Source organism: Streptomyces sp. NPDC104381, assembly GCF_055583745.1.
The window spans coordinates 857537-912168 of the sequence record NZ_JBVJNK010000003.1; the positions used below are offsets into that span (position 1 = coordinate 857537).

General features: G+C 70.4%; 55 protein-coding genes and 5 pseudogenes (2 of these 60 running past the window's edge). 29 read left to right on the top strand and 31 right to left on the bottom strand.

The features are described 5' to 3' along the window. Both ACZ607_RS13250 and ACZ607_RS13255 read right to left on the bottom strand, forming a co-directional pair. Positions 1 to 47 carry the start of an AbgT family transporter gene (locus ACZ607_RS13250; protein ID WP_469734775.1) on the bottom strand. It extends 1564 nt beyond the left edge of the window, so only the first 47 of its 1611 coding nucleotides appear in the window; the start codon lies at positions 45 to 47; its stop codon lies beyond the left edge, outside the window. Beyond that, positions 44 to 1336 carry a metal-dependent hydrolase family protein gene (locus tag ACZ607_RS13255; protein WP_469734777.1) on the bottom strand — a complete coding sequence of 431 codons (1293 nt, stop codon included), beginning with the start codon at positions 1334 to 1336 and terminating at the stop codon, positions 44 to 46. The genes ACZ607_RS13250 and ACZ607_RS13255 overlap by 4 nt, the downstream gene beginning before the upstream one ends. A 92-nt stretch (positions 1337 to 1428) precedes the next feature. Between ACZ607_RS13255 and ACZ607_RS13260 the strand changes: the two genes are divergently transcribed. Further along, positions 1429 to 2454 (top strand): Lrp/AsnC family transcriptional regulator, encoded by a 1026-nt coding sequence (locus tag ACZ607_RS13260; RefSeq protein ID WP_469734779.1) that lies wholly within the window; start codon positions 1429 to 1431, stop codon positions 2452 to 2454. Between the two features lie 227 nt (positions 2455 to 2681). Here ACZ607_RS13260 and ACZ607_RS13265 read toward each other — a convergent pair whose 3' ends face one another. Further along, positions 2682 to 3104: a PPOX class F420-dependent oxidoreductase gene (locus ACZ607_RS13265; RefSeq protein WP_469734781.1), complete on the bottom strand. Its 423-nt coding sequence runs from the start codon at positions 3102 to 3104 to the stop codon at positions 2682 to 2684. A gap of 209 nt (positions 3105 to 3313) precedes the next feature. Here ACZ607_RS13265 and ACZ607_RS13270 point away from each other — a divergent pair, with 209 nt between their 5' ends. Next, positions 3314 to 3580, top strand: coding sequence for a hypothetical protein (locus ACZ607_RS13270; RefSeq protein ID WP_469734783.1), 267 nt, complete (start codon positions 3314 to 3316; stop codon positions 3578 to 3580). Positions 3581 to 3630: 50 nt separating this feature from the next. On the opposite strand, the gene ACZ607_RS13275 is transcribed toward ACZ607_RS13270, so the two are convergent. Continuing rightward, complete coding sequence (locus tag ACZ607_RS13275; protein WP_469734785.1) at positions 3631 to 5151, bottom strand: alpha/beta hydrolase; 1521 nt, start codon at positions 5149 to 5151, stop codon at positions 3631 to 3633. Positions 5152 to 5294: 143 nt separating this feature from the next. Between ACZ607_RS13275 and ACZ607_RS13280 the strand changes: the two genes are divergently transcribed. Next, positions 5295 to 5876 carry a DUF1707 SHOCT-like domain-containing protein gene (locus ACZ607_RS13280; RefSeq protein ID WP_469734786.1) on the top strand — a complete coding sequence of 194 codons (582 nt, stop codon included), beginning with the start codon at positions 5295 to 5297 and terminating at the stop codon, positions 5874 to 5876. A gap of 76 nt (positions 5877 to 5952) precedes the next feature. On the opposite strand, the gene ACZ607_RS13285 is transcribed toward ACZ607_RS13280, so the two are convergent. Beyond that, on the bottom strand, positions 5953 to 6330 hold the full coding sequence (locus ACZ607_RS13285; protein WP_469734788.1) for a MerR family transcriptional regulator: 378 nt from the start codon (positions 6328 to 6330) through the stop codon (positions 5953 to 5955). Positions 6331 to 6453: 123 nt separating this feature from the next. Here ACZ607_RS13285 and ACZ607_RS13290 point away from each other — a divergent pair, with 123 nt between their 5' ends. After that, positions 6454 to 7527: an alkene reductase gene (locus tag ACZ607_RS13290; RefSeq protein WP_469734790.1), complete on the top strand. Its 1074-nt coding sequence runs from the start codon at positions 6454 to 6456 to the stop codon at positions 7525 to 7527. A gap of 115 nt (positions 7528 to 7642) precedes the next feature. On the opposite strand, the gene ACZ607_RS13295 is transcribed toward ACZ607_RS13290, so the two are convergent. Then, a complete protein-coding gene (locus ACZ607_RS13295; protein ID WP_469734792.1) occupies positions 7643 to 8389 on the bottom strand; it encodes a class I SAM-dependent methyltransferase in 747 nt (248 codons plus the stop codon). Positions 8390 to 8557: 168 nt separating this feature from the next. On the opposite strand from ACZ607_RS13295, the gene ACZ607_RS13300 reads away from it, so the two are divergent. The 3 genes from ACZ607_RS13300 to ACZ607_RS13310 all read left to right on the top strand — a co-directional run bounded on the left by ACZ607_RS13300 (position 8558) and on the right by ACZ607_RS13310 (position 10407). Then, positions 8558 to 8728 carry a hypothetical protein gene (locus ACZ607_RS13300; protein ID WP_403987129.1) on the top strand — a complete coding sequence of 57 codons (171 nt, stop codon included), beginning with the start codon at positions 8558 to 8560 and terminating at the stop codon, positions 8726 to 8728. Positions 8729 to 8791: 63 nt separating this feature from the next. Beyond that, positions 8792 to 9298, top strand: a complete 507-nt coding sequence (locus ACZ607_RS13305) for a GNAT family N-acetyltransferase (RefSeq protein ID WP_469734794.1) — start codon at positions 8792 to 8794, stop codon at positions 9296 to 9298. A 263-nt stretch (positions 9299 to 9561) separates the two neighbouring features. Next, positions 9562 to 10407: a GNAT family N-acetyltransferase gene (locus ACZ607_RS13310; RefSeq protein WP_469734796.1), complete on the top strand. Its 846-nt coding sequence runs from the start codon at positions 9562 to 9564 to the stop codon at positions 10405 to 10407. Positions 10408 to 10489: 82 nt separating this feature from the next. On the opposite strand, the gene ACZ607_RS13315 is transcribed toward ACZ607_RS13310, so the two are convergent. Next, entirely contained in the window at positions 10490 to 11380 is an 891-nt protein-coding gene (locus ACZ607_RS13315; protein ID WP_469734798.1) for an LLM class F420-dependent oxidoreductase, read from the bottom strand. A 267-nt stretch (positions 11381 to 11647) separates the two neighbouring features. On the opposite strand from ACZ607_RS13315, the gene ACZ607_RS13320 reads away from it, so the two are divergent. Beyond that, positions 11648 to 12721, top strand: coding sequence for a glycerophosphodiester phosphodiesterase family protein (locus tag ACZ607_RS13320; RefSeq protein WP_469734800.1), 1074 nt, complete (start codon positions 11648 to 11650; stop codon positions 12719 to 12721). An 89-nt stretch (positions 12722 to 12810) separates the two neighbouring features. On the opposite strand, the gene ACZ607_RS13325 is transcribed toward ACZ607_RS13320, so the two are convergent. Both ACZ607_RS13325 and ACZ607_RS13330 read right to left on the bottom strand, forming a co-directional pair. Next, entirely contained in the window at positions 12811 to 14073 is a 1263-nt protein-coding gene (locus ACZ607_RS13325) for an MFS transporter (RefSeq protein ID WP_469734802.1), read from the bottom strand. Positions 14074 to 14306: 233 nt separating this feature from the next. Further along, positions 14307 to 14909, bottom strand: coding sequence for a hypothetical protein (locus ACZ607_RS13330; protein WP_469734804.1), 603 nt, complete (start codon positions 14907 to 14909; stop codon positions 14307 to 14309). 515 nt (positions 14910 to 15424) lie between these two features. On the opposite strand from ACZ607_RS13330, the gene ACZ607_RS13335 reads away from it, so the two are divergent. The 4 genes from ACZ607_RS13335 (at position 15425) to ACZ607_RS13350 (ending at position 19063) form a co-directional block, all read left to right on the top strand. Then, positions 15425 to 15628, top strand: coding sequence for a cold-shock protein (locus ACZ607_RS13335; protein WP_014158060.1), 204 nt, complete (start codon positions 15425 to 15427; stop codon positions 15626 to 15628). A 174-nt stretch (positions 15629 to 15802) separates the two neighbouring features. Further along, positions 15803 to 17125: a geranylgeranyl reductase family protein gene (locus ACZ607_RS13340; protein WP_469734806.1), complete on the top strand. Its 1323-nt coding sequence runs from the start codon at positions 15803 to 15805 to the stop codon at positions 17123 to 17125. A gap of 79 nt (positions 17126 to 17204) precedes the next feature. Continuing rightward, a complete protein-coding gene (locus ACZ607_RS13345) occupies positions 17205 to 17513 on the top strand; it encodes a hypothetical protein (RefSeq protein WP_469734808.1) in 309 nt (102 codons plus the stop codon). A 215-nt stretch (positions 17514 to 17728) separates the two neighbouring features. After that, complete coding sequence (locus tag ACZ607_RS13350) at positions 17729 to 19063, top strand: S41 family peptidase (RefSeq protein WP_469734810.1); 1335 nt, start codon at positions 17729 to 17731, stop codon at positions 19061 to 19063. Between the two features lie 52 nt (positions 19064 to 19115). Here the strand turns inward: ACZ607_RS13350 and ACZ607_RS13355 are convergent, their stop codons facing one another. After that, positions 19116 to 20432 (bottom strand): SGNH/GDSL hydrolase family protein, encoded by a 1317-nt coding sequence (locus ACZ607_RS13355; RefSeq protein ID WP_469734812.1) that lies wholly within the window; start codon positions 20430 to 20432, stop codon positions 19116 to 19118. A 238-nt stretch (positions 20433 to 20670) separates the two neighbouring features. On the opposite strand from ACZ607_RS13355, the gene ACZ607_RS13360 reads away from it, so the two are divergent. The 4 genes from ACZ607_RS13360 (at position 20671) to ACZ607_RS13375 (ending at position 23798) form a co-directional block, all read left to right on the top strand. Beyond that, a complete protein-coding gene (locus tag ACZ607_RS13360; protein ID WP_469734814.1) occupies positions 20671 to 21279 on the top strand; it encodes a hypothetical protein in 609 nt (202 codons plus the stop codon). A 98-nt stretch (positions 21280 to 21377) separates the two neighbouring features. Continuing rightward, positions 21378 to 21923 carry a hypothetical protein gene (locus ACZ607_RS13365; protein WP_469734816.1) on the top strand — a complete coding sequence of 182 codons (546 nt, stop codon included), beginning with the start codon at positions 21378 to 21380 and terminating at the stop codon, positions 21921 to 21923. Between the two features lie 2 nt (positions 21924 to 21925). Continuing rightward, positions 21926 to 23140: a sensor histidine kinase gene (locus ACZ607_RS13370; RefSeq protein WP_469734818.1), complete on the top strand. Its 1215-nt coding sequence runs from the start codon at positions 21926 to 21928 to the stop codon at positions 23138 to 23140. Beyond that, on the top strand, positions 23133 to 23798 hold the full coding sequence (locus ACZ607_RS13375) for a response regulator transcription factor (RefSeq protein WP_469734820.1): 666 nt from the start codon (positions 23133 to 23135) through the stop codon (positions 23796 to 23798). Before ACZ607_RS13370 ends, ACZ607_RS13375 begins: the two co-directional genes overlap by 8 nt. Positions 23799 to 23936: 138 nt before the next feature. On the opposite strand, the gene aztD is transcribed toward ACZ607_RS13375, so the two are convergent. Genes aztD through aztB form a run of 4 tightly spaced genes read right to left on the bottom strand, consistent with a single transcriptional unit; the run spans position 23937 to position 28232 of the window. Next, a complete protein-coding gene (aztD, locus tag ACZ607_RS13380) occupies positions 23937 to 25133 on the bottom strand; it encodes a zinc metallochaperone AztD (RefSeq protein ID WP_469734822.1) in 1197 nt (398 codons plus the stop codon). Positions 25134 to 25162: 29 nt separating this feature from the next. Beyond that, positions 25163 to 26137 carry a zinc ABC transporter substrate-binding protein AztC gene (aztC, locus tag ACZ607_RS13385; protein WP_469734824.1) on the bottom strand — a complete coding sequence of 325 codons (975 nt, stop codon included), beginning with the start codon at positions 26135 to 26137 and terminating at the stop codon, positions 25163 to 25165. Beyond that, on the bottom strand, positions 26134 to 27354 hold the full coding sequence (locus ACZ607_RS13390; protein ID WP_469734826.1) for a WD40 repeat domain-containing protein: 1221 nt from the start codon (positions 27352 to 27354) through the stop codon (positions 26134 to 26136). Before ACZ607_RS13390 ends, aztC begins: the two co-directional genes overlap by 4 nt. Then, complete coding sequence (gene aztB / locus ACZ607_RS13395) at positions 27351 to 28232, bottom strand: zinc ABC transporter permease AztB (RefSeq protein ID WP_469734828.1); 882 nt, start codon at positions 28230 to 28232, stop codon at positions 27351 to 27353. The genes ACZ607_RS13390 and aztB overlap by 4 nt, the downstream gene beginning before the upstream one ends. 65 nt (positions 28233 to 28297) lie before the next feature. Between aztB and aztA the strand changes: the two genes are divergently transcribed. The 3 genes from aztA to ACZ607_RS13410 all read left to right on the top strand — a co-directional run bounded on the left by aztA (position 28298) and on the right by ACZ607_RS13410 (position 30087). After that, complete coding sequence (gene aztA / locus ACZ607_RS13400) at positions 28298 to 28999, top strand: zinc ABC transporter ATP-binding protein AztA (protein ID WP_469734830.1); 702 nt, start codon at positions 28298 to 28300, stop codon at positions 28997 to 28999. Positions 29000 to 29277: 278 nt separating this feature from the next. Next, positions 29278 to 29619 (top strand): hypothetical protein, encoded by a 342-nt coding sequence (locus tag ACZ607_RS13405; RefSeq protein WP_469734832.1) that lies wholly within the window; start codon positions 29278 to 29280, stop codon positions 29617 to 29619. 93 nt (positions 29620 to 29712) lie between these two features. Beyond that, a complete protein-coding gene (locus ACZ607_RS13410) occupies positions 29713 to 30087 on the top strand; it encodes a VOC family protein (RefSeq protein WP_469734834.1) in 375 nt (124 codons plus the stop codon). Between the two features lie 3 nt (positions 30088 to 30090). Here the strand turns inward: ACZ607_RS13410 and ACZ607_RS13415 are convergent, their stop codons facing one another. Both ACZ607_RS13415 and ACZ607_RS13420 read right to left on the bottom strand, forming a co-directional pair. Further along, positions 30091 to 30468, bottom strand: coding sequence for a DoxX family protein (locus ACZ607_RS13415; RefSeq protein WP_469734836.1), 378 nt, complete (start codon positions 30466 to 30468; stop codon positions 30091 to 30093). Positions 30469 to 30502: 34 nt separating this feature from the next. Beyond that, complete coding sequence (locus ACZ607_RS13420) at positions 30503 to 32047, bottom strand: hypothetical protein (protein ID WP_469734838.1); 1545 nt, start codon at positions 32045 to 32047, stop codon at positions 30503 to 30505. A 135-nt stretch (positions 32048 to 32182) separates the two neighbouring features. Between ACZ607_RS13420 and ACZ607_RS13425 the strand changes: the two genes are divergently transcribed. Further along, positions 32183 to 33574 carry an erythromycin esterase family protein gene (locus ACZ607_RS13425; protein WP_469734840.1) on the top strand — a complete coding sequence of 464 codons (1392 nt, stop codon included), beginning with the start codon at positions 32183 to 32185 and terminating at the stop codon, positions 33572 to 33574. A gap of 236 nt (positions 33575 to 33810) precedes the next feature. On the opposite strand, the gene ACZ607_RS13430 is transcribed toward ACZ607_RS13425, so the two are convergent. Beyond that, positions 33811 to 34740: an AraC family transcriptional regulator gene (locus tag ACZ607_RS13430; protein ID WP_469734842.1), complete on the bottom strand. Its 930-nt coding sequence runs from the start codon at positions 34738 to 34740 to the stop codon at positions 33811 to 33813. 114 nt (positions 34741 to 34854) lie between these two features. Between ACZ607_RS13430 and ACZ607_RS13435 the strand changes: the two genes are divergently transcribed. Continuing rightward, positions 34855 to 35535, top strand: coding sequence for an NAD(P)H oxidoreductase (locus tag ACZ607_RS13435; protein WP_469734844.1), 681 nt, complete (start codon positions 34855 to 34857; stop codon positions 35533 to 35535). Between the two features lie 117 nt (positions 35536 to 35652). On the opposite strand, the gene ACZ607_RS13440 is transcribed toward ACZ607_RS13435, so the two are convergent. The 7 genes from ACZ607_RS13440 to ACZ607_RS13470 form a co-directional block, all read right to left on the bottom strand. Beyond that, positions 35653 to 36348, bottom strand: a complete 696-nt coding sequence (locus ACZ607_RS13440) for a GntR family transcriptional regulator (protein ID WP_469734846.1) — start codon at positions 36346 to 36348, stop codon at positions 35653 to 35655. Positions 36349 to 36474: 126 nt separating this feature from the next. Continuing rightward, complete coding sequence (locus ACZ607_RS13445) at positions 36475 to 37518, bottom strand: LLM class flavin-dependent oxidoreductase (protein WP_469734848.1); 1044 nt, start codon at positions 37516 to 37518, stop codon at positions 36475 to 36477. After that, complete coding sequence (locus tag ACZ607_RS13450; protein WP_469734850.1) at positions 37515 to 37733, bottom strand: tautomerase family protein; 219 nt, start codon at positions 37731 to 37733, stop codon at positions 37515 to 37517. The genes ACZ607_RS13445 and ACZ607_RS13450 overlap by 4 nt, the downstream gene beginning before the upstream one ends. 5 nt (positions 37734 to 37738) lie before the next feature. Next, the gene (locus ACZ607_RS13455) at positions 37739 to 39226 is read right to left on the bottom strand and encodes an aldehyde dehydrogenase (RefSeq protein WP_469734852.1); all 1488 of its coding nucleotides are present in this window, start codon (positions 39224 to 39226) and stop codon (positions 37739 to 37741) included. Then, on the bottom strand, positions 39219 to 39986 hold the full coding sequence (locus tag ACZ607_RS13460) for an alpha/beta fold hydrolase (RefSeq protein WP_469734853.1): 768 nt from the start codon (positions 39984 to 39986) through the stop codon (positions 39219 to 39221). Before ACZ607_RS13460 ends, ACZ607_RS13455 begins: the two co-directional genes overlap by 8 nt. Positions 39987 to 39995: 9 nt before the next feature. Further along, positions 39996 to 40547 carry an amino acid synthesis family protein gene (locus tag ACZ607_RS13465; RefSeq protein ID WP_469734855.1) on the bottom strand — a complete coding sequence of 184 codons (552 nt, stop codon included), beginning with the start codon at positions 40545 to 40547 and terminating at the stop codon, positions 39996 to 39998. Then, complete coding sequence (locus ACZ607_RS13470; protein WP_469734856.1) at positions 40544 to 41185, bottom strand: amino acid synthesis family protein; 642 nt, start codon at positions 41183 to 41185, stop codon at positions 40544 to 40546. The genes ACZ607_RS13465 and ACZ607_RS13470 overlap by 4 nt, the downstream gene beginning before the upstream one ends. A gap of 204 nt (positions 41186 to 41389) precedes the next feature. Here ACZ607_RS13470 and ACZ607_RS13475 point away from each other — a divergent pair, with 204 nt between their 5' ends. Together ACZ607_RS13475 and ACZ607_RS13480 are read left to right on the top strand one after the other, a co-directional pair. Further along, on the top strand, positions 41390 to 42319 hold the full coding sequence (locus ACZ607_RS13475; RefSeq protein ID WP_469734857.1) for a flavin reductase: 930 nt from the start codon (positions 41390 to 41392) through the stop codon (positions 42317 to 42319). A gap of 40 nt (positions 42320 to 42359) precedes the next feature. Then, entirely contained in the window at positions 42360 to 43802 is a 1443-nt protein-coding gene (locus ACZ607_RS13480) for a purine-cytosine permease family protein (protein WP_469734858.1), read from the top strand. A 466-nt stretch (positions 43803 to 44268) separates the two neighbouring features. On the opposite strand, the gene ACZ607_RS13485 is transcribed toward ACZ607_RS13480, so the two are convergent. The 4 genes from ACZ607_RS13485 to ACZ607_RS13500 form a co-directional block, all read right to left on the bottom strand. After that, a complete protein-coding gene (locus tag ACZ607_RS13485) occupies positions 44269 to 44943 on the bottom strand; it encodes a nucleotidyltransferase domain-containing protein (protein WP_469734859.1) in 675 nt (224 codons plus the stop codon). Between the two features lie 166 nt (positions 44944 to 45109). After that, positions 45110 to 46141 carry an LLM class flavin-dependent oxidoreductase gene (locus tag ACZ607_RS13490; RefSeq protein WP_469734860.1) on the bottom strand — a complete coding sequence of 344 codons (1032 nt, stop codon included), beginning with the start codon at positions 46139 to 46141 and terminating at the stop codon, positions 45110 to 45112. A gap of 253 nt (positions 46142 to 46394) precedes the next feature. Continuing rightward, complete coding sequence (locus ACZ607_RS13495) at positions 46395 to 47414, bottom strand: aldo/keto reductase (protein WP_469734861.1); 1020 nt, start codon at positions 47412 to 47414, stop codon at positions 46395 to 46397. A gap of 24 nt (positions 47415 to 47438) precedes the next feature. Further along, on the bottom strand, positions 47439 to 48311 hold the full coding sequence (locus tag ACZ607_RS13500) for a helix-turn-helix domain-containing protein (RefSeq protein ID WP_469734862.1): 873 nt from the start codon (positions 48309 to 48311) through the stop codon (positions 47439 to 47441). A 497-nt stretch (positions 48312 to 48808) separates the two neighbouring features. On the opposite strand from ACZ607_RS13500, the gene ACZ607_RS13505 reads away from it, so the two are divergent. The 4 genes and pseudogenes from ACZ607_RS13505 to ACZ607_RS13520 form a co-directional block, all read left to right on the top strand. After that, positions 48809 to 49213 (top strand): hypothetical protein, encoded by a 405-nt coding sequence (locus tag ACZ607_RS13505; protein ID WP_469734863.1) that lies wholly within the window; start codon positions 48809 to 48811, stop codon positions 49211 to 49213. Then, positions 49213 to 50017, top strand: a pseudogene (locus tag ACZ607_RS13510) (aldo/keto reductase). Before ACZ607_RS13505 ends, ACZ607_RS13510 begins: the two are co-directional and overlap by 1 nt. A gap of 34 nt (positions 50018 to 50051) precedes the next feature. Next, the gene (locus ACZ607_RS13515; protein WP_469734864.1) at positions 50052 to 50423 is read left to right on the top strand and encodes a DUF2255 family protein; all 372 of its coding nucleotides are present in this window, start codon (positions 50052 to 50054) and stop codon (positions 50421 to 50423) included. A gap of 38 nt (positions 50424 to 50461) precedes the next feature. Continuing rightward, a pseudogene (locus ACZ607_RS13520) lies at positions 50462 to 51031 on the top strand (zinc-binding dehydrogenase); the annotation flags it as partial. A 76-nt stretch (positions 51032 to 51107) separates the two neighbouring features. On the opposite strand, the gene ACZ607_RS13525 reads toward ACZ607_RS13520, so the two are convergent. Together ACZ607_RS13525 and ACZ607_RS13530 are read right to left on the bottom strand one after the other, a co-directional pair. Then, the gene (locus ACZ607_RS13525) at positions 51108 to 51968 is read right to left on the bottom strand and encodes a helix-turn-helix domain-containing protein (protein WP_469734865.1); all 861 of its coding nucleotides are present in this window, start codon (positions 51966 to 51968) and stop codon (positions 51108 to 51110) included. Positions 51969 to 52276: 308 nt separating this feature from the next. Beyond that, a pseudogene (locus ACZ607_RS13530) lies at positions 52277 to 52553 on the bottom strand (alpha/beta hydrolase); the annotation flags it as partial. 2 nt (positions 52554 to 52555) lie between these two features. On the opposite strand from ACZ607_RS13530, the pseudogene ACZ607_RS13535 reads away from it, so the two are divergent. Then, a pseudogene (locus ACZ607_RS13535) lies at positions 52556 to 52786 on the top strand (VOC family protein); the annotation flags it as partial. 32 nt (positions 52787 to 52818) lie between these two features. Here ACZ607_RS13535 and ACZ607_RS13540 read toward each other — a convergent pair. Continuing rightward, positions 52819 to 52989 (bottom strand): annotated as a pseudogene (locus ACZ607_RS13540) (hypothetical protein); the annotation flags it as partial. Positions 52990 to 53777: 788 nt separating this feature from the next. On the opposite strand from ACZ607_RS13540, the gene ACZ607_RS13545 reads away from it, so the two are divergent. Beyond that, positions 53778 to 54632: the 5' portion of a VanZ family protein gene (locus ACZ607_RS13545; RefSeq protein ID WP_469734866.1), read on the top strand. Its footprint extends 492 nt past the window's final position; the window shows 855 of its 1347 coding nt (coding positions 1–855); the start codon lies at positions 53778 to 53780; the stop codon falls past the right edge of the window.

Consider the following 54632-nt stretch of genomic DNA (forward strand, 5'->3'; position numbering starts at 1 on the left):
GACGGTCCGCCCGCCGGGGTCTTCACGGTGGTGGCCGAGGGGCTCATCCGGCGGCTCCTTCCGATTGCGCGCCGTCGGCCGCCGGAGCGGTGCGGGCCAGGCCGAGGGTGTCCTTGCGTACGACGCCGCGCTGGGCGACGAGCAGGATGCGGGACGGGTCGGACAGTACGGAGACGTCCGCGAGCGGGTCGCCCTCGCACATCACCAGGTCGCCGTGCTTGCGCGTCTCGAGCGTGCCGATCTGGGCGGAGAGTCCGAGCAGTTCGGCGGCGTGGCGGGTGCCCGCCTCGATGGCCCGGGCCGGGGTCATGCCCAGGGACACCAGGTGGGAGAGCTCGCGCAGGTTGCGGCCGTGCGGCACCATCGCCGCGTCGGTGCCCATCGCGATGCGTACGCCGTCGGCGATGGCGGCGGCGATGTTCTCGCGGGTGATGCCGGACCAGCGGACTTTCTTCTCGTAGTGGAAGGGCTCCATGGTCGAGCGGTCGATGCCGTCGAACACCGTGGAGAGGGTCGGCACCACGAACGTGCCCTGTTCGCCGGCCAGTTCACGGGCCTGCGCGGTGAGGCCGTAGCCGTGCTCGACGCTGCTGACGCCGCCGCGGATGGCGTTGACGATGCCCGCGGTGCCCTGGGCGTGGGCCGCCACGGGGCGGCCGCCGTGCCGGGCCACCTCGTCGACGACCGTACGGATCTCCTCGACGGTCAGGCCCTCGTCGTCGGGCTGGTCGTAAGGGCTGCTCATGCCGCCGGTCGCACAGACTTTGATCACGTCGGCGCCGGAGCGGAGCAGGCGGCGCACCGCGACCCGGACCTCGTCGGGGGTGTCGGCGATCTCGCCCACCCCGGCACTGGGGTCGAAGCCGCACTCCGAGCGGAAGTCGGCGTGGCCGCCGGTGTGGCTGAGGATGCGCACCGCCGTGTGCAGGCGGGGTCCCACGGTCAGGCCCGCGGCGACCGCGTCGCGGTAGCCGGCCGGCAGGCCGCCCAGGTCGCGGGCGGTGGTGATGCCCGCTTCCAGAGTGATGCGCAGCCGTTCGGCGGTGCGGAACGTCTCCAGCGTCGGATCGCTTTCATGGCGGCGGACCATCTGGCGCGGGGATTCGACGGCGAGGTGGACGTGGGTGTCGATGAAGCCCGGCAGGACCGTGCGGCCTGCGGCATCCACCGTCCGGGCCCTGGCGGGCGCCGGGGGCGCCATGGCGGCCGGTCCGGCGTAGGCGATGGTGCCATCGTCGTCGATGTCGATGACGGCGTCCGTCACCGGGGCCGCGCCGGTGCCGTCGATGAGGCGGGCCCGGGTGATGCGCAAGGAGGAGAACAGTGCGTGGCTCATGGGCGACGATCCTTGGTATGAGGGATAACGGCTGTGTAAAATCGCCGGAATCCATCACAGCGACCGCTTCGACGCAGGATTCGGCATCTTCCATGGACACGGACACACAACGCGCACCCACCCTGGACGAGCTGGATCTGGCCATCGTGCATGCCCTGCAGATCCAGCCGCGGGTGCCCTGGGTGCGGGTGGGCGAGGTCCTGGAGGTCGATGCGGTGACGGTGGCCCGCCGCTGGGAGCGCCTGGTGCGTGCGGGCGTGGCCTGGGTCGACGGCTATCTGTCGCCCGACCACGACGAGGGCGTCTACGCGCAGGTCGAGATCGACATGAACGGACGGCTGAGCGAGGACTCGATCGGGCAGCTCGCCCGTGATCCCCAGGTGCTCAGCCTGAAGCAGACCTCGGGCGGCCGCGACCTGCTGGCGATCGTGGCCGCCGCCGACCTCGACGGCCTGGCCCGGCTCTCCGGCGAGCGGATGTCGCAGCTGCCCGGGGTGCGCGCCGTGCGCAGCCACGTCATCACCGCGGCGCCCTTCGAGGGGGCCTCCTGGCGGTTGCGCAGCCTGACCCGGCAGCAGCGCGGCGCGCTCGCCGTGGAGCGACCCGCGCTGCCCGACGAACCGCTGCGGCCCCTCGATCGCCGCATCGCCCTCGCCCTTGGCACCGACGGGCGGATGCCCCTGACGGACCTGGCCGAGAGCGTCGGTGCCTCGGCAGCCACCGTGCGGCGCAGGCTGCGCGTGCTGACCGGCACCGGGCGGCTCTCACTGCGCTGCGCCCTTGCCCGGCCGCTGACCGGCTTCCCGGTCTCGGTCGTCTACTTCGGCTCGGTGCCCGCCCAGCATCTCGACGAGACGGTGAAGGCGCTGCGCACCCTGCCCGGTCTGCGCATGTGCAGCATCACGGCGGGCGCGCACAATCTGATGCTCGACATCTGGCTGCCTGCCCTTTCCGAGGTCCACACCACCGAGGCGCTGCTCAACAGCCGCCTGGCGCCCCTGGACCTGCGGATCACGGAGCGCGCGGTGGTGCTGCGCACGGTCAAGCACGTGGGGCGCATCCTTGACCGCCGCGGGCACAGCGTGGGCTCGGCGCCGCTCAACTACTGGGACTCGTAGAGCCGTTGAGCAACGCTCGCAGGGCGTGAGCCGGGTGAGCGGTTGGAGAGGGGCAGCCAGCCCTCGCACTCGTAGTGGGTCAGGATCCGGACGGATCGGGAAGACCCAGTTCGTCTCGGAGCCGGTGGCCGAAGGGCCCGTGCTGAGCGGTGGCGAGGAACCAGAACCGCTGAGGCCGGTCAGCAGGCATCATCCTCCGGTCAGCGCGGTGATCCAAACGAAACGGCCTAGGTCGCCGCCTGGGTGCTGTCCCGGAAGCCGCCCCACCCGTGCCAGCGGTCGATCTCGATCCAGGCGTTGACCCGGGCGCGTTCCCGGTCGGCGTACGGCTGACCGAGATACTGCCGGGACAGCCGGTCGATGCCGGCGAGGCCCTCGTCGTCGCTCATCTCGACGACGTGTCCGATCAGGGTCACATGGGTGTACCAGTCGGAGTCGTCGAGCACCGTCAGCGTCACCCGCGGGTCCCGGCGCAGATGGTCCAGACGCTTGCGTCCCTCGTCCATGTTGACCAGCACCCGGCCCTCGTCCCAGAGGTACCAGGTCGCCGTCGACACCGGCTGCCCGTCCTGCCGAAGGGTCGCGATCACCGCGGGGTTGGGCTTGCGCAGCATGGTGACCGCGGCGTCGGGAAGTGGCGGCTTCGACATGTTCTCTCCTCTGTCTCGCACGGTGCCCTCCCTGTGCCGGTGAACCGCACCGGATCATGCGGAGGGTGCGCCTCCACGCTGCCACAGGAGGTGAGCGCCGGCCCGTACCCGACGCGCACCGGACGACCGCGCCGGGCCACCACACAGCCCTCGGGCAGGTCCTGGGTCGCCGGAGGGGGATTGTCGGTGGTGGCTGTGATGCTGGGGACATGGACGAACTGATGAGACGCCGTGTCTACGGCGCCGACCACGACGGCCCCGACCCGGGGCCCAGGCCCGGGCACGTCTACGTGGAACTGGTGGGCGGCCCCCTGGACGGGCTGCTCCTGGACGTGACCGGCTGGCCCGAGGAGCGCCTCGCCGTGGGCGCCGCGCTCGGCACGGAGCTCGGGAAGTTCGGTGCGGGAGGACGCGCCGTGTACGGGCCCGTGGCCGCCGACCCCAAGCGCTGGGCCTGGGAGGCGGACAGCCCCTGACCACTGCCCGCCTCCCGCTTCCCCGCTTCCCCGCGCGAACGGTCTCCCGGTCAGTCCGTGCAGCGGGTGTCCCGGGCGGGGCGCTGCCCGGTGGTGAGGAAACGGGTCACGGTGCGGTCGCCGCACGCGGTGCCGTTGCCCAGGTACATCCCGTGGCCGCCCTGGTCCACGGTCACCATCCTGGCGCGGTCACCGAGCGCCGTGCGCATCTTCAGCGCGCCGGCGTACGGCGTCGCGGGATCGCGCGGACTCTGCACCATCAGGATGTTCGACGGCCCCTCGTCGGTGATCCGTACGGGCCGCTCGGCCGGGCCGTCCTTCCAGAAGTCGCACGGGGTGATGTTGACGGGCATCCCGGCCGTCAACGGATACCGCGCGCGGTCGGCGGCGACCCGCTCCGCGTGGCCGGAGGCCGGACCGGGCCAGCGCACGTCGTTGCAGATCACGGCGATCATCAGCGACGCGTCCTCGTCCGGGACGACCTGGGCCAGGTCCGGCGGCAGGGCGGGCGTGCCCTGCGGATCCCGGACCTCCTGGACGAGACGGGCCATCGCCGGGAACGCCGCGTCGCTGTACAGGGCGTTCTGGAGCGCCTGCCTCAGCCCGTTGCCGGTCAGCGGGACACCCGGCGTGTCCGAGTCACGCGGGGAGCGGTCCAGGCCCTCGGCCAGCGCGAGGAACAGCGGTTCCACGTCCTCCGCACGCGTGGCCAGCCGCAGCCCCTCGCTCTCCCGCGCGGGATCCGCCGACCAGGCCGCGAAGTCCACGAAGCGGTCGGCGGCACCCCGCGCCATGTTCTCCAGCCACCCGCGTGCGACCCGCGAGGGGTCGGGGTCGCCCGTGCTGTCGAGGACCGTACGGTCGACGCGGCCGGGCTCCGTCTGCGCGTACACGGCCCCCACGTAGGAACCGTAGGACGTGCCCCAGACGGACAGCTTCCGCTCGCCCAGGGCCTGCCGGAAGCGGTCGATGTCACGCACCTCGTTCCTCGTGGTGAACGACCGCAGCACCGCGCCCCCGCCGGCGGCACAGGACTCGGCCGTCCGCCGGGACCGCGCCGTGTTCTCCGCGATCCCGCCGTCGGGGGCGGGCCACGACCGCAGCGTCACCAGCCGGCGGTCCGCCGCCGGGAGGCCGCAGCGCGCCCTGACGCTTCCGCCGACGCCGCGCGGGTCGAGGCTGATGAGGTCGTACGCGCCGTCCAGCGCCTCCTGCAACGCGGCGCCCTTCTGCGCCAGACGCTGCACGCCGGACGATCCGGGCCCACCCGGGATCACCACCAGGGTGCCGCGTCGGTTCTCCGGCCGGTCGCTGCGCAGCCGGGTGACAGCGACCGGGACGGTGCTCCCATGGGGCCTGGAGTAGTCCAGGGGGACGGGCAGGGTCGCGCATTCCTGCCCCGCGGGACCGTTGGTTCCGGCGGGCAGTTCGCACGGATGCCAGCGGAGCTGCGGCACGGCCGCACCTCCGGCTCCGGCCGCCAGGGCTGCGGGCGGGGCGGCGGTCACCGTGGCGGCCACGGCGGTGGCACAGAGCGTCAGGAACAGTGTCGTGCGGGTCCAGTTCGTCATGCGGCAAGACTGGTCGAGGCCCGCCCGGGTGCCCATGCGGCAGGCACGCGTCCCGGAGGTGGGGCAAACCCCCCTGGGACGGTCCGTGGCGACGTCCGTGGTTCCGGGTCCGCCCCGCAGGCGCGCTCGATATCATCGGCCCCATGAGCGTCGATCCCGCACACCCCGTCCCCCTGCGCGCCTCCGACGCGGACCGCGAGGCAGTGGTGGCGGAGTTGCAGGAAGCGGCCGCCGACGGCCGTATCGACCTCGACGAGCTGGGCGTGCGCCTGGAAGTGGCCCTGGCCGCCAGGACACATGACGAACTGGCGCCCCTCACCGCCGACCTCGTCCCCGTCCTGCCGCCGGTTCAGCCACTGGTCCTCAGGGCGGGCATGGCCGGTGTGGTGCGTGAGGGGGCCTGGCGGGTGCCCGAGCACATCACCGCGTACGGCGGTCTGGGCGGCGCCAGGATCGACTTCACCCGGGTCGAGTGCCGGCTGCGCGTGGTGGAGATCGAGGTGGCCGGGCAGACCGGTGGTGTCGAGATCATCATCCCTGACGGGTGGGTGATGGAAACGGGGGACTTGGACCCCGGCCTCGCCGGCCTGCGGGACAGGACCACCGCCGACAAGCTCCCGGGCACACCCCTGATCCGCCTGACCGGCGACTGCGGGACGGGCGGGGTGACGGTGCGTCACCCCAAGCGCGGCGAACGCCGCAAGCTGCTCAAGGAAAGCCGGTGAACGAGGGGCTCGCCCCCGTCGGGAGCATCCGGACCACCCGGCCGGCAGGAGCTGCCCGGCAGGTCACAGCTCCCCCTCAGCAGGTCGCGGCTTCCTGAAGCCGTTCGCGGTGGGCACGGGCCGTGGAGATGAGCCCGTCGAGCGCGTCCCGGGTCGCCGCGAGGTCGGTGATGTGCCGGCTGATCCGGTCGCGCTCCTGCGCCATCCGCTCGAGGGCGGCGTCCGAGTTGTCCTGGCTCGGCGAGTCGGTGCAGGGGAGCAGTTCGAGGACGGTGCGGCTGGAGAGGCCTGCCGCGTAGAGCCGTTGGATGAACCCGACCCGCTCGGTCTGGGCGTCCGTGTAGTGCCGCTGCCCGCTGTTGCTGCGGGTGCTGGTGAGCAGCCCCTGCTCCTCGTAGTAGCGCAGGGAACGGACGCTCACCCCCGTCCGTGCCGCGAGCTCCCCGATCCGCATGCGTCCTCCCGATGACCCGTGATGTGCGTCACAGCGCTTGCCTCTGACATTGATGTGAGGTTTTAGCGTAATCGATGTGCCCGGGAACCGGGTACGGGAAGTCGACGCAAGGAAGTTCTCGAGATGACGGACCTCTTCCGCAGCTATCAGCTCGGTGACCTGAATCTGCCCAACCGGCTGGTGATGGCACCGATGACGCGCGTCCGCGCTGCGGCGGGCGGACTCGCCACCCCGTCGATGGCCGCCTACTACGCCCAGCGTGCGACGGCCGGACTCATCGTGAGCGAGGGGGTGCAGCCCAGCCTGATCGGACAGTCCAACCCCGGCACCCCGGGGCTGCACACCGATGAGCAGGTGGCCGCATGGCGTCCCGTGACGTCCGCGGTGCACGCCAACGGCGGGCGGATCTTCGCGCAGATCATGCACGGCGGCCGGGTCTCCCACCCCGACACCACCGGCCACCGGCCGGTCGGTCCTTCCGCGGTCCCCGCCGTGGGTGACGTGTTCACCCCCACCGGCCCGCAGCTGGCTCCGCTCCCGCGCGCGCTGGAGACCTCCGAGGTGGCCGAGCACGCCGAGGCGTACGCGAGTGCGGCGCGGCGGGCGATCGACGCGGGTTTCGACGGTGTGGAACTCCATGGCGCCAACGGCTATCTGATCTCGCAGTTCCTCTCGACCAACGCCAATCTGCGTACGGACGTCTACGGCGGTTCGGTCGCCAACCGCATCCGGTTCGCGGTGGAGACGGTCTCCGCGACGGTGCAGGCGGTCGGTGCGGCGAGGACCGGGATACGCCTGTCCCCGGGCGGCGGCTTCTGGGGTGTCGAGGAGACCGACGCCCTGGAGCTCAACAAGGCGCTGCTGGCCGAACTGGCACGGCTGGAGGTCGCCTACGTACACCTCGAGGCCACGTCAGGTGAAGAGGTGCTGCTGGATCTGCGGCGGGCCTGGCCGGGGACCCTGATCATGAACCCGGTGTTCCCCATGGGCCCCAAGCAGACCGGCCGGGCCGAAGCGGACCACTGGCTCCAGCTGGGTGCGGACCTGATCGGCTTCGGCCGTGCGTTCATCGCCAACCCCGACCTCGTGGAGCGCGTGCGCTCCAACCTGCCGATCGCCCCCGTCGACGAGGCCACGTACTACCAGGGGGGCGACGAGGGCTATCTGACCTACCCGGCGTACCAGTACACCGCCTGACACCGGCAGCCGGGCGGACCGGGGGAGGGGGACGACTTCCCCGGCACCGGGGCCTGGGATGTGCTGCTCGGTGCCGGCCGCCTCGATCCGTGGTCATGCCGTGGCGAGGGACGTGTCAGTGCACGGCGAGGGCGAGGCTGACCACATAGCGCTCCTCGACCGTCCCGCGCGGGAAGACTTCGAGGAGACGGTCCCGCTCCTCGGCCAGGAACCTCCCGGTGGCCTTCTCGCCGAGCACGAGGAAATCGGAGTAGGTGGCGAGGTTCGCGAGATGCGATGCGAGCGGGACGCTCCTGGACCAGGTGATCTGCCGCTCGGCGAAACCGAGTTCGGATGGCAGGCCTCGGAACCGTGCCCTGCGGTCGGGCTTCTCGTCCTCCGCGCCGAAGAGCCGGCGAAGCCGGGCGTCCTGGTCGGCGGTCCAGCCGACCGCACTGTCCGAGTCGTTCCACCACAGGGCGAGTGCTCCGCCCCGGCGAAGCACTCGCCGGGCCTCCGGCACGGACTCCCGCCGGTCGGTCCAGTGCCAGCTCTGGGCGTAGGTGAGTATGTCGACGGATCCGGAAGCGAGCGGCAGGTGGTTCCCGTCGCCCCGTACGAGCGGGACGTCCGGCAGGTCGAGGCGGAACCGGGCCGCCATGGCGGCACCTGGCTCGACCGCGACGACGCGCGCGCCGCGGGTATGAAGGTGCCTGGTCGCGAGCCCCGTACCCGCGCCGATGTCGGCGACGTCGGCGCCCCTCAGCGGACGGCCGGCGAGCTCCTGGACCGCGTCGAACAGCGCGGGCGGATACGAAGGCCGGTACGCGGCGTACTGGGAGGCCGCTCCCTCGAAGGAGAGGGCCTGTGAAGTGGTCGTCATACGACGATCCTGGCGAATCGCGGGACGGCCGGGGCCGGAACGAGAAATCGGAGGGTCACGTACGCCGGTACATCGTCGGCACATGTGTGGAGACGCCGCCACCTGATCCGGCCTGATCCAGCCCTGCGGGGGCACATGTGTGTTCCGACGACACAAGGGAGCGACGCCATGCTGGGTATTGCCGCAGCCGTACTGTTCTTCATCGCCTTTCTCATCAACGCCGCCGACATAGCGACGAACGACGTCTTCGCCTCGACGAACATCATGCTGCTCGGCCTCGTCGCCCTGGCGCTGCACGTCGCGGGTATCGGCAACGGGCGGCGCGTCGGCCGCCGTTGAGCGTCGGGCCGGCAGGCCGGGGGCGGCGCGGCCGGGTGGCCCGCCGCCCGGGACAATGTCCCCATGCGTATCCGACCGGTGAACATCGACGAGCCACCGCTTCTCCAGGACATCGAGCGAGCGGCCGGGCAGTGCTTCCGCGACATCGGCATGCCCGAGATCGCCGACGACGAGCCGCTCCCGGCCGGTGAACTGGAGCGCTACCGGAGCAACGGACTGGCCTGGGTCGCGGTCACCCCCGACGACGTACCGGTCGCCTACCTCATCGCCGAGCACGTGGACGGGAACCTCCACATCGAGCAGGTCTCGGTGCACCCCGACCATGCGCGCCGCGCGTTCGGACGCGCACTGCTCGACCACCTCGCGGCTCATGCCGAGGCCGACGGCGTACCCGCCCTCACCCTCACCACCTTCGCCGATGTCCCCTGGAACGCGCCCTACTACGCGCGCTGCGGCTTCCACCCGCTCGACGACACCGAGCTCGGTCCTGGCCTGCGCGAGATCCGGCGGACGGAGGCCGCCCACGGCCTGGACCGCTGGCCGAGGGTCTGTATGCGCAGAGACCTGTGATCCGGTGGTGGCGTGCGGCGGCGGCCGGACACCCGGCGGCGCACCCGGAAACAGGGAGTCGACCGCGTCGGAACCGGCAAGAATGGAGCCGGCTCCCGTGCATCCGTGCCCGTCCCGACATGCCTCGCCCGTACCGCTCCCCGTATCCGCGCCGCCGACGAGCGGACGGCACGGAACGTCCGGGACGGGGCGCCGGGCCGGGAACGGGAGCGGAAACGGCCCGTCGTCGCACCGGGCTTCACCGGATCGAGTGGAAGAGGGACATGGCAGAGTACGAGATCACGACCGCCGGGACCCGTGAGATGACGAGGTTCCTGGAGTGGGCCGCGGACGAACAGTGGAACCCGGGGAAGTCCGACCACCTCCCCTTCCACGCCGCCGACCCGCACGGATTCCTCCTGGGCAGGCTCGACGACGAACCCGTCACCTCCATCTCGGCCGTACGGTACGGAGCGGACTTCGGCTTCATCGGGTTCTACATCGCGCGCCCCCAGGTCCGGGGTCAGGGCTACGGGATCCGGGCCTGGCAGGCGGCCATGGAGCGCCTCGACGGCCGCAACGTGGGGCTCGACGGCGTGGTCGACCAGCAGGACAACTACCGCAGGTCCGGGTTCCGCACCGCCTGGACCCACATCCGGTACGCGGGAACGCCGGCGGGCGAGAGTTCCGCGCGGGACATCACCGTGGCGGACGCCGGCTCCGTCCCCTTCGGCCGGCTGGCCTCGTACGACCGCCGCTTCTTCCCCGCGAGCCGTGACGCCTTCCTCTCCCTGTGGGTGGGCGTGCCCGGACACACCGCGCTTGTGGCGCTGCGGGACGGGGAGTTGAGCGGCTTCGGGGTCGCCCGCCCCGCGGAGTCGGGTGTGCGCGTCGGCCCCCTCTACGCCGCTTCCGACGACGTGGCTCTGGCTCTGCTGAACAGCCTGTCGGCAGCCCACCAGGGGGCACCGGTGGCCCTGGATGTGCCCGACGTCAACGTGAGGGCGATCCGGCTGATGGAACGCCTGGGACTCCAGCCGACCTTCGAGTGCGCCCGGATGTACACCCGGGACGCCCCCGAAGTCGACATGGCCGGCCTCTACGCCGCGACGACCATCGAACTCGGTTGAGGGATGATCTCTGGCGTGCGCGGCCACCGTGCCGATGCCGCCGGGCGGGGACGGACCCCACCGTCCCCGAAAGCGGTCGGGTCTACAGCTCGTCGCCGAACGCCTCTGCCAGCTCCCGCCATTCGGCCCGCGGCAGACCGTCGCCGCCCTCCTCGGCGGTGATGACCTGGAGTGCCACATGGTCGGCACCGGCGTCGAGGTACTCCTCGGCCCGTGCTTTCACGCGCTCGGTGTCACCCAGGGCGAACAGGGCGTCGAGCAGACGGACGCTGCCGCCGCCGTCGAAGTCGCTCTCCGAGAACCCCAGGCGCAGCAAGTTGTCGGTGTAGTTGGGCAGCTGGAGGTACCTCGCGAACATCTTCCGTGCGGTGGTGCGCGCCCGGTCGGTGTCGGTGTCGAGGACCACCGACAGCTCCGGGGCGAGCAGGGCGTCGGGACCGAGCGCCGCACGCGCCTCCGCGGTGTGCTCGGCGGTGACGAGATAGGGATGCGCCCCCAGCGCCCGTCCCGTGGCGAGCTTCAGCATCTTCGGGCCGAGAGCGGCCAGGACCCGGCTCTCCGGCCCCACCGGCGGGGTCGCGGCGTCCAGCGCGTCGAGGTAGTCGACCATCGCGCTGTACGGCTTGCTGTACTGCGGCACCATCGGACCATGGCTGACGCCCAGGCCGAGCACGAACCGCCCGCGCGAGCCGGCGCCGATCGCGGCGATGCGCGCCGCCACGTCCGGGGCCGCGTGGTCCCAGATGCTCAGGATGCCGGTGGCCACGGTGATCGTGCGGGTGGCGGCGACGAGAGCCGCGGTGTCCTCGACCGAAGGGCTGCCCCCGAGCCAGAGGGTGCCGTACTTCAGCTCGTCGAGCTCGGCGACCGCCTCCGCGATCGCTTCCCTGCCCGCGTCGTCCGTTCGCGACCCGTGCAGGGCACCGCTCCAAATGCCGACCCGTCCGAATGTCTCGCGCTTGTCAGAACTCATGGTGAGGTCAACAGTGATCCGTACTCGCTATTCCCGACCGGAGACAGGAGTTCACCCGAACGGGGTCAACGGCGCCGTCGGGTGTGTGCTGCCCGTGCCGTGGGGCGGAGCGGGGCGGGTGCGGCCGGTGGCCGGGAGGGCCGGGGGCTTCCTCGGGGGCGACCGTTACGCGTACGTTCATGGTGTCCTCGCTGTGAGGCCTCGCGTGGTCCGAATTCCCGGGATTGGCTTCGCGGCGTCCAGCTCGACGCAACAGACGAGGCACACATGTCCCTGAGGCACGCAGTCGCCGGCCTGGCCCTTCTGCCCGCGCTCGCCGTTCCGGCGACCGCGCAGGCGGCCACGGCTCCCCACCACCACGTACCCCATCCTCGCGCGGCCTTCGACCTCCAGGCCCACCGCGGAGGTCTCGGGCTCACCACGGAGGCCTCCCTGGAGGGCTTCGCCAAGGCGATACGCCTGGGTGTCAGCACGCTGGAGCTGGACACCCAGATCACCAAGGACCTCGAAGTGGTCGTGACCCACGACCGGCAGGTCAGCACCCAGAAGTGCAAGGACACCGGTCCGCTGACACCGGGTGACGCGATGTACCCGTATGCCGGCAAGTACGTCAAGGACCTGACGCTCGCGCAGATCAGGACCATGGACTGCGGCTATCAGCAGCTGCCCGGATTCCCCGAGCAGGAACAGATCAAGGGCCATCGCATGGTCGAACTGAAGGCCGTCCTCGGCCTGGTGAAGAGTTACGGCGCCAAGCGGATCAAGCTGAACATCGAGACGAAGGTGGAGGCCGGAGCGCCCGAGCAGACCGCCCCGCGCACGTTGTTCGTGCGGCGCGTCCACGAGGAGATCCGCCGGTCCGGCATCGGGAAGCAGGTGACCATCCAGTCCTTCGACTGGGGAGCCCTGAAGGAGATGCACAGGATCGCCCCGTCGTACCCCCTGGTGGCGCTGACGAACTACGACTTCCTCCAGGTCGGGAAGCCCGGAGCCTCGCCCTGGCTCGGCGGGATCGACGCCGACGACTACGACGGGGACTTCGTCCGTGCCGCCGCGTCCGTCCCCGGGGTGACCGCGCTGTCCCCGAACTACGGATTCCCGCAGAACGGCACGGTCGCGGACCCCGGCTTCCGCTTCTACCCCGACCGGAAGATGGTCCGCGACGCCCACCGGCGCGGCTTGAAGGTCATCCCCTGGACCTGCGACGACCCGGCCACCATCGAGGCGCTCATGGACATCGGCGTCGACGGTGTCATCACCGACTACCCCGACCGCGTAAGGGACATCCTGGCCGCCCGAGGTATGCCGCTGCCCACGCCGTACCCCGCACCGCGCCCCTGACAGCGGTGGCGGCACACGTCCGACGGGCCGGGGACGGGCACGGCGGCCGTGCCCCGGGGCCAGGGACATGACCGCCCCGGGGCTGCCGCTCAGTGGTGACGGTTGCGCAGCACTCCGGCGCACAGGAACGCGAGCAGCCCGGCCAGGGGCACCACCAGCAGGCCCACCCGGAGACTCGTGGCGTCCGTGACCAGCCCGACGATCGGGGGCGAGGCAAGGAAGCCCAGGCGCATGAGCCAGGAGACGATCGCCAGTCCCGAACCGGGCTTGAGCCCGGGCAGTTCGTCGGCTTCGTGCATGGCGGCGGGTACCAGAGTCGCCACCCCGAACCCGGCCGCGGCGAAGCCCAGGACCGTACCGGGCACCGAGGGCACCGCCAGGGCCAGACCCATGCCGGCCGCCGTGATCAGACCGCCCGCCCGGGCCACGGTGCGCTGGCCGAACCGGTCGACGAGCCGGTCACCGATGATGCGGCCGACGAACTGGGCACCGACGAGGGCGATGTAGCCGAAGGCGGCCAGGGTCACCGACGCGTGCAGCGAGCCGGAGAGGTAGAGCGTCGCCCAGGAACTGCCGGCGTCCTCGACGAGGGTGCCGGCCGTCGCGATGAGGACGAGGGCGGCCAGTACGTACGCGGTGCGTCGGCCCCTCGCCTCCGGACCCGTCGCGCGTTCCAGGCGGCGCCCGGCGTCCGGCACGCCGGCGGAATCGTTCTCAGCGCCGGAGCCCCACTCGGGCCCGGACTCGTGCTCCGGCGCGGACTCGTCCTCGGGCCCGGAGAGGCAGTACCGCAGAGCGACGCACGCCGCGACCGCGAACACCACGGCCGAGATGGTCAGGTGCTGGCCTCTGGAAAGGCCGAGCGCGATCGCCGCGGCGGCCATGGACCCCCCGGCCACGGCTCCGATGGACCAGACCGCGTGGAAGGAGTTGATGATGGAGCGCCCGTAGCGGCGCTGTACCCGCAACCCATGGGCGTTCTGCGCGACGTCGGTCACGGCGTCCATCGCACCGGCCAGGAACAGCGCGCCCGCGAACAGGACCACCGATTCGGCCAGGCCCGCCGCGAGGATGCCCGCCCCGGTCAGCACCGTGCCCAGCACCGCAGCCCGAGCCGAACCCACCCGGCGGACAGCCACTCCGGCCGCGAGTCCGGCCGCGATGGCTCCCGCCGGGAACGCGGCGACGGCCAGCCCGTAGACGGAGTTGCTCAGGTCCAGATCGGCCTTGATCTGCGGGTATCGCGGCAGGAGGTTGGCGAAGAGTGCCCCGTTGGTGAAGAACAGCACGGCGACGGCCACCCGGGCCTGCCGTTCGGCCAGGGCAGGCCGGCTCGGTGCTTCAACAGTCATACGGGGAACCATATCCCCCGAGCGTACGAACGTACACTTCTGGTCCTGTGCAGACACCGGACCTCACGCCGGGGGTGACGGTCATGTCCTTCGAAGGTGCGTGTCTCACCGGAGTGCGGTCCGGGGGAGGACGGGGTGAGAGCGAGGCGGCCGGGAGGCCGGGTGGGCGTGCCGCCTCCCTGCCGCCGCTTCGCCGGAGGCGCCGCAGGTGTGCGTGCGCGGCCTCGAACCGCCTACTCGGCCGCGGCGCCGGTGGCCTTGGCGGCCGGGACCGGGCTGTAGTAGACGGAGCGTCCCTGCTTGGAGCGCTCCAGCAGCCCGTGCGCGACGCCCTGCTCGAGCGTGTTGCGTACCACCGTGACCTGCGTGGTGCGCTGGGGGTGAGCCTCGGTCAGGGCCGCGGCCACCTCGGCGGCGGACTTCGGCTCCCGCTGCTCCGCGAGGTATCCGGTGACCAGCTCACGCCACGTCGGCTCCCCGGACTTCTTGGCCGTCCCGGTCTCGGCGGCGGGCTTCTGGCGGCCGGTACGGGTGCGCGGCTTCGGCGCGCTGCCACCCTTCGGTGACCCCTTCCCGGCCTTGGAGCCGCGGGCCGCCGGGACGGTCGCCGTCTTCGCGCCCTTGCTCCTGCTCGCGGCGGGCGGCGCCGAGACGCCGAGTACCTCCTGCATCTTGACCAGGATCTGCTCGCCCTCCTCCAGCTGGATGAGCACGTCCTGCAGTCGGGTCAGCTCGGCGCGCGCCCGGTCCTGTTCGCTCCGGTTGGCTGCGAGATCGTCCGTGATGCGCTGCGCATAATCTGCGCTGATGCCGGACGTAGGAGTGTTTTCGGACATGCAGTCCTCGTCTTTCGCTGTGTGTCTCGAACGGCCTATGGCGGGTGATGCTACCGATACGGGCGTAGGTAACACCCGGTGGATCCCGAATCGCCACGGATGTGTGCCCTTTTCATGTGCCGTACCGGGAGGAGCGGGCGTGTGCCGCCTCCGGACGTGAGGGCCTCCGTGGCAGGGCGACTCGGCAAGGTTGGCCCGAAGTTGTTGTTCGCGTGTGTGTCCTCAGGAGGGCGCGGAGGACGATGACATCGTTCCGCGCCGCGAGCAATGGGGTGACGCACATCCGAAGTTCACGCCCAAATCACGCCGTAGGAGTGAGCCGATCCCACCGGAGGCGCACATCGCGTCGTTGCTCTCTGGTGGGGGCCGGTTTCGCCATGTAGCGTCACTGCCAGATGTCGTGGTTCGCCTGCCCGCCCGCGCTTCGGTGCGGGCGTTTTGCTGGGCAGGCACAGAACCACGACGCCTCCGGGACCGCGAGGTGCGGGTCCGGATCTCAAAGGGAAGGCACGAGCATGGCCAGCGGAACCGTCAAGTGGTTCAACGCCGAAAAGGGTTTCGGCTTCATCCAGCAGGACGGCGGCGGTCCGGACGTCTTCGCGCACTACTCCGCCATCAACGCCACCGGCTTCCGTGAGCTCCAGGAAGGCCAGGCCGTGACCTTCGACGTCACCCAGGGCCAGAAGGGCCCGCAGGCGGAGAACATCACCACCGCCTGAGCGCGTAGGCCGGGACAGCCAGGCCCTCGGGGGAGCGACCATCCGAGGGCCTGCTGTCCCGCACAGGCTCAACTCGCCGGAAACGGCCCTGCGGCCTCGACACGACCGGACCCGGTCCGGCCGGCATCGGGCGTCGGACCTCCCGGCCCGCCCCGCTCATCGAGGAGGCAGCACGTGGAGTCGGACGACGGCATGGGCAGCGCCGATCAGCAGGCGCAGGTGATCGTGGTGGGTGCGGGACCCGCCGGCTCGGCTGCGGCACTCCACCTGGCACGGGCGGGCGTGGACGTGGTGCTGCTGGAGAAAGGCACCTTTCCCCGCGACAAGGTGTGCGGGGACGGCCTCACCCCGCGCGGCGTACAACAGTTGGTGCGCATGGGTGTCGACATCGACGCCCCCGGCTGGATGCGGACCAAAGGCATGCGATGGGTCTGCGGAGGACGCCAGGTACACATCGACTGGCCCCGCTCGGGCAGCCATCCGGACTTCGGCCTGACCCGCTCCCGCCACGACTTCGACGACATCCTGGCCCGGCACGCCGTGGCCGCCGGGGCGAGGCTGTGCCTGGAGACCAAGGCGACAGCCCCCTTGACCGACCGCGCCGGACGCATCGTCGGCGTGAGCACCGTCGCCGGACCGGACAAGCAGCCGAGGAACTTCCGCGCCCCCGTGGTGATCGCCGCTGACGGCGCCTCCGCCCGGACCGCCCTCGCCATGGGTCTGGAGCGGGACCGCAGCAGGCCCATGGCCACCGCGGCCCGGCGCTACTACCGCAGCGAGGCCCGCACCCACGACCCGTATCTGGAGCTCTGGGCCGACCTGCTCTGCTCCCGTACGGACCGTGACCTGCCGGGGTACGGATGGATCTTCCCTCTCGGTGACGGCCGCGTGAACGTCGGCCTGGGAGCCCTGCCGCACCGCGGCCACGGCTCGGTGGATCTGCGGGCCACCATGGACCGTTGGCTCACCCGGGTGCCTCGCCACTGGGATCTGCGCGAGGAGAACGCCGACTCCCCGCTGCGCAGCGCCGCGCTCCCCATGGGCTTCAACCGCCGGCCCCAGTACCGTCGCGGCCTGCTCCTGGTCGGCGACAGCGCCGGCATGGTCAGTCCGTGGAGCGGCGAAGGAATCGTCCAGGCGATGGAGGCGGGAGAGGTCGCGGCCGAGACCGTCGCACTCGCGCTGCACCGCCCGCACGGCCCGGGACGGGAGCAGGCGCTCCACCAGTACGTGAGCGAGGTGAACCGCCGCTGGGGGCGCTACTACCGGCTGGGCAACACCGTCGCCGACCTGGTGCTCGCCCGCTACGGCTACCGGCCGCTCCTCAGCCCCCGTGTCATGGCCTCGCCCGCTCTGGTGCGTACCCTCGCACGGCTGCTGACGCACGGCAGTGACGCACCCTCCGACGACCTGATCGACACCCTGGTCCGGGGCATCGTACGGATGGTCCCGGCTCCGGGCCGGAGCGCGCGAGGCGTGGGCACCCGCCGCCGCTGACCAGGGTCCCCCGGTGACCTCCGCCTTTGTGGGTAGCCGTAGGGGAGACGCGAAACCGAAGGCGCACAGAGGAGCTCCCATGACCACATTCGTGATCACCGTGCCCGGCACATTCGTCACGGACGTCACCGACACGTCCCGTGCCGCCCTGGAGCGCAAACTGGCGTCGCAGCACACGGACGTGAGCGAGAGCGAGGGCCTCGACCTGCTCACCCTCAACGAGGACGCCACCTTCTCCATCCGGCTGGAGGTCGACGCCGGCGACCGGTACGAGGCGGAACTGACCGCTGTGCGACTCGTGTCCGAGGCCCTGCGGGAGACCGGCTTCTCGGAGAAGGACGTACCCCTGGGACCGCCTGCCGTGACCGGGATCGACAGCGACCTCTGAACGGCGGCAGCAGGAGCCGGCCCCGGCAGAGAGGTCTGGGCGCGCCTTTCGGCAGCCTGTTCGGACCGGAACGCATGCCGGAGATCGTCCGACCGTGCGGGGGCACATGGGGACAACCCCCGACTCGTCCACCGGCCCGCCGGATGTCCTCCTGACCCACCGGTCGGCGATCGTCGGTTCCCTGTACGCACGTCGCGTACGGGGAGAGGGAAAACGTGCGATCCAGGAGTTCCAAGGCAGTAACGGCCACCGTGGCACTGGTCCTTGCCGGCGGGGCCGTGGCGCCCGCGGCAGCCGTGCCACGGCCGGACGCCGACGCGGTTTGGCGGGTGACGGGCTACGGGGCCGTCGTGTCGGTCGCTGACGGGCGGCTCCAGGAGTACCAGACGAGTGCCGTGGGCTGTCTGAAGGGCGACTCCGCGCAGCAGACGGCGCCGGGTGTGTTCACCGCCGACGACGGGACGGTTCTCACCGTCCGGCCGTCGGGGGCGCTGCATGTGGCGGGTTCGCCGGGGGACAGGGAAATGCAGCGGCTCGCCGGACTCCCGGAGGCGTGCACACGTGCCACGCCCGACGACCCGGTGACCGCGTTCGACGTCTTCTGGCAGTCGTTCGAGGAGCATTACCCCTTCTTCGCCGCCAAGGGCATCGACTGGCACGCGGTGCGGCACACCTACCGGCCCAAGGTGCAGGCCGACACCACCAGGGACGAACTCTTCACCCTCTTCAGCGAGATGGTGAGGCCGCTCCACGACGCACATGTCGCCGTCCTGGACGGTGACCGCTACTTCGCGCAGGTCCGCCCGGGCACCGTCATGCCGAGCGAGGAGCTCGACAACCGCGTCAAGAACCACGTCGTCCGGCGGGACCTCGGAGGCGCGCGGCCGCAGGAATTCGGAAGCGGCCGGATCAGCTACGCGGACCTGCCCGGCGGCCAGGGGTATCTGCGCATCTCGGGGTTCGCCGGCTACCACAGGCAGGATCCCTCGTACGCGGCCCAGCTGGCCGAGCTCCAGACGGCTCTGGACGCCGTCCTCACCGCCGGGCGCACGGCCTCCCTCAAGGGGCTGATCATCGACCTGCGGATCAACGGCGGCGGCTCCGACGAGCTCGGCCTGCGCATCGCCGAGCGCCTCACCGACTCCCCGTATCTCGCCTACCGCAAGCGCACCAGGTACACCCGGCCGCAGCCCATCCCCGTGGTGCCGGCGCGGGACACTCCCCGCTACGACGGTCCGGTCGCCGTGCTGACGGCAGGGACGACGGTCAGCGCGGGAGAGACCTTCACCCAGGCCCTCATCGACCGGCCCGGCAGGACCGTCCGCATCGGGGAGCCCACCCAGGGCGTCTTCTCCGACACCCTGGACCGCAGGCTGCCCAACGGGATGGAGGTGTGGCTGCCGAACGAGGAGTTCCTGACCCGGTCGGGGCGGACCTTCGACGGCGCCGGTATCCCGCCGCACATCCGCACACCTGTCTTCACCGAGGAGGAGTTCAGGAACAACCGGGACTCGGCTTTCGACGCGGCGGTCGCGGTGCTGCGGCGCTGAGAACGGTCCGGGCCGGGGGGCGTCCATCCCCGCCCCCCGGCCCGGCGGGCAGTCACCGCTCAAGGACCTTGGCCACCTCGTCCGCCATCACCCGGTAGCCGGTGTCGTCGGGGTGCAGGCCGTCCTCGTAGGCGTAGGCGGAGTTCAGGCGGTCCGGGTCGACGGGGTCGGCGAGCGCCTTGTCGAGATCGACATAGGCGTCGAACTCGCCCGCGTGCCGGATCCAGTGGTTGACCTCGTTGCTGACCCGTTCCGCGTGCGGGCCCCAGTGGTCCGAGCCCTTGAAGGGCAGCAGGGTCGCCCCGACGACTTCGAGGCCCTTCGCGTGCCCGGCGGCGATCAGGGTGCGGAATCCGGCGATGAGCTCTCGGGAGGAAACGACCGGGGCGGGCTTGTAGGTCTCGGGAGGATTCGGCCCCTTGGCGGCTTCGCTGAAGCCGATGTCGTTGACCCCTTCGAGGATCACGACCGTGGAGATGCCCGGCTGGTCGAGGACGTCGCGCCGGAAGCGGGCGGTCGCGCGCTCGCCGAACCACGCCGAGTCGTTGAGCACCAGGTTGCCTCCGATGCCCTGGTTGACGACGGGCCTGCCCGTCCGTTCGGCGAGGGCGTCGGAGTAGCGGCGGTCGGTGTTGGGAGTGGAGCCGAACCCGTCGGTGATGGAGTCACCGAAGACGACGATGCCGCCCTTCTCCGCCTCGACTCCGGTGTGGTTCCCGGCCGTCGCGGAAGAGCGCCCGTGCTCCGCGTCGCCGACCTCGACACCGGAGAGGTAGTACCAGGACTGGGATGTGCTGGTGTACGCGGTGCCTGACGTATCGGCGCGGTGGTCGCCCTCGGCCCGGTAGGTGTCGGCCCAGCCCTGGGAGTGAAACGTGGCGGGGCCCGTGGTCCCCGCGAAGTAGAGGGTGACCGTGACCGACTCCAGTCTCCTCAGCCCCAGTCGGGTCATGTCGCTGCGGAGCTCGCCATGAGCCGGGACCCACGCCGATCGTTTGCCGTTGAACGTGAGGTGGCGGACCGACCCCTTCTCGACCGCGGCGCCCTCGGTGGTGCGGGCGATCACCGCACCGGTGATCCGCAGAGGCGAGGTGCCATAGGCGTTGGAGAGCCGGATCCTGGCCAGGTCGCCGCCCTTGGTGACCCGGACGACCTGGCGTACGGACTGGTGGGAGAAGCCCTCCTGCGACCAGTTCGGGGTGAAGCCGATGCTGGGCAGCTGAGGGGAGGCGCCCCAGGCGGCGGTCCAGGCGACCGGCGTCCTCGCCTCGGCGGAAGCGGCCGGACCGGCCGGCGCCGCCAGGACGCCGAGGGCGAGGGATCCGGCGAAGAGAGGTGCGGCGATGCGGCGTACGGATCGGGTGTCCACAGCGGGCTCCTAAATGGGAAACTGGTTCCGTTAAGTTCATGGGAACCGTACCAGAGTCGGCCGCTTTAATGGAACCGTAGAACCGTTTAATTGGCGCGCTCAGTGCTGGGCTCAGCGATGGGCTCAGTGCGCGGCATCGGCTGACCACCCGGCGTCGTCTCGCTGTCCGGCCCGTCCGAGAGCCCGTCCCCGGGCTGTGAGAAGGTCTGATCCGGACCGGGTGGACGGGTGGGGGGAAATGGGTCTGACCTACGGCTACGACATCTATCTGCGTCCCGGGAACGTCGCCGGGGCGCTCACGGCCCTGGCCGCGCTGGCGCCACCGGCCCGCCGGGTGCCGCCGCTCGAACTCACCCTCCCCGGCGGCGAACGGCTCACCCTCCCGTTCACGTCCCACTTCAAGAGCGACCCGGTCGATTGCACCACCCGCGCCACGAGCGGCATGAGCACCACGATCGAGCTCGACACGTCGATCATGTTCGACGCCGATGACGCGCTGCGCGCGTACGCGGACGTCCACGGCGACGACATCGAGGAGGACGGGCGGATCGCGATCGGATACGTCTATCTGACGATCCGGTTCGCGTCCCTGCTGCACCCCGGCTACGCGTCACTGGAGTTCTGGGCGGCGACGTCGGGAATGAGTCGTGTGTTCGCGCGGTCGGCCGGCGTCAGGGAGGTGTTCACCGGGCTCACCGCCGCCGCCGGCGGGGTGTGCTGTCTGTTCGACACCGGCGACGGCAGCCCCGCCCGACTGTGCTGGCTCAACGGTGAGGCGGCCCCGGAGCTGGTCCCCGTGCCGGACGCGCGTGCCTTCGCAGCGACGTGGCCGGACCCCGACCGGTGAGCACCGGTGAGGGTGGACATGGGGGAGGGGGCGAACTCCACCCTCGAATCCACCCGTGGGTCCAGGTGCCGTGAGCCTCGTCGCGGCAGCCTTGAGGCATGACAACGACCGAGTGGATCACCGACATCGCCCTCATCCTCGTCGTCTTCCGGCAGCTGCGGGAAGGCCGACTCGACCTCAAGTCCTTCCTGATCCCGCTGGGAATCGTGGCCTTCGTGGCCTACACGTACCTGGACACGGTTCCCACGGGCGGCAACGACCTGGTGCTGACCGGCGCCCTGATGAGTGTGGGCGCCGTCCTGGGCATCACCGGCGGCATCTTCACCAGGATCCGTACGGCCGGCGAGCACGTCCTGATCAAGGCCGGCGCGATATCGGCGATCCTGTGGGTCGTCGGCATGGGAGCACGGATGGCGTTCCAGACCTGGGTCGAGCACGGCGGCGGCGCCGACGACGTCGCCCGGTTCAGCATCACGCACCACATCACCGGCGACCAGGCCTGGGTCGCGGCGTTCGTCCTGATGGCACTCACCGAGGTCGTCACGCGACTGGCCACGATCTTCATACGGAGCCGGAGGCACAGCCGGACCCCGGCGGTGACCGGTTCCGCGCCCGCTGCGCCCGCTGTCGAACGTACGGCCTGACCATGCGATATGTTCTGCCCGTGTCCGGAACCGAGAGCGCCCTGCCCCTGGGAAAGGCCGCAGCCCCGGGTCCGGGCCGGCGGCCGGTGCCCGGACAGGACCCGCGTGCGCAATGGGTGTTGACCCTGGCGGTCATCGCGGCCGGGATCTGGACGATCCGGCCCATCGGCCTCAGCGGCCGGGGTCTGGCGGTCGCCGTACTCCTCGTGATCAACTCCGCGGCGCTGCTCGCACGGCGGCTGCCCGAGAGCAGGGTGCCCCCGCGCGTCGCTCTCGTCTGGCTGACACTCGGCATCGTCGCGGCGGCCGCCCTGATCGGGGTGAGCCGCAGCGGGACGAGCTACCTCTTCGCCTTCTTCCTCGCGGGCCACATCGGATACAGGCTGGAGACCAGGCCGGCGCTGGTCCTCGCGGCGACGTGCAGTCTCCTCTGCGGCGGGGTCCTGTTCCTCCGCCTCGGCCCTGGGTACCACGAGTTGCCCTGGATGGTCGGTCTCGTCACCGGCGTGCCTGCCCTGGCAGGCATCGCCAACCGCAGCCGGCGCCGGGCCGTCCTGGCGGCGATCGAGGCCGCCGAATCGGCCGAACGAGCTGCCCGGGCCGAGGCCAGGACCGCGGTGCTGACCGAGCGCAGCAGGATCGCCCGGGACGTGCACGACGTCCTGGCGCACTCGCTGGCCGGCATCAACATGCAGCTGGAGCTGGCCGACGCCCTGCTCGACACCGGTGATCTGGAGAAGGTCAGGGAGGCCAACGACAAGGCCCATGGACTGGTCAAGGAGAGCCTGAAGCAGGCGCAGTGGACCGTGCACGCCCTGCGCGAGGACTCGCTGCCGCTGGTGGAGAGCCTGACCGCGATGCTCGAATCGTCGGGCCACCGCGACGTTCTCACCGTCACCGGGACCGCCCGTGAGGTGCCCGCCCAGGTGACGCAGAATCTGCTGCGGATCGCCCAGGAGGCGTTGACCAACGCTGCTCGGCACGCGCCTGGGGGAGAAGTCGGCGTACGACTGACGTTCGGGACCTCGGCTACGACACTGAGGATCCGCAACGGCCCGCCGACCCGCGAGGTGAGCGCGGGAGTGGGCAGCGGGATGGGACTGATCGGCATGCGCGAGAGGGTCGCCCTGCTGGGCGGCAGCGTCATCGCGTGCCCGGTCACCGAAGGACCTGACGAAGGCGGCTGGCAGGTGGAGGCAGTGATCCCCGATGAGTGAACCGACCGATGAGCCACAGCGGTTGAGGGTGGTCGTCGCCGACGACCAGGCAGCCGTCCGTGAACCGCTCGCCGCGGTGCTCGGGCTGGCCGAGGACATCGACGTCGTCGCGGCCGCCGCCGACGGGAGCGAGGTGCTGGCAGCTGTCGCCGCCGGGCCGGTGGACGTGGTTCTGATGGACCTGAGAATGCCTGTCATGGACGGGATCGAGGCAACCCGCCGGCTGGGCGAGGAGTACCCGGAGGTCGCGGTCGTCGTACTGACCACGTTCGCCGACGACGACTCGATCCTCGGAGCCCTGGGCGCAGGGGCCCGCGGCTATCTGACCAAGAACGCCGGCCGCCAGGACATCACCCGGGCGATCCGCGCCGCAGCCGCCGGGCAGTCCGTGCTCGACCGGGAGGTCCAGGACCGGCTGCTCGCCACCGTCAGAACCAAGGCACCGGTGCCCGGACAGACCTTGCCCGGCGACCTCACCCCGCGCGAACGGGAAGTGTTCGCGCTGATCGGCCAGGGCCTGCCCAATCGCGGAATCGCCGAGAAGCTCTTCATCAGCGAGGCCACGGTCAAGACCCACATCAACAACCTGTTCGCCAAGGCGGGGATCCGCGACCGGGCCGATGCCGTCCGCCGCGCGATCGAGGCCGGACTGGCCTGACCCCGGCACGCCGCCCGCCACGGGACACCGGCCCGATCCGCCGCGCGCTCCTTGCCCGGTGCACGCCGCCGCAGTCCAGCACAGCGCGAGAGCGCGCTCCTGCCGGGCGGGAACGCGCTCTCGTGTCCTGGGACGCAATCAGTGCTGCTTGACACCGCTCAGCTCGTCGGGAGCCTTCGGGAGTTCCGTCGAGGCCACCTGCTTGCCCGACTCGATGTCGATGGCCAGCAGCTTCCTGCTCGACGGGTCGGAGACGTACGCCGTGTGGTCGCGGACGAACAGAGCCGGGCGGGGCTGCTGCCAGTCAAGGGGCTCCTGCCACGCACCGAGTGCGGAGATCTTCCTGGTCACCTTGCCCGTCGCGGGGTCGATGACATGGATCTTGCCGTCGGTGCCCAGGACGAGCGCCTCACCGTGCGGGCCACGCGCCAGCGAACGGAAGGTGTAGCTCGTGCCGATGTCGACCAGCTGCATCGTGCCGGTATTGGTGTCGATCAGGGACACCTGTTCCGGCCGCTCCAGCTCGGCGTCCTTGTCCTTCTTGTAGTCGCCGAGGACCACGGGCGACTCGTCGGACCCGGCCTGGTTGCCGATCCGGCCGTACGCCGCGGGGCTCTTCACCTTCTTGATGGCGCCGTCCTTGTAGACCAGGACGCCGTCCTCGCAGCCTATGACGACCGCCTCGCCCTGCGCGGCGGCCTCCCCGTGGACACCGGGGCACTCCTCGCTGCGGGTGATCTCCTTGCGGTCCTTGTCGAGCACGGCGATGCCGACGCGCTTCTCCTCCGTACCGAGGGTGGTCACCAGCTTGCCGTCGGCCAGCTGGATGGCCACACCGTGGTGCGGGGCCGCAGAGGTGTACGTCTCGGTCTCGGGCTTCGTGCCGCCGCCCAGGTCCTCGGGATCGAAGACCGTGACCTCGCCGGTGCCGTCGGCGAAGAGAATCGTCCTGCCCGCGTGACGTACGACGTGGCCGGGCTTGCTGCCCTCGAACTCCACGTCGGTCAGCTTGCGGCCCGCCGCGTCCAGTACCCGGAAACCGGTCGCGGTCGAGACCATCACATGACGGTCGTCGCCCGCGGGGTTGACCCGGTTGAAGCCTTCCAGAGGAATGTCCTCGGCGAGCTTCAGCGTCTTCCCGTCCAGTACGTACAGGCCCCCGTCGTACGTGGTGACGATCGGGTCCGTGACCTGGGAAGCCGGAGCCTCCGACGCCTTGCCGGCCGTCCCTGCGGCAGACTCCTTGCCGTCGCTCCCGCAGGCGGTGAGCGCCACGGAGACCGCGAGCAGGGCGCCGACGGCGGCGGCCTGCCTCGGGAGTACTACATGCTTCATCTGGTGGTGTTCCTTTCCATGGATGTCGCTCATGACAGGCGACAACGTGGCTGTCGGGTACTCAGGCCGTGGGAGATGGCCTTGGTGTTGGCGCGCATCATGCGCAGGTAGGTGTCCGCCCCTTTGCCCTTCGCGGTGAGGGATTCGGAGAACAGCGGCACGACGTCGACCTCGACGTCGCTCTCGCGCTTCAGTACCTGGGCCAGCCGGTCGGGCTGCGACGAGTCCGCGAAGATCGCGCACACACCCGCCGTCTCGATCGCGGTGGCGAGGGACTTGAGGTCCGAGGCACTCGGCGAGGCGAGCGTGGTCCCGCTCGGGATCACCGCGCCCACGATCCGGAACCCGAAGCGTTGCGCCAGATACCCGAAGACGTGATGGTTGGTCACCAGCCGGCGCTGCCCGGCCGGGATGGCGTCGAACTGCTGCCGCATCCACGAGGCCAGCTCGGTGACCTTCGCCCCGTACGCGGAGGCGTTCTTCCCGACGGCCGCCTTGTCCACGCCCCGCACGTGCTCGATGACCTGATCCGCGATCAGTGCGACGGCCTCGCGGACCCGTTCGGGGTCGGTCCAGAAGTGAGGGTCGGGCTCGTCGGCCGACGCGCCCGCCGCATAGCTGATCGGATCGACGGACTCTCCGACCGCCAGGGTCGGGACACCGGCTTCCTCGGCGGCCCGCACATGGCGCAGGACGTTCTCCTCCAGACCGAGGCCGTTGTGCACGACCAGATCGGCCTGCTCGACGGAGGCCGCCTGCGGAGCCGAGACACCGAAGGAATGGGGGTCGGCATCGGCCTGCATCAGTACCGTCACCTCGGCTTCTTCGCCCACGACGTTGCGGGTGATGTCACCGAGGATGTTGGTGGTGACGACCACCGAGGGACGGCTCCGCTCGCTCTCCGCACAGCCGCCCGCTCCCACGAGCAGCACCCCGGCCAGGGCCGCGACCAGGAGACGCGTACGCAGCCGGCGAAGACGACCGGACGTGGCACCGGCGCTCATCGGCCGGCCTCCACCATGTACGTCGGGGCGAAGTCGAGACGGAAGGTCCGGGCGAGCCGCAACCGGTCGCTGTAGTCGATCTCGTAGACCTTCCGGCCCGCCGCGTCGTTGACGTACGCGCGGGTGGTGTCGATCTCCACAGCTGCGGTCCCGCCCCCCTCGGGCAGGAGTTCCTTACGCGCGAGGTTCTTCCCCGTGGCGATGTCGTAGGCCGTGAGGGCGCCGTCCCGGCCGAGCACGAGCAACGGAGCACCCTCACCCGCGGTGTTGGCGGCCACGACCGGGCCGGTCTTCACGCGGGTCCAGGAGCGGTCGGTGACATCGAGCACCCAGACGGCGTCATCGCCCGACCTGGCCGCGAGCGTGGTGCTGCCCGCCCGATGGTGGAACTCGGCTGCCCGCTCCGAAGCCCTCACCTTCGTTCCGTACGGGATCTTCTCGGCCTCGAACGTGCCCTTGTTCTCGCTGACCAGCAGCGCGCCGTCGGCACATCCGAACACCACGCCCCGGCGGGTCACGGCCTCGCCGCGTGCCTGGGCACACGGCTCCTTCAGCGTGGCGACGCGCGCACCGTCCCGGTCGCGGACCTCGACGCCGTCCTTCCCCGCTCCCATCGCGCTGACCAGCAGGCGCTCCTTGTACGGGACGACCACTCCGCTGCCCGCCCCGGTCAGCCCGGTGCCTCGGGGGAGGACGCCGTCCTCCAGCTTCTTGCGGTCGAGCAGTCGGGCGCCACCCTTCGCGGAGGAGACCGCGGTGACGGCCTGATCGCTGTGGATGCGGGTGGAGTCCGCCCCCGCGATGGTCCCTACGTCGCGGATCGCGGCGCGGTAGTAGTGGACGTGGTCGCCGTGGTCGACCGTCCAGGCACCGGTGTCGACGACGCGGGTCCCGCCATCGGTGCCCAGATAGGCGAAGCGGCCGTCGGTGCGCAGACTTCGTACGTCGTCACTGTGCTCGAGCGGTGTGGTGTCCTCGGTGATCAGGTCCAGCACCTCGACCGCTCCCGAGTCGGCGTCGGCGAGGACGAGGCGGGACTGCTGCTCGGAGGCTTCCTCGGCCCCTTCCACGTACCCGTGAGGTGTCGCGGGGGCCGAGGCCGAGGACGTCGAGGGCGACTTCGAGTCGCTGCCGTTCTGGCAGCCGGCGAGCAGCCCGGAGCCGACGAGGACGGCGCAGGTGAGTGCCGTGGCGGTTCGGGTTTTCCTGGGTGTCATGACGTCTGTCCGTTTTCGATGTGCGGGCGGTCGGGTGGGGAGGTGGGGAGAGCGGCCCGCACCCCTCGGCTGTGGAGGGCCGAAAACCCGGTGGAGAGCAGGAACTGGACGACCGCCGTCGCGGCGATGCTCGCCCCCGCAGCCGTGTGGAGGTGCCACGAGAGCAACAGGCCGATGAACGTCGAGCTCGCTCCGAGGCAGCCGGCGCCGATCATGATCACCGGGATGCGCCGGGCCCACGGAAGCATGGCCGCGGGCGGCGCGATGAGCAGGCCGAAGACGAGCAGTGTGCCCACCACGTGGAACGACGCGACGATGGCCAGCGTGAGCAGGGCGAGCAGAGCCGCGTGCGCGACGCGCGGCCGCAGCCCCAGCGTGTGCGCCTTGCGCTCGTCGAACGCGAGCGCAACGAACGCGCGGTAGCCGAGCGCGGAGACCCCCAGCGCGATGACCAGCGCACCCCCGAGGACGGCCAGATCGGCCGGCCTCACGGCGAGGACATCGCCGAAGAGGAAGCCGGTCAGGTCGACCGCGAACGACTGGGAGCGCGAGACGATGATCACGCCCAGCGACAGCATCCCCACGAAGAGCAGACCGATGCTCGTGTCCTGCGAGAGACGGGGCGACCGGCCGACGGCGCTGACGCCGAGCGCCATGACGGCCGCGCTCACGGCGGCGCCGACGAGCAGATTGCCTCCCAGCAGGGAAGCGAGCGCGATCCCGGGAAGCATGCCGTGCGACATCGCGTCCCCGAGGAACGCCATCCCGCGCAGAACGACCCACGTACCTGCCAAGGCGCAGATCAACGACACCAGCACGCCGCCCCACAGGGCCCGTTGCACAAAGGTCACCTCGAAGGGGGCCATCAACCATTCCATGCAGCGGGACACTACAATGAAAATGATTATCACTACAAAGAAGTGTGCGGAAAGAGGCTCCGGAGATGCAGCGGCAGGTAAGGCTCGACGGCGTGGCGGCCGGATACCCCAACCGTGCGGTACTCGATCAACTCACCCTGGATATACCTGCGTTGACCACGACAGTGGTGGTCGGACCGAACGGATCCGGCAAGTCCACACTGCTCGGGGTGATCGCCGGAGTGATCCAGGTAACAGCGGGAACGGTCGAGCATGGAACGGACACACGCGTGGCGTTCGTGACGCAGCGCAGCAACGTGGCCGATGTGCTGCCGCTGACGGTGCGGGACGCCGTGTCGATGGGAAGGTGGGGACACCGCGGGCTGTGGCGGCGCCTCACCCCGCGGGACCGGGAGGTCGTGGAGACCAGCATGGACCGGCTCGGCATCAGCTCCCTCGCCCACCGGCAACTGGGGGAGCTCTCGGGCGGCCAGCGCCAGCGCGCCTTGATCGCGCAGGGGCTGGCCCAGGAGGCGGATCTGCTCCTGCTCGACGAGCCCGCCACCGGCCTCGACGCGACGGCCCAGCGGCTCATCGCCGAGGTGCTGGCCGAGGTGGCGGGGGAGGGGCTGACGGTCGTCCAGGCGACCCACGACCTCGAAGTGGCCAGAGCGGCGGGCCACCTCCTCCTGCTCCGGGACGGAAGGCTGTGGGCCGAGGGCGATCCGCGGGAGGTGCTGACGGGAGAGGCGATCGACGAGATCTGGCAGCTACCGCCTCGCGTGTGAGATACGGCAGCGGGGCTCCCGGGACGCCCGCAGCACCCCGAGCCCCGCTGTTCTCAAGGTGAGAAGACGCCCCGCCCCTGAGGGCGCTCGCTGTCACCGGACGGTCCACCCGGCTCCTGGGGCCGCTTCCGGCAGGGCGCACCCCCGGCCCCCTGGAGGCCGCTCCCGCAGCTCCGACCGGGTGAGTCGGCATCCCCGCGGCGGTGCAATCCAGCACCTCGCCCGCCCGTGCGGCCACACTTCCCAGGACCCACCGCCCCCGGAATCCGGAGACCGCCATGCCTCAGTCCTCCAGCGGACCGACCGAAGCGGACGTCTTCCTGGCCGTATGCGACCACACGCACCTCTTCCCGGGTGCCCGCTGCCGCGTCCAGGGACTTCCCGATCCCCGTGCGTTCGCAGCCGATCCGTGGCCGATCGACCTGGAGCTCCGCCTGTCCGACGACGTGGTCACCGAGGCGGCACTGCGCACGCAGGCCCCGGAGGGCCCCGTACTCACCCTCCCCGCGTACACCACAGGTGCCGGCACTTCCATCGGCGGCCGGACCTGGACGATCCGGGAGCTCATCAGCGCCGGAGACGACGTGGAACTGACGATCGGGGGCCGAGCCTCGGCCTGAGGGCCCGGGGCGATGTGGCGCGGCCGGAACAGCCGACAGCGGGAGTGTGTGCGCAGATGCGTGAAGGCGCCTGCCGGGGGCAAGGTGGGAGACATGACCACGACGCTCGGTGCCTTTGTGCTCGGTACTCCCGACCCGCCCGCGCTGGCCGACTTCTACCGCGCCCTGCTGGGCTGGGAGGAAGTCGACCGTCAGCCGGAATGGGTCCGCCTCAGAGCGCCGGAACGTGAACGCCCCAGCCTGAGCTTCCAGTTGGAAGCCGATCACATCGCCCCGGTGTGGCCCCAGCGCCCGGGCGCGCAGCAGATGCAAGCGCACCTGGACCTCCAGGTCGACGACCTGGGCGCGGAGACCGAGCGAGCCTGCGCCCTGGGTGCGACTCTGGAGCACCACCAGCCCCAGAAGGACGTACGGGTCCTCCGCGACCCCCACGGCCACCCGTTCTGCCTCTTCCTCCCAGGAGCTTGACCGTCAGCCTGCCGTGGGGCGAGCGGCGGCGCGGGCCCACAGGTACAGCGGGACCTGGAGCGGAAGACGTCCGTAGGCGACTGCGCGGGCCGGTGCCGGACGGGTGCGCCAGTCGTACGCCATCTTGACGTTGGCGGGGAAGACACCCACGAAGAAGAGCGCGGTGGCCTGGGCACTGATGCGACGGGTCCTGGGGACGGCGAGACCGGCCGCGAGGGCCAGCTCCACGGCACCGCTCGCCAGCGTCCAGGCCCGGGGGCTGCCGGGGAGCGAGCGCGGTACGAGCGCGTCGAACGGCTCGGGGGAGGCAAGGTGCGCGGCCCCGGCCGCAGCCATGAGACCGGCGAGCATGAGGGGTGAGCGAGGGGCGAAGCGTGGCATCGGGGCTCCTGAAGGTCGGTCGGCAGAGCGGAGCTCAAGTTACCGCAGAGTAAGGAAGGTGGTGGCCCCGTCTCGACGACTGCTCCACACGTGGCCCCCAGCGCGTGACGCCCGCGACGTCGAGCAGATCGTGCATCAGCTGCGCCGGAAGGGCGGGGTTTCCGGCCGCCGAGCGCGACACCCCTTCTTCGCCGAGCAGTTCGACGAGCCTGGACAGAGGCAGACGCGGGTCCGCCGCCGCACGGCGGCGAACCATGTCCTTCGTGTCGTGCGAGAGCTGTTCGACGAGGTCCGGACCGGCCCGTGGATCAAAGAGAGCCGCGTACCGCAACCGGTGGTTCGGGCTGTCCACGAACCGGGCCAGGCCGGGGCGGGCGAAGTTGCGGTGATACGCCAGCCTGCCCCAGCTCAGACCGTCCCAGTCGGCGAACATCTCGACCAGCAGCTCGTGCGGAGCGTCGTCGTTGTCGCAGAGCATCAGCCTGACGTAATAGTCGTCATCGGCCGCCAGCCGCTCGATCACATCGGAGGGCAGCGCCGGTGCGCCCGTGACACCCCGGCGCAGCACGACATGACTGGAGGCCGCGATCTCCCGTAGCGCATCCGCGTCCCCGAAGAGCTCCTCCACCCAGGAAGGCACCGGCAGGCGGCCCGGGGGCACGGTGTAGTCGATCGCCGCTCGCTGCGCCTCGGTCACATCCGGGCGGAGGGACACGGCGAGACGGACCGACGGTTCGGTGTCGGAGGCCATCCCGAGGGCCAGGGCCGTGGGTACGTGCGGATTGAGCGCGGCCGAGCGACGCAGCGAACGGTCCTCGTGGGTGACGAGGAGCGCGGCCAGGGCCTCCTCCACGGGTGCCGTGGACGCGGCGTCATGGCGACGGCGCTCGTCCGTCTCGGCGACGAAGCCCTCGACCGTCGTCGGCAGGGGTATGTCGACGTGAGTGGCGCGTCCCACCGCCGTACGCACGCGGGGATCAGGATCGGCCGCCGCCGCGTCCCGGACCTCCGGGCGCAGCCGGGGCCAGCTCCAGGAGCCGAGGGCCGCGCTGCGGACGCGTGGATCGGGATCCTCGGCCAGCGCGAGCCGTATCCGGTCCGGCAGATCGACGAGCCCGGTGGCCCGGGACCGCAGCCCCGGATCCGGGCCGGTGGCGAGCCGCACGGTCAGCTCCGTCGGCAGTTCGACCTCGTACTCACACGCCATCGTCACCGCGACACGCCGTACCTTCGGGTCCGGGTCCTCGGCCAGGGCGGCGAGCGCCGCCGACGGCAGATGCGGATTCTCGGCGAGCACCGCACGGACCCCCGGGTCGGGGTGCGCGACGGCGGCCGTCGCCGCTGCGGGCGACAGCGGGCAGAAGGCGAGCCAGTACCGGGCGTCGGGCAGGGGATCCACCGTGAACACGCGACGCAGCACCTCCTCCGGCGCCGCGCTGTTCACCGCGAGCCCCATGACCCACCGCGCGTGCAGGGAACGGTCGGCGCCGAGCAGCCGTACGGCGTCGGCGCGAGCCGCATCCGTCGCCTCCACCATCCCGAACGCGATCCGGGCCGTCCGATCACCTCTGTGCGTCATGGCGTGATCCTCTCAACGACGCTCAAGGCGCCCCGCACCGAAGCGCCCGCCGGCACGCCCCTGTGGTTATCCCCCGGACGAACACTGCAGGGAACCGGCTGTCCGGGGGCCTGCGTCTGTCGGCAGCCTTGATCCATGTCCGTACCGCACAGAACACATCGATCACCTCGGTTACTGCTGCTCCCGCTCCTGCTGGCACTGACGCTCGGCGCCGGGACACCGGCGGTCGCCGCACGGCCGGCTCACACGAACCCGACGTCCACCGCAGATCCGGCGCGCGAACTGGCCCGTGTGGCACAGCCGTTGCGTTCCACGGTGCCCGGGACCCACGACGACGATCTCCGGCCGCTCGGCCGGATGGTCGGCTCGGCGAAGATCGTCGGGCTGGGCGAGGCGACGCACAGCTCCCGGCAGTTCTTCACGATGAAGCACCGCGTCTTCCGCTATCTGGTCGAGGAGAAGGGGTTCACCACCTTCGCACTGGAGGCGCCCTGGTCCACCGGCCTCGTTCTCAACGCGTACGTGGTGCACGGGAAGGGCGACCCGGAAGAGATCATGCGGGAGGAGTTCCAGAGCTCGTACCGGCTCTGGAACAACCGTGAGTACCTCGCCCTGCTGAAGTGGATGCGCGCCCACAACGTCCGCCACCCCGACCGGCCCGTGCAGTTCATGGGCGAGGACAACGGCTACGCGGGGCCGCAGCTCTTCGACGAGGTCACGGACTACGTATCCGCACACCACCCGGAACTGCTGCCGGAGTTCCGCCGCCTCTACGGCGGATTCCGGCCGACGGGGAGCGTGGAGGACACCGTGAACGGCAATCTGGCCAAGCCCCTCGCCGAGCGCGAACGGACGGCCACCTCCGTACGGCGTGCCTACGAACTGCTCCGGGCTCAGGGCCCGGACGGGGACCGGAAGGCGTACGAGTGGGTTCTCCAGCACGCCAGGGCCATCTCCCAGACCGCCACCCTCTACGCGTACTACGACTTCTCCGACCCCGAGAAGATCGCTCAGGCCATGCTCCACCGCGATCAGGTCATGGCCGAGAACACCGTGTGGTGGCAGCGGCACACCGGCCACCGGATGCTGCTGTCGGCGCACAACGGCCATGTCTCCTACGAGTCCGACAACCCTGAGCAGTACCCGAAGACCCAGGGGGAGTTCATCCGCCGGCGGGTCGGCACCGAGTACATGAACATCGGTTACACGTTCGGTCAGGGCTCGTTCAACGCGATGGACCTGACAGACCCGGCGGAGCCCTACCGCCGATTCTCCGTGGACCCGCTGGGCGCGGGCAGCAACGAGGAGGTGCTGGAGCGGGTCTCGCGCCGGGACTACTACCTCGATCTACGGACCGCCCCCGCCCCGACGCGCGCCTGGCTGGCAGAGAAGCGGCCGACCCGCTCGATCGGGAACTCCTGGCCGGAGGACCCGTATCAGACGTCGCTCGGGCAGCACTTCGACGTGCTGGTGCATCTCCATGACGTGACGGCTGCGCATCTGATGCGTACGGGGCAGGAGCCCTAGCCCCGGGACGTGGACAGCGGGCGGCGCCGACGTGGGCATCTGCGCGATCGATGCCCACGCCGGCGCCGCTGCCCCGCCGCCCGTGATGGCGGCGGTCCGTCGAAGCGGACCGTTCCGAGGCCGGCCGGACGCGAGGATCCGTTGAGCAACGGCCCTGACGATGATGAGGGCGTTTCGCCATGGGTCACGGGCCCGGCTCGATGCCGAGCCGCCGCCGCCCGGCCGCGTGCTGTGACTCACGCCGCCGTGGCGCGGAACGTGCTGGGGCTGAGGCCCCTGTGGCGTTTGAAGGCGGTGCTGAAGCCGAAGGCGTCGGCGTAGCCGATGGTCCTGGCGATCTGGGCGATGCTGAGGTCGGTGTCCGCGAGGAGTGCCTCGGCGTCGTCCATGCGGCACTCGGTGAGGTAGGCGAGGGGCGGACGGCCCATCAGCTCGGTGAAGCGCCGCGCGAACAGCGCGCGGGAGACGCCGGATTGAGCGGCCAGCGACGCCACCGTCCAGCTCTCGGCGGGCCGCCCGTGGAAGGCGTGCAGGGCGGGGGAGAGGACCGGGTCGGCGAGGCCTCGGTACCAGCTGGGCGCGTCGGCGCCCGCCCGGTCGAACCAGGTGCGCAGTGTGCAGACCAGAGCCCAGTCGAGGAGCCGGTCCATCAGCGCCTGCGAGCCGGCGGAGAGCCGGGCGGCGTCGGCGGCGGAGTTCTCCAGCCAGGCGCAGACCTCGGCGTCCTCGGCGACGACCAGGACGGGCGGCAGGGCGCGCAGGAGCCGTTCGTGGCGGTGCCCCGAGGCCCGGTAGGCGCCCACGATCAGCGCGGTCGCTTCCTCCGGGCCGGCGCCCCAGTGGATCCCGTCGAGTTCCTCGCCGGCGCACGCGGGGTCCGCGGTGAAGCAGTTGATCTCGTACGCGCTGTGGGGGCGGTGGACGGTGGCAGGCTCGTCGGCGAGGCGGAACCGCGCGGGGCCCTGGACGATGGCCGTGTCGCCCGCGCCGATCGCCCGCTCGGTGCCGTCGGCCAGCAGCAGCGTGCCCCCGCCGCGCAGCACGCTGACCATGGTGAGCGGAGCGGCGTCGGCGAAGGTGATACTCCAGGGCGCCGTCAGGACGGCATGGCTGACGACCGAGCCCTCGGCCCGGATGCCGCTCAGCAGTGAACTCAGAGGATCCACAGGGCAATCGTAGTAGACGATCTCCTATGCCCTGGAGAGTTTCTCCCATGGATCATCTACGGGGGCCGCGGCTGTAATGGACGCACCGCACAGAACGAGCCCTCGGGAGACACCGTGCCGCAGCACAGCAGTGACACCAGGACCGCCCTCGTGGTCGTCGCGCACCACCGCAGCGATTCCCTCACCGCCCACACCGCACGCCGGGCGGCGGCCCAGCTCGAGGCCGCCGGATACCGCATCGACCTGCTCGACCTGCACGGCGAGGGGTTCGACCCCCGGATGACCGTGGAGGACCAGCCGGAATGGGGCAACCGGGAGAAGCCGTACTCGGACGAGACGCACGCCCACATGGCGCGGATCCTCGCCGCCGACGTCGTCGTCGCCGTCTTCCCGGTGTACTGGCAGAGCGTGCCCGCCGTCCTCAAGGGGTGGATCGACCGCGTGTGGAACTACGGTTTCGCCTACGGCCGCAGCAAGCCCCGCCTGGCGGGCAAGCGCGTGCTGTGGCTGGGCCTGGCGGGCGCCACCGCCGACGACCCCGTCGCGGACTCGATGCAGTCCGTCCTGGAGGCCAGCCTCAGCGACGGCATCGCCTACTACTGCGGCTTCTCCCGCTCCACCGTAGGCCTGCTCCTGAACGCGGAGGAGCGACCGCAGCTCATCGACCCCGAGGGCAACCTGCTGGTCGGCGAAGCGGTCACCGGCGCGGAGTGGGAGGCGCAGTACACCGACTTCGACCGTCGGGCCCGGAAGTTCGTGGAGGAGTTCCTCGCGGACGGACTCGTCGCGGCCTGACGGCCGCCGGGACCCGCGGGGCATCGAAGGCCAGGTGGAGGCCCGGCCGTGGAACACGCCGGGCCGCCCGCGGTCAGCCCTGCCCGGCGACGAGCGGTGACGGGTCGCCGTGACGAGTCAGTCGCGGTGGGTGCCGTCCTCCATCCGGGCCATGAGCGCTTGATGGCTGCGCCGGACGTGCTCCCGCATGACGCGCTCCGCCCCGTCCCCGTCCTTGGCGAGGATCAGGTCGAGTACGCGATGGTGCTCGTGATCGGACTCGCTGAGGCGGCCGGGCTGCGACAGGGACGTGCGGACGAGCCGGGAGTAGGCGAGCTGGTTCATCAGGGTGCGGTAATGGGCCTCGAGCTTGGAATTGTCGGCCCCGACCATGATCAGCTCGTGGAAGTCGTGCACCAGCTTCTCGTACTGCTCGGAGTCACCGGCGCGCACCGCCTCGTCGGCGGCGCTCATGTTGGCGGCCAGCCGCTCCACCTCGGGCACGTTGCCGCGGAAGGCGAGGAGGCGGGCCGCCGCGCCTTCGAGGAGTTCCTTCATCTGGAAGAGTTCGGTGATCTCACGGCGCGAGGGCACGGCGACGAACGTGCCGACCCGCGGGCGCACCTCCACCAGGCCCTCGATCTGGAGCTGCTTGAGGGCCTCACGGATGGGGGTGCGGCTGACGCCGAAGGTCTGCGACAGCGTCATCTCGGAGAGGCTGGAGCGCGGCGGCAGCTCCCCACTGATGATCATCCGGCGCAGCTCTTCGGCGACCTTCGCCTGCATGCTGGTCTGCTGCAGCGGCCTGCGCGCGGGTCGATTGGGCTCTTGCATGGCACGTGAACCTAGTCTGCCGGGTCGGGTGGCGTCAATTGACGGAGAATGCGAAGGGCTGCCATGCAAGCGGCCCGGACGATGCCCGTGCGGGGCCCTCGTGGGAGGGCCCCTGGAGAAGGCCTCCTACCGGAAGGCCGGCACGACCTCCTTGACGAACAGCTGCAGCGACTCGCGCTTCTCCTCGTGGGACAGCGTGTTGTCGATCCAGAAGCTGTATTCGTCGACGCCCAGTTCCTCGTAGCCGCGCAGCCGCTCGGTGATCTCGGCCGGCGTGCCGATCATCGCGGTCTCGCGCAGGGCCTCCGGCGCGAACTCGGGGCGCTCGGCGAACTTCTCCTGCGGGCTGGGATCGAGGAAGCCGTTGACAGGGGTCTTCCTGTTACCGAACCAGGCGTCGAAGGTGCGGTAGAACCGGTTGATGCCCTCGGCCGCAGGCCGCCAGCCCTCCGGGTCCTCGGGGGAGTGCACGTGGGTGTGGCGCAGCACCATGATGTCGGGGCGCTCCACCTCGGGGTGAGCGGCCACGGCGGTGTCGAACTTGCCCTTGAGCGCCGCGACTTCCTCGTCCCCCTTCATCAGCGGGGTCACCATGACGTTGCAGCCCTGGGAGACCGCGAAGTCGTGCGAGGCGGGGTCTCGGGCGGCGATCCACATCGGCGGTGTGGGCTGCTGGACCGGCTTCGGCACGCTGGTCGACGTCGGGAACTTCCAGATCTCGCCGTCGTGGGCGTAGTCGCCCTGCCACAACGCCCGTACAGCGGGGACGAGCTCGCGCAGGTGCTTGCCGCCGTCGGCCGCGGCAAGCCCGTCCGCGAGACGGTCGAACTCGATCTGATAAGCGCCGCGAGCGAGCCCGACCTCAGCCCGGCCGTTACTGATCACATCGAGCAGCGCGGTCTCCCCTGCGGCCCGGATCGGGTGCCAGAACGGGGCGATGATCGTACCCGCGCCGAGCCGGATCGTGTCGGTCCTCGCCGCCAGATGCGCCAGGATCGGTATCGGGCTGGGCGAGATGGTGTACTCCATGGCGTGGTGCTCACCGACCCACACCGTACTGAACCCGCCGGCCTCGGCGATCTGCGTCAGCTCGGTGAGGTTCTCGAAGAGTTCGCGGTGGGAGGTGTCCTCGTCCCAGCGCTCCATGTGCACGAACAGCGAAAACCTCATGACAGCTCCTTCTCTGCGGTGGGGGTGGCGCGTGTCTCGGCGATCGTGATGTCGCCGGTGGCCCAGTGCGTGGCGGGGACCTCGTGGACGACGACCCGGATGTACTCCGGCCGGGTGTCCACCGAGCGCAGCACGGCCGCGTGGACCTCGTGCTGAAGGGCCCGGATCTGATCGGGCGTACGGCCCTCGGCGAGCGTGATGGTGACCTGGGGCATGCCGCTCAGCTCCGCATCGTGAACGGATCGGCGACGGGCTCCTCGCTCGTGTTGATCCATACGCTCTTGAGCCGGGTGTACTCCTTGATGGTCTCGGTGCCGTGCTCGACGCCGACACCGCTGGCCTTGAAGCCCTGGCGCGGGGACATCGGCGACATGGCCCGGTAGGTGTTGACCCAGACGGTCCCCGCGTCGAGCCGCCCGGCCACCCGGTGCGCGCGCGACAGACTGGTGGTCCAGATCCCGGCGGCGAGACCGTAGTCGGTGTCATTGGCGAGGCGTACGACCTCGTCCTCGGTGTCGAACGGCATGATCGCCACGACCGGGCCGAAGATCTCCTCGCGTACGACACGCATGCGGTTGTCGACATCGACCAGGACGGTCGGCTCGTAGTAGAACCCGCCCGTGCCGCCGTCGGTGGGCGCGCCACCGGTCAGTACCCGGGCGCCCTCCTCGCGTCCGAGGTCGACGTACGCGGCGACCTTGTCGCGCTGCGCCTCGAAGGCGAGCGGGCCGAGCTCGGTGGCTTCGTCCAGGGGGTCGCCGATCCGGATGGACTTGGCGCGCTCGCAGACGCGGTCCAGGAGTTCGTCGTGGACGGAGCGGTGGGCGAAGACGCGGCTGCCGGCGATGCAGGTCTGACCCGCCGCGGCGAAGACACCGGCGATCACACCCATGGCGGCGTTCGCCACGTCCGCGTCCTCGAAGACGATCTGCGGTGACTTGCCGCCGAGTTCGAGGGTGGAGCCGATGAAGCGGCCCGCCGCCGCCGCGGCGATCCGTGATCCGGTGGCCGTGGAGCCCGTGAAGGAGATCTTGGCGAGGCCCTCGTGGTCGACGAGGGCCTGGCCGGCCTCGGCCCCGTACCCCGTGACGACATTGACGACGCCCGGCGGGAAGCCCGCCTCCAGGGCGAGTTCGGCAAGACGCAGGCCGCTGGCCGAGGTGTACTCGGAGGGCTTGACGACGACCGTGTTGCCCGCGCACAAGGCGGGGGCCAGCTTGCTGGTGGTGAGGGTCAGCGGCGAGTTCCAGGGGGTGATCGCGCCGACGACGCCGAGGGGTTCGCGCGCCGTGTAGTTCAGGACGGCGCGGTCGGAGGTGGGGATGGTCTCCCCGTGGATCTTGTCGGCGAGTCCCGCGTAGTAGTGGAAGTACTCCGGCAGCGCCGCGAGTTGGCCGCGCATCTCGCGCAGCAGCTTGCCGTTGTCCCGCGACTCCATGAGGGCGAGTTCCTCGGCGTTCTCGGCGATCAGCTCGCCGAGACGGCGCAGGAGGTGCCCTCGGCCGGTCTGGCTCAGGTCGCGCCAGCTCGGATCGTCGAAGGCCTCGCGCGCGGCGGTGACGGCCTTGTCGACGTCGGCCGCCGTGCCACGGGCAGCGCGGTAGAGGGTGTGGCGGGTGGCGGGGTCGGTGCTCTCGAAGTACTCGCCCGCGGTCGGTTCGACCCACCTGCCGCCGATGAAGTGCTTCCAGGTCGTGAGCTCAGACATGTGCGGTGTCTCCATGTGCGCTCTCGTTGGTGAGCTGTGCGCTCTCTGCGATGAACGTGGTGAGGATCCCGGCGAACACCTTCGGGCGTTCGACGGGCAGCATGTGCCGCGCCCCGGGCACGATCACGGCCCGGCACGAGGGCAGCGCCTCGGCCAGCCGGTGTGTCATCCCGGGAGTGGATCCGGGGTCGTCCTCCCCGGTCACGGCGAGCGCGGGCGTGGTGATGTCACCGAGCCGGGGGCCGAGCTCGGCGTCCGCGTACGCGAACACCCGGTAACAGCCGAGGAAGGAGCCGACGTCGTTGGCGCTCAACGTGGTGCGCGTCCGCTCGATCACCTCGTGCGGCACGTCGGTGCCCGCGTACCAGCGATCGAGGGACGCGGCGGCGCTCGCCGCGAAGTCGCTCTCGGCATTGCGCAGCCGGGCCTGGACGGCCGCCCGCTCCGTGCGGGTGCGGCGGCAGACGGAGCTCACCGAGGTGAGTGTCCGCGTCAGCTCCGGCCGGTGCAGGGCGATGTGCTGGGCGACCAGCGCGCCGAGCGAGAAGCCGACCACATGCGAGCCGGCCGGAATGTGCCCGGAGACTCCGTCGGCGAGCTCCGCGAGGGTGACGTCGCCGCGAACCGGCGGGCGGGCGCCGTGACCGGGCAGGTCCAGCGCGACGACCGTGAACCGGTCGGCCAGCACTGCGGTGACGGGTTCCCACATGGTGCGGTCGAGACCGACACCGTGCAGGAGGACGAGGGGCGGCTTGTCCATGACGAAGGCCTACTGCTCGGTGGCGAGCGGGGCGAGGCGGGCCTGTGGGCGCCCCTGGGCCGCGGCGGCGAGACCGACGACGATCTCGTCCGCGCGGGGACCGTCCGGGACGCGTACCTCGATGCTCTGGTGGTGCGAGCGGATGGTGGCGTCGGTGATGTGCTTGAGCGGGATGTCGAAGACGCCCCCTGCGACCGCACGCTTCTCCACCGCCGGAAGGAGCGTGGTGGCGTTCGCCGCCTTGCGGAAGTGGTCGCCGAACTTCAGCGTGTGGATCAGGGCACTGCCGTGCTCCACCTCGCCGTCCAGGCCGACGATCGCGGCCTTCCCGTACGCCTCGACGGACGCGCCGAGCGCCTCCACGACGCGCGGTGCGAGCAACTCGCCGAGCTGTGGAGCCACTTCGTCGATGCGGGGAAGCAGGTCGTCGACGAAGCCCTGTCCCGCCCACGGGTTCTCGATCACGGCGAGTACCACGGCGGTGCGCGCGACCGAGTCGACGGGACGGCCGCCCTCGGCGTGGATGTCTTCGACGTAGGTAAGGATCTTGCGGACGTTCATCGAGCGGTCTCCAAGTCGGCGAGCCGGACCACGGGGTCCTGGCGGCGGTCTCCGATACGGGCGTTGGGGCGCGGCCCCGAAGCGGCTGCGGCGATCACGACGATCTCGTCGGGGCGCGGTGCGTCCGGCACCCGGATCTGCACGGTCTGGTAGTGGGAGCGGGTGGCGGCTGCGGTCTTGTGCCACACGGGGACGGTCAGCGGTTCACCCGCCGCGAGCCGGTCGTCGCTGAACACGATGATCGAGGTGCCCTCGGTCAGCTCCCGCAGCACATTGCCGAAGTACGGGGTGTGGATCAGCGCCCCACCGTGCTCGATCTCCCCGTCGAGCCCGACGACGGCCGCCTTCCCGAAAGCCTCGACACGGTCCACCCCGCCCAGCATCTCGATCAGCCGGTCGGTGAGGAGCCGCCCGATCCCGGGCGCGATGCTCTCCACTTCGGGCTGCAGGTCGGCGACGAGGCCGCGGCCTGCCCAGGGGTTCTCGATCACGGCGGCTGCGGCGACACGTCGTACGGGAGTGGCGACCGGCCGCCCGAGTTCCTGAAGGACTTCGTCGACCACGGTAACGACCTTGCGCAGTCTGCCTCTTGTGGGCGTGACCCACAGCTGTTGGCCTGCTGATTGTTGCTGTGCCATGGCAGCGAGGCTACGAGTCGCCCCCGGTGCCGTCAAGGGTCGGCAGCGAGCAATAGCCGCTGACCTAGGCATTCACAGAGAGTCAGCCGGAAAGGATGCGAATGCTGCTCGAACCATTGACAGGGGAGAGGGCGCGTTCCTACGGTCCTCTGCCATACAACAGATCTGCCATACAAGGGTCATCGAGGGAGCGTCATGTCATCCATGCTCGAACAAACCATTGACTCCACGGACCGCCCCGCCCGGCTGCGGGCGGCCTGGGACGCGGCCTGGAACCGGGGCGACGTCGACGCCCTGGACACCGTGTTGAGCCCCGGATACGTACGTCGCCGAGGCCCGGCCGGCACCGCCCAGGACCGCACCGGATTCAAGGAGAGCATCAGCGCCGTGCGCGCCGCGTTCCCCGATCTGCACACCGAGATCGAGGACCTGGTCGAGGACGGGGACCGACTGGCCGTCCGCTGGCGCAGCACAGGCAGGCACACCGACACGTTCCTCGGTGTGCCGGCGACCGGGCGGCCCGTCGAAGTGTCGGGTGCCACCTTCGCGCGCTTCGACGGCGACACCGTCACCGAGGAATCGGTGACCTTCGACTCCCGGCAGCTTCTCGAAGCACTCGGCATCATCACGACGGCGCACGAGGCCGCCGTCGACGCCGACCTGGTCAAGGGGGTGCACCGAAAGTTCATCACCGGTGTCACCGTGGTGACCACCGACGACGGCGGGACCCCCAAGGGCCTCGCGGTGAACGCCTTCTCCAGCATCTCGCTGGACCCGCCGATGGTCCTGGTGTGTGTCCAGCGCAGCTCGTCCACGCACCCCGCGCTGCACCGCGCGACCCACATAGGCATCAACATCCTCGCCGCCGATCAGCTCGACGTGGCGAAGGTGTTCGCCGCCAAGGGCACCGACAAGTTCGCCGCCCTCGACTGGGCGCCCGGCGAGCACGGCGCTCCACTGCTCGACGGCTCGGCCGCCCAGCTCGAGGTCGAGATCGGCGAGCGCCTGGAAGCCGGCAGTCACACCGTGTTCACCGGCCGTGTGGTGTCCGCCCGCCACGACGACCGCGCCCCGCTCGTCTACAGCGGTGGCGGCTTCTTCGACATCTCCCAGACGGCGCCCCTCCCGTGGTGACTCGCATCCGCCCCCGCACCCACGTTCTCCGGAGCACGCCATGACACATGACTCCCAGGGCCCATCCGTCTACGGAAGCGCCGTCACCAAGGTCGAGCCGTTCGGCGTCGATCACATCCCCGACAGCGAGCGGCACGGCAAACCGAGCTCGCAGTTCTTCGTGTGGTTCGCCGCGGGGCTCAACTTCCCGGTCATCCTGCTCGGCTTCAGCGCCACGTGGTTCGGGCTCAGCTTCGCCACCGCCGTCGGCGCGATCGTCGTCGGCGCGGGTGCCGGCGCCGTCCTGATGGCCGTCATGTCACGCATGGGCGTCCGCCTCGGAGTGCCGCAGCAGATCCAGGCCAGAGGACCCCTGGGATTCTTCGGCAACTTCCTGCCCGTCGCGTACATCAACGTGTTCTCCGGCGTCGGCTGGGCGGCCGTCACGGTCATCCTCGGAGGTAAGGCCTTCGCGGAGCTGAGCCACCTGCCGTACTGGCTCTGCGCCCTGCTGCTCACCGTGGTCGAGCTCGTCGTGGCCGTCTTCGGCTACAACATGATCAACTTCCTTCAGCGGGCGCTGACCTACGTCCTCACCCCGCTGTTCGTCCTGATCACCGTCGTGGCGGTGGCCCGCGGCGGCAGCCTCTTCGAGGCCAACCCCCAGGCGGACGGATATGTCGGCGCGGCCGGCGGCTCGATCACCCTGGGCGGCTGGTTCCTGGCGTTCCTCGTGGCCTGGGCACCCTTCGCCTCCGACTACTCGCGCTATCTGCCGGACACCGCGACGGTCGTCCGGCAGACCACCTGGTACACCGGCCTCGGCAACTTCCTCACCATCTGCTGGCTCGGCATCCTGGGCGTCGTGGTCGGCGCATCCGCCTCCAGCACGGACACGATCACCGCCCTGCACCAGCTGATGGGACCGTTCGCCGTCCCCGCCCTGGTCGCCGTGGGCCTCTCCGCCCTGGCCCAGAACTTCCTCAACGTCTACGGCGGCGCGATCTCCGTACAGACCCTCAAGATCCCCGTCACCCGTACCCAGGCGGTGGCCGCGATCTGCGCCCTGGCCTACGGGATCAGTCTGTGGGGCGCCTCGGGCACGGAGGACAAGTTCAAGGTCTTCCTCAACCTCACCGCGTACTTCATCGCCCCGTTCGCCGCCGTGCTCCTGATCGACTTCTACCTGGGCGGGCGCAGCGATCCCCGCAGGATCGCCGAGCTCTACGACCGCTCCAGGATCGTCGACTGGGGCCTGGTGGCCTGGGCGGCCGGTGTCGCGGCATCCGTCCCCTTCTGGCAGTCCAGCCTCTACAAGGGCGCCTTCGCCTCGGCCCACCCGGGAGCCGGCGACCTCAGCATGCTCGTCGCGGCAGCGGTCGCGACCGTCGTGTACCTGCTCACCTACCGACTGAAGCCGCTGTGGCGGCTGGCAGGCGCCGGACAGGCCTCCGCGCCCGAGGAACGGGACGACCGCGCGGTCGATATGGCAGGGCGCGCCTGAAGGTACTGGCGCGCGGCCCCTGTGAAGTGACGGCGGTCGGATCGACATTCGCAGGTCAAGGTGTAGGCGCGGACCGACTCGAGGGGCTCTGCGGAGGTCGCGGCGGCCGCGCATGGACGGGGTCCTGGCCGTGGTGGAGATCGAGGGCGTTCTCCGTGGTTCTGCTTGACCGCCGACGCGTGGTCGGCGGTACGCGAGAAGCAGCGGCCGGCGCGGGCGGAGTACCACGCGGCGGTCCATCGCGACGTGGGGTTGCCGGCGGGCCGCCCTGGCCGGTGGCAGTTCCCGCCGGCTCAGTCCTCCTGAACCAGAGCGGTGTGCCCAGGCATGGGGCGTCGTCAGCAGTCGGAGACCGAAGCCGACTCGCTCACCGCCGGAGATTCTTCGGTTCGTCCGGTGCCTTCCAGCAGTGAACGCCTGCTGTCCGTTCTCGTGGAGAAGACCAGAGGTGTCGCCGGGGAATGCCTTAGCGCCGGTTCTCGTCCCGGTGTCGTGGCGGCTTCAGTTCAGAAATCCAGGGATGTCCGGGGTGTACGCGGTCGAGTAGCTCGGTCAGGGCCCCGCGCTGAGTCGGAGTCATGTGCGGGACGGTCGTGGAGAGGTCTGTCCGATCCTTACGGCGGGCGTGTTTGGCCTTGAACAGCAGGACCAGTTCGGGTGCCAGGTAGGGGATGCCGTCCTGGGTGTGGTGGATGATGTCGCTGTACGGAAGCCGGATCCGCTCATCGCGTCGGCAGATCCAGGTGTCGCCGTCGTGCGGTTCGCGGAACACGTCGAGCATGTAGTGTCCGGTGGCCGGATCGCGGAGCCAGGTCTGATGTACGGCGGCCAGCACCTCCGGGGTGGCGTCCTGCCAGATCCGGCCGCTGCCTGCCGCGTCGAAGACGTATCCGGGGAAGCGGTCGCGGATCTCGGGAAAGCTCGCGGCCGGAATCGCGATCTCGATGTCTCCATGAGCGCGCGTCTGCCTGCCACGGAACAGGTCCAGCGCCCAGCCTGCGGCCACGTACCAGGGCGTGCCGATCCCGGCCAGCCGCTGGGCGACCTCAGCCGGGGTCCAGCAGGACGACCACCTGGCGGGGAGGGCCGCGATCTCGTCGGGTGACAGCTCGGCGCCGCCGCTGGGCAGTTGCTCGCTCACCACAGGAATCTATCAACGGCTCGAAGGCGGGCTCCTGGGCTGCGGCCGACGAACGGCACCAGCGGGACGTGGAGCCGTACGCCGGACGACCACACGAGCTCACCAGCCGCTTTGCCTGTCCGGTGAGCTGGTGACCGTTGAGTACGCGAGCTCGTTCACGTCCTCGTCAGGTGGTGGGCCGCCAGCCCAGTGCCGGGGCCAGTTTCGTCGCGATGTCGGTGAGTATCTGCTCGTAGTCCGCGTGTTCGAAGGTGAAGGGAAGCGCGAACGCGACCTCGTCCACCTCACGGAAGGCTGCGTGTGCCTGCAGCCGCTCGGCGATCATCTCCGAAGTGCCGACCAGGTCAGGGGCGTACATCATGCGCGCCGGGCCTTGGGGTGCCGTTGTGCGGGGCAGCCGTTCGGCGGCGTACCGTTCGTACGTGGCTCGCTGCCCGGGGGACGCCGAGTCGGTGGGGATGACGACCAGTCCCTGGGAGACACGGGCAGTGTCCCCGTCGCTGTGGGCCGCGCGGAAGGCGCGGATGTGCGAGAGCTGGATCGCGGCGAAGTCGGCGGGACCATCCTGGGGGTCCTCGGCCTTGACGACGCTGCTGGTCAGCAAGTTCATCCCGTGCTCGCCCGCCCACCGGGCCGATCGCAGGCTGCCGCCGCCGTACCACATGCGCCGGGCCAGTCCGGGGGAGTGCGGCTGCACCCGGTCGGAGAAGACTTCGAAGCCCTCCTTGTCGCTGGAGACGGCGGCGGATTCGCCCCGTACGAGCTCCAGCAGCCGCTCCACCCGCCGGTACCCGAAGTCCTCGGCGTCGGCGGTGTCCGGGTACAACGCGTCCTTGACCCGGTCGTAGAACATCGGAGGGCCGACGCTGATACCCGGATTGAGCCGGCCGCCGGACAGGACATCAACCGTGGCCAGGTCCTCGGCGAGCCGCAGCGGATTCTCCCATCCGAGCGGGGTGACCGCCGTGCCGAGCTCGATGCGCTGGGTGCGCTGTGTGGCAGCGGCCAGGACCGCGATGGGCGAGGAGATGCCGTACTGCAGATGGCGATGGCGGACCCAGGCGCTGTCGAAGCCCAACCGCTCGCCCAGCTCGATCAGTTGGAGCGTGGACTCGTGGCCCGCGCCCGGATCGGCCTCGTCGAAGAGCCCGATGGTCAGGAACCCCAGCTTGCGCAGCGGTCGTGAGGGGAGTGGCACCCGGTCCTCCAACGTTGAATCACTCAGCTCCATGCGCTGGCCAACAGATTGGCGGCCCGCGGTGTTCCCGCCTGACTGATCGTGTCCGGCGGGAACACCGCGCCGTGCTCGTCCGCCGCCGGCCGGGCGTGCCGGTCACGTATCGGCAGGAACCGGGGCCCCCGTCTCCACGCCCGCCCCGCCATCGCCTTCACTTCCTGACCCACCGCCCGGGGCGTCGAGGGGGACATGGGTGCCCGCCGGCCCGGCCGGTTCAGCGTCGGCGCTGGTCCGCCCGGAGTTCGTGATCGCCGTAGCTGTTGTCGACGGGATTGACGGTGACGCCGGGGGCGACGATGTCGTCGATGGCGTCCAGGACCTCCGCGGGCAGGGTGATGTCGGCGGCGGGCAGGAACGCTTCGAGTTGCTGCATGGTGCGCGGGCCGATGATCGCCGAGGTCACGCCCGGGTGGTTGATGACGAACGCGACGGCGAGTTCGATCAGGGCGAGGTCCGCCTTCTCCGCCAGGAGCGCGAGCCGTTCGACGGCGTCGAGCTTGCGCTGGTTGGCGGGGGTGTCCATGTCGAACCGGGCCTGCGGGCGGGCTGCGGAGGCGGGGCCCTCGGTGGCGTTCTTGCGGTAGCGGCCCGACAGCCAGCCGCCGGACAGCGGGCTGTAGGTGAGGGTGCCCATGCCGTGGCGGCGCACGGTGGGCAGCACGTCCTCCTCGATGCCGCGGACCAGGATCGAGTACGGCGGCTGCTCGGTGACGAACCGCTCCAGGTTCCGTTCCCGCGCGGTCCACTGGGCCTCGACGATCTGGGAGCCGGAGTAGGACGAGGAACCGATGTACCGGACCTTGCCCTGGTGCACGAGGTCGGACAGGGCGCCGAGGGTTTCGGCGATGTCCGTGTCGGGGCTCGGGCGATGGACCTGGTACAGGTCGATGTGGTCGGTGCCGAGGCGGCGCAGGGAGTTCTCGACCTCGCGGATGATCCAGCGCCGCGAGCCGCCCCGCTGGTTGGGGTCGTCCGGGTCCATCGGCATGAAGAACTTCGTCGCCAGGAACACGTCCTCACGACGGCCCTTCAACGCCTTGCCGACGATCTCCTCGGAGACGCCGGCGGAGTACACGTCGGCGGTGTCGACGAAGTTGATCCCGGCGTCGAGGGCGCGGTGGATGATGCGGATCGAGTCGGCCTCGTCCTCGTTGCCCCAAGGACCGAACATCATCGCGCCCAGGCAGAGCGGGCTCACGTGGACACCGGTGCGGCCGAGCGGTCGGTACTGCATGAAAAGTGTTCTCCTCGTGTGGGATCAGTCGTTCCCGCCGGGGACGACCGTGCCGGTGGTCGTCCAGCTGGCGAGCAGGTCCAGGGCCCCTCGCTCCGGAGAGTCCGGTTCGGGGGTGTAGAAGTTCAGACGCAGCCCCGGGTCGGAGGGCAGATCCATCGCTTCGTAAGGCAGGGCGAGATCGCCGACCAGCGGGTGGTGGAACCTCTTCACACCGGAGCGGTGGAACTTCACGTCGTGGCGGGCCCACCGTTGAGCGAAGTCCTCGCTACGGGTCGTCAGCTCGCCGATCAGGTCGGTCAGCGCCCGATCGTGCGGTGCCCGCCCGGTTTCGGTGCGCAGGAAGGCCACCGCGTCGTCGGCGCCCTTGTCCCAGTCGACCCAGAAGTCCTGGGCCGCGGGGTCCAGGAACAGGAAGCGGGCGCTGTTGACGGGCCCGCGCTGGGCGAACAGCGGCGAGTCGAACAGCGGCGCGTACAAGGCTCGGCCCAGCGCGTTGGCGGCCACGACATCGAAGCGGGCGTTGCGCACGAATGCCGGTACGCCCGTCATCGAGTCGAGCAGCCGCAGCACGGTGGGCCGTACCCGGGAGGTGGTCGCAACGCGCCGACGGCCGGCGGGGGTGGAGGCGCGGGCCAGGTCGTAGAGGTGGGTGCGTTCGGCCTCGTTGAGCTGGAGGGCGTGGGCGAGGGCTTCGAGGACCGAGTCGGAGGCGCCGGAGAGATTGCCGCGCTCGAGACGGACGTAGTAGTCGACGCTCATGCCGGCGAGCAGGGCGACCTCCTCACGGCGCAGACCGGCGACCCTCCGGTTGCCGCCGTAGACCGGCAGGTTGGCCTGTTCGGGGGTGATCCGGGCCCGCCGCGTACTGAGGAACTCGCGGACCTCGGTTGCCACGCCCCTCCTGTCACCGGCGGCCACGATCGGCCTCCGCGTTCGTGTGCCGCGAGGATCCCGGGCGCCGTCGCGGGTGGCAGCGGGCGGCTTCGGCAGGGGGCAGGGGCACGAGCGGTCTCCTTCGGGTCGGCGTGGATCTGTGCCGCTTCTCCACGGTAGGCCGGTGAGCACACGCCTGCGAGGTACTGCCAGTACCTGGAAGAGCAGTGACTCCCACCCGGGCCGCCGCGCGCGGTTCCCTGGAGAGGACCGCGGCCCCGTTCCGCCGGAAAGGCGGCCTGACCTCGGGCCGCCAGAGACATGCGTGAGGGCGAGGTGCCCGACGGCCACCGGGTCATGGGCGTGCGCGGTGTGCCCCGGGTGCCCCGGGATGCCGGCGCGGCCGTGGACCGGCAGTCTGTGATCAGGGTGGCGGGCCACCTTCGCCCACGCGTACGGCAGCTCGTCCGCTGCTCCTGCACCGACGGGAACCGTGCTGACGAGGGGCTGGTGACCACATGACCGCCACCACCCAGCGCGGCCGCACGTCCACGGCCACGCAGCCGGGTGCCCCCACGGGCCACCACGCCACCCTCATCCCGCTGGCCGGCCTGGCGTTCCTGCCGATGACGCTGGTCAACGTCGTCTTCGCCATCCAGGGGAGGGCCGGGCTGCTCAGCACCGTGCACCGGATCGGCAGTGCGATGGCCCTGAGCATCCTGACCGCTGAGGCCGCCACCGTGGCCACCGGCCACACACCCGCCGACAGCGCGGCCCGCTCCGGCACTGCCCTGACCGGCTCCGCCGTCCTGCTCGCCCTCGGCCTCGCCACCGCCCTGACCCTGATCGTGCCCGCACGGGCCACCCGTCCCGCACGGGCCACCCGTCCCGCACGGGCCTCCCGTAACGAAAGGACCCTGTGATGCAGACCCTCACCCTCAACAACGGCGTCGAGATGCCCGCACTGGGACTCGGTGTCTTCCAGACCCCGCCCGAGGAGACGAAGGCCGCCGTCCGGGACGCCCTCGACCTCGGTTACCGGCACATCGATACCGCCGCCGCCTACGGCAACGAACGCGAGGTCGGCGAGGCACTGCGCGAGTCCGCCGTCCCCCGCGACGACATCTTCGTCGAGACGAAGGTCTGGATCAGCGACTACGGCTCCCCTCCCCTCGGACTTCGAGAAGACGCTGGCCGCCTACCGGGCCCTGAAAAAGCTCCTGGCCGACGGGAAGGTCCGCGCCATCGGCGTGAGCAACTTCATGGTCGACCACCTCAGGACGCTGCTGGACGCCACCACCGTCGTCCCGGCCGTCAACCAGCTGGAGATCCACCCCTACTTCCAGCAGCGCGACGTCCTCGACTTCGACGACGCGCACGGCATCCTCAACCAGGCGTGGTCCCCGATCGGCGGGATCACCTTCTACCCGGGCTACGGCGAGGACCGCACAAGCGTCCTGGAGGACCCGGCCGTCACCCGGATCGCCGAGACCCACGGCAAGAGCCCCGCCCAGGTACTGCTGCGGTGGGGTATCCAGCAGGGCCGCTCGGTCATCCCGAAGTCCACCAAGCGCCACCGCATCGCCGAGAACATCGACGTCTTCGACTTCACCCTCACCCCTGGCGAGATGGAGGCCCTCGACGCCTTGGAGACCGGCCGCCGAGGCGGGCCCGACCCACAGGCCGTCACCCTCGCGGACTTCGGCCGCCCCATCCCCGAAGCCTGACCCCGCCCCAACCCGCCTACGGAAGGTGACCCCAATGCCCGGCTGGAACGACACCGACCTCAACGAGATCAGCGCGGCGGAAGAACTCGACCTGGAATCGGAGCGCGGCGACGGCACCCTGCGCGCTCCCGTCACCATGTGGGTCGTCAGGGCCGGCGACCGGTTGTACGTCCGCTCCGTCAAGGGCACGGACGGGCCCTGGTACCGGGGCACCCGCACCCGCCACCAAGGACGCGTCTCGGCCGGAGGCGTGCGGGCCGACGTCACCTTCCACGACGCCGACCCCGGCGTCTACCCGGACGTGGACGCCGCCTACCGCACCAAGTACGGCCGCTACCCGAGCATCGTCGAGCACGTGCTGACCGACCGGGCCCGCGCCTCCACCCTGCGCCTCGAACCCCGCTGACCACCCGCTCCGGCACCCGCCGGGGCGCCCCGCTTCCCGGCTACCACGCCGCCCGCACCGCCGGCGTCCGGCGCGGCGACACGGTCACCGTCGTCGGCGACGGCGCGGTGGGCCTGGCCGGGGTGATCTCCGCGAAGCTCCTGGGCGCGGAACAGATCATCCTCATGGGCCGCCACCGTGCGCGCACCGATCTGGGCCGCGATTTCGGTGCCACCGACGTGGTCGCCGAGCACGGGGAGGAAGGCGTGGCCCGCGTACGGGAGCTGACCGGCGGCGAAGGCACCCGCCGGGTCCTGGAGTGCGTCGGGCTCAAGGACGCGCTCGTACAGTCCTTCGGCGTGGTCCGGACCGGCGGCACGATCAGCCGCGTCGGCGCCCCGCACTACACGGAGGTGCCCTTCGGCTTTCCCGACTTCATGCGCAACATCACCCTCACCGGCGGCGTGGCCCCGGCCCGCGCCTCCATCGAGGAACTGATGCCGCACATCCTGGACGGTTCCATCGGGCCCGGCCGGGTCTTCGACCGCTCGATCGGCCTGGAAGAGGTCGCCGACGGCTACCGGGCAATGAACGACCGGCAGGCGCTCAAGGTGCTGGTACGGCCGTAACGCTGCACGTACGAGCCCGCCGCCCCGGCCGACGGTGGCTCCCGTCGCGCGGGCGCGGTGTACCAGCAGTGGGCGGTCAGTCGGCCGGGCCGGCGGCGGGCTGCCGGGCGGCTGCCCAGGAGGCCAGGATGCGCAGCCCGTCGTGGGTGGGAGAGCCGACCTCGGCCGTCCACACCACCAACTGCTGGTCCGGGTCCGTGCTGGCACTCAGGGTGTCCCAGTCCAGCGACAGTTCCCCCGCGACGGGATGCCGCAGCACCTTTGTGCCCACGCTGAGGGTCGCCACGTGGTGGGCGGCCCACCAGGTGCGGAAGTCGGCGTCCTGCACGGACAGCTCCCCGACGAGCGCGGTCAGGCGCGGATCGTCCGGATACTTCGCCGCCTCCATCCTCAATTGCGCGACCGCGGTACGCGCGACGCTCTTCCAGTCCGCGTACAGGCGGCGCATCATCGGATCGGTGAAAAGAATCCGCACGTAATTGCGGTGCTTTTCCGGCACCGTCCCGAAATCCTTGATCAGGGCCGCCGCCAAGGGATTCCACGCGATGACGTCCATGCGGCGCCCCATCACGATCGCCGGGGTGGAGGCGAGATCGTCCAAGACCCTGCGCAGCTGCGGCTGGACCTTCTGCACCGTGCGGCGGCGCGGCCGGGCGGTCTCCTTCCCCGCCAGGCCGAACAGGTAACGGCGCTGGTCCTCATCCAGGTGCAGCACCTCGGCCAGCGTCTCCAGCACCGGCGCGGAGGCGGGCAGGCGGCCCTGCTCCAGGCGCGTGTAGTAGTCGGTGGAGATCGTCGCCAACTGCGCGACCTCCTCGCGCCGCAGCCCGGCCACCCGGCGCGGGCCCGCACTGTCGGGAAGGCCGACGGCACGCGGAGTCAGCTCGGCCCGGCGCGCCTTCAGGAAATCTCCCAGCTCGTTGCGGTTGGTGCTCATGAACCCACTCTCTCACCCGGAACCGCGCGGGTACGAGGGAAGGTTTCTTCCCAGGATGACCCCCACCCCGGAAGAAGATCTCCTCCGGGCGGAGCGCTGGGCGGGTGCACACCTGTCGCCGTGGGAATGCGCACCACGAAACGACGCTCCGAATTCCGGCGCACCGAAGAGCAGAGAACACACAGCCGTGCGGGATGCACCGCAGACGATTCCCGACGCTCCTGCGGTCCGCGCGCCGAAGGGGTCACGGCCGCGGAATCGGACATCGGGAGGAGTGCCAAGCGCCGCCGACCCACTCGAACAACAGCTCATCCCTTGATGAACTCGATGATCTGCGGGGCGATCTTTCTCGGGGCCATGACGACGGCGCCGTGGTTGAGTCCGGGCAGAGCGCGTTGGTCGGGCCTGCGGCAGGATCTGGGTGACGGCGAGGGTTGCGAGCTGGAACGCGGCCGCACTCTTGCCACCGGTCAGCACTCGGGTGGGTTCGGCCACCCCTTTCCACTCCTCGGCATCGAGCGGCTTGCCTTGCTGGGTATCGCCCATGACCGCGATGTCATAGGGCAGAGTGCTGGCCAGCTTGGTGCGACACCGACCTCGGGCTGGTGGCCAAGGCCAACCCGGGGACTGGGGCGACACCGCGGATCCTGCTCAGCATCGGTGTCGAGGACGTCGACGAGACGCTCGGCCGGGTGGAGGCGCTGGGCGGCTCGGTCCGCAGCGGCCCCAACGACATGCCGTGGGGACAGCGCGTCGCCCACATCCAGGACCCAGACGGCAACCCGGTGAACCTCACCCAGCCGATCCCGGTCCGGTGACGCTGTTCCACGGTGCTTGCCCTGGTCGTGGGCTACCTGCGGTATAGGTCAATTGCCAGCAGTGGCTCGATGTTCGTCAGGATGAGCAGCGCGCGAAACATGTGGGTGGCGCGGGCGGGGTCGGTACGGAGCTTGGTGAGGATCCACCAGTTCTTCAGGTGGGCAAAGCCGCGCTCGACGGGGACGCGTGCGGCGGCCAGGACCCGGTTGGCCTCCTCCCAGCCCTACTTGGCCGACCGCTGGAACGAGGGCTGCACGAACGCGTGGAAGTCGGGGGAGGAAAACGCTCCTTTCGGCTACAAGGGCAGCTACCGGTGCGTTCGTGCCTACCTGCGCGACAAGCGCACCTCACCAGGGCCGGTGAACGGGGGGGCATGGAACCAGCACCGCCCTCACTGCCCCCGACGGCACCGTTCTTGCCCCCACCAGCCAGCTCTCTGCCACCCACGCCGACAGCCGCCCCGCGTCACCCACACCACCCGCATCCACTCCACCGGTCCCCAAACCCAACACCACCTCGACACCCTCATCCGCCCGTCGGCCCCGCCGCGATCTGACCCGATGCCAAGCAGCCAGCTTGTGCCAACTCGGTCTCAAACGGCTCCGGAACGATGTATTCACGGTGATACAGGTCCGCTGACCGGCATCCTGATGCCATGCCCCTCAACGGACCTACCAACTCGCAGAAGCACCAGGGCGGGCGCCACCTCGTGCTGGCGGAAGCCTTGTTGCGGGGGATTCCCTCACGGCCGCGCGGAGCGGCCACTTACGTCGATGTGGCCCCTACCAGGCACAAGTGTTGGTCGCCCCCAGGGGGCCTGAATGACCGCCAAAATAGATGCCACCACCGCTCCCACCTGCGAGCGGGCGATGCGGTCGGCACGATGCAGGTAACGGGGCAGCAGACCTTCCAGACACCACCGAATACTGGCTGTTGATTGCCCACAGGGATGTTTTACAGATCTCCGTTTTCTATTCTTCCGAGGTTCACGTGATTAGCGCCATCCTTCGAGGGAACCCATGGTTGGTTCCCGCCTTTCTGGTCTCCAGCGCTATTTTGGGCGTATTGATGTTGTTCGTTGCGCGCAAACGCGGTTTGTCGAGACCGCCGGCAGTGCTGCTCGGCGTGGCTACGGCTGGTGAGCTAGTGGCGACGCTCTATCCGAGCCACGCGTCGGCAACCGCGTCAGGTACGTGCTGGGTAAACCGCGATCCCATCACCCCCCTGTTGACCCAGCAGGGCTTGATGAACGTCGCCATGTACATTCCGCTCGCATTTTTGGCTGTCGCAGTGTTCCGGCGGCCAGCAGTTCTGACCCCGTGTTGCATCCTGCTTTCTGCGGGAACCGAGCTCACGCAAGCCCTCGTACCGCACGTGGGACGCTCATGTACGTCCGAAGATCTTGTAGCCAACAGCATGGGTTCCCTGCTGGGTGCGGCAGCAGCCGTCTTCATGAGCCGCAGAAAGGAAGTAAAAGGCGGTACGGAACCGAAGGCCCTGAACAAGCTAGATTTTTCCCGTGCCGCAAATATCCTCCTCGGTGGGATGATTCTGGTCCTTGCGATCGGGTCTATGAGCGTCACTCCGGTACTCACCGAAGTAGCCGAACTGACACGGGCAGGCTCCACCCAGGAGGACCAAGCCAAGAAGATAGTAAAAGAGATTTATGGGGATCAGGCGCAGATCTCCAGCATTCAGTACATGAAGGGAGAGGGTGGGCAGGACGATCAGATTCTTGTCACCCTCGAAGACGGATTCATGAACTTTACGACCAACGAAAACTTCATTACCGGATCCACCTTTTCTAAAACACTTCCGGGGGTACGGAATCGCCAGATTGCAACA

Coding starts and splice junctions, on each gene's coding strand:
- ACZ607_RS13255 (WP_469734777.1), bottom strand. CDS start 1,336: ATGAGCCACGCACTGTTCTCCTCCTTGCGCATCACCCGGGCCCGCCTC.
- ACZ607_RS13260 (WP_469734779.1), top strand. CDS start 1,429: ATGGACACGGACACACAACGCGCACCCACCCTGGACGAGCTGGATCTG.
- ACZ607_RS13265 (WP_469734781.1), bottom strand. CDS start 3,104: ATGTCGAAGCCGCCACTTCCCGACGCCGCGGTCACCATGCTGCGCAAG.
- ACZ607_RS13270 (WP_469734783.1), top strand. CDS start 3,314: ATGGACGAACTGATGAGACGCCGTGTCTACGGCGCCGACCACGACGGC.
- ACZ607_RS13275 (WP_469734785.1), bottom strand. CDS start 5,151: ATGACGAACTGGACCCGCACGACACTGTTCCTGACGCTCTGTGCCACC.
- ACZ607_RS13280 (WP_469734786.1), top strand. CDS start 5,295: ATGAGCGTCGATCCCGCACACCCCGTCCCCCTGCGCGCCTCCGACGCG.
- ACZ607_RS13285 (WP_469734788.1), bottom strand. CDS start 6,330: ATGCGGATCGGGGAGCTCGCGGCACGGACGGGGGTGAGCGTCCGTTCC.
- ACZ607_RS13290 (WP_469734790.1), top strand. CDS start 6,454: ATGACGGACCTCTTCCGCAGCTATCAGCTCGGTGACCTGAATCTGCCC.
- ACZ607_RS13295 (WP_469734792.1), bottom strand. CDS start 8,389: ATGACGACCACTTCACAGGCCCTCTCCTTCGAGGGAGCGGCCTCCCAG.
- ACZ607_RS13300 (WP_403987129.1), top strand. CDS start 8,558: ATGCTGGGTATTGCCGCAGCCGTACTGTTCTTCATCGCCTTTCTCATC.
- ACZ607_RS13305 (WP_469734794.1), top strand. CDS start 8,792: ATGCGTATCCGACCGGTGAACATCGACGAGCCACCGCTTCTCCAGGAC.
- ACZ607_RS13310 (WP_469734796.1), top strand. CDS start 9,562: ATGGCAGAGTACGAGATCACGACCGCCGGGACCCGTGAGATGACGAGG.
- ACZ607_RS13315 (WP_469734798.1), bottom strand. CDS start 11,380: ATGAGTTCTGACAAGCGCGAGACATTCGGACGGGTCGGCATTTGGAGC.
- ACZ607_RS13320 (WP_469734800.1), top strand. CDS start 11,648: ATGTCCCTGAGGCACGCAGTCGCCGGCCTGGCCCTTCTGCCCGCGCTC.
- ACZ607_RS13325 (WP_469734802.1), bottom strand. CDS start 14,073: ATGACTGTTGAAGCACCGAGCCGGCCTGCCCTGGCCGAACGGCAGGCC.
- ACZ607_RS13330 (WP_469734804.1), bottom strand. CDS start 14,909: ATGTCCGAAAACACTCCTACGTCCGGCATCAGCGCAGATTATGCGCAG.
- ACZ607_RS13335 (WP_014158060.1), top strand. CDS start 15,425: ATGGCCAGCGGAACCGTCAAGTGGTTCAACGCCGAAAAGGGTTTCGGC.
- ACZ607_RS13345 (WP_469734808.1), top strand. CDS start 17,205: ATGACCACATTCGTGATCACCGTGCCCGGCACATTCGTCACGGACGTC.
- ACZ607_RS13360 (WP_469734814.1), top strand. CDS start 20,671: ATGGGTCTGACCTACGGCTACGACATCTATCTGCGTCCCGGGAACGTC.
- ACZ607_RS13365 (WP_469734816.1), top strand. CDS start 21,378: ATGACAACGACCGAGTGGATCACCGACATCGCCCTCATCCTCGTCGTC.
- ACZ607_RS13370 (WP_469734818.1), top strand. CDS start 21,926: ATGCGATATGTTCTGCCCGTGTCCGGAACCGAGAGCGCCCTGCCCCTG.
- ACZ607_RS13375 (WP_469734820.1), top strand. CDS start 23,133: ATGAGTGAACCGACCGATGAGCCACAGCGGTTGAGGGTGGTCGTCGCC.
- aztD (WP_469734822.1), bottom strand. CDS start 25,133: ATGAAGCATGTAGTACTCCCGAGGCAGGCCGCCGCCGTCGGCGCCCTG.
- aztC (WP_469734824.1), bottom strand. CDS start 26,137: ATGAGCGCCGGTGCCACGTCCGGTCGTCTTCGCCGGCTGCGTACGCGT.
- ACZ607_RS13390 (WP_469734826.1), bottom strand. CDS start 27,354: ATGACACCCAGGAAAACCCGAACCGCCACGGCACTCACCTGCGCCGTC.
- aztB (WP_469734828.1), bottom strand. CDS start 28,232: ATGGAATGGTTGATGGCCCCCTTCGAGGTGACCTTTGTGCAACGGGCC.
- aztA (WP_469734830.1), top strand. CDS start 28,298: ATGCAGCGGCAGGTAAGGCTCGACGGCGTGGCGGCCGGATACCCCAAC.
- ACZ607_RS13405 (WP_469734832.1), top strand. CDS start 29,278: ATGCCTCAGTCCTCCAGCGGACCGACCGAAGCGGACGTCTTCCTGGCC.
- ACZ607_RS13410 (WP_469734834.1), top strand. CDS start 29,713: ATGACCACGACGCTCGGTGCCTTTGTGCTCGGTACTCCCGACCCGCCC.
- ACZ607_RS13415 (WP_469734836.1), bottom strand. CDS start 30,468: ATGCCACGCTTCGCCCCTCGCTCACCCCTCATGCTCGCCGGTCTCATG.
- ACZ607_RS13420 (WP_469734838.1), bottom strand. CDS start 32,047: ATGACGCACAGAGGTGATCGGACGGCCCGGATCGCGTTCGGGATGGTG.
- ACZ607_RS13425 (WP_469734840.1), top strand. CDS start 32,183: ATGTCCGTACCGCACAGAACACATCGATCACCTCGGTTACTGCTGCTC.
- ACZ607_RS13440 (WP_469734846.1), bottom strand. CDS start 36,348: ATGCAAGAGCCCAATCGACCCGCGCGCAGGCCGCTGCAGCAGACCAGC.
- ACZ607_RS13445 (WP_469734848.1), bottom strand. CDS start 37,518: ATGAGGTTTTCGCTGTTCGTGCACATGGAGCGCTGGGACGAGGACACC.
- ACZ607_RS13450 (WP_469734850.1), bottom strand. CDS start 37,733: ATGCCCCAGGTCACCATCACGCTCGCCGAGGGCCGTACGCCCGATCAG.
- ACZ607_RS13455 (WP_469734852.1), bottom strand. CDS start 39,226: ATGTCTGAGCTCACGACCTGGAAGCACTTCATCGGCGGCAGGTGGGTC.
- ACZ607_RS13460 (WP_469734853.1), bottom strand. CDS start 39,986: ATGGACAAGCCGCCCCTCGTCCTCCTGCACGGTGTCGGTCTCGACCGC.
- ACZ607_RS13465 (WP_469734855.1), bottom strand. CDS start 40,547: ATGAACGTCCGCAAGATCCTTACCTACGTCGAAGACATCCACGCCGAG.
- ACZ607_RS13470 (WP_469734856.1), bottom strand. CDS start 41,185: ATGGCACAGCAACAATCAGCAGGCCAACAGCTGTGGGTCACGCCCACA.
- ACZ607_RS13475 (WP_469734857.1), top strand. CDS start 41,390: ATGCTCGAACAAACCATTGACTCCACGGACCGCCCCGCCCGGCTGCGG.
- ACZ607_RS13480 (WP_469734858.1), top strand. CDS start 42,360: ATGACACATGACTCCCAGGGCCCATCCGTCTACGGAAGCGCCGTCACC.
- ACZ607_RS13495 (WP_469734861.1), bottom strand. CDS start 47,414: ATGCAGTACCGACCGCTCGGCCGCACCGGTGTCCACGTGAGCCCGCTC.
- ACZ607_RS13505 (WP_469734863.1), top strand. CDS start 48,809: ATGACCGCCACCACCCAGCGCGGCCGCACGTCCACGGCCACGCAGCCG.
- ACZ607_RS13515 (WP_469734864.1), top strand. CDS start 50,052: ATGCCCGGCTGGAACGACACCGACCTCAACGAGATCAGCGCGGCGGAA.
- ACZ607_RS13525 (WP_469734865.1), bottom strand. CDS start 51,968: ATGAGCACCAACCGCAACGAGCTGGGAGATTTCCTGAAGGCGCGCCGG.